Source organism: Bacteroidota bacterium (assembly GCA_018266755.1).
Taxonomy (GTDB): Bacteria; Bacteroidota; Ignavibacteria; order Palsa-1295; family Palsa-1295; genus JAFDZW01.
Genome location: JAFDZW010000001.1, coordinates 346,029 through 403,699 on the forward strand (window position 1 = coordinate 346,029; position 57,671 = coordinate 403,699).

Sequence of the window (57,671 nt, forward strand, 5' to 3'; positions counted from 1 at the left end):
GCTTCCGCTCGATTACGAATGGACCCTCGGGATCGCGGCGAAGTTCGATTTCAAGGGGCTCGATAACTCCACGATCACGCAGGATACGGCCACCATGCGGTTCCTTGCGAACGATTCCGTCGCCAAAGGGATCATCCACATGCACCGGACCGGCACGGTGCGCGAGACCTTCCTGACGTTCAACCCCTTCGTCCGCTACGAGTTCTACCGCAACGGTCCGTTCGTGCAGATCGGACCTGGGATCGGCATCGTGCTCTCGAGCAGTTTCAAGCACACCCGAGAGCTTCTGAGCTCGAGCGTCCAGCTCCTGGATTCCAATCTTGTCCCCACAGGCCAGGTGATTCCGGGTGTGACGTTCGAGAATGGGACCAACAGCGAGACACTGCAGGACGAGAAAAAGGTTGCGAATATCAATACCTTGCAGATCACGCTCAATGCGTCGCTCGGCTACGATATTCCTGTCGGCGATAATGCCGTGATCGCCCCGATGGTGACGTACTCGCTGCCGTTCACGGCAGTGCGCCCGGACATCCAGTCGACCGGATGGAAAGTGTCGAGCCTGTACGTGTCGGCAGGCTTCAAGTATAAACTCGATTAGTACGAGAGGTATCGGACTTCCCCCGAAAGTCATCATCAATCTCTCGGTGTGAACAGTGTGTTGTGTGGAAGGCAGAAGTAAGAAAGGGTAGTCCAATGAAATCGAATCTCCACCTGACGGTCCTGAGCCTGTTGATGGTTATGGCCGCGCTTTCGCTCAGCGGGCGCGTCTGTGCTCAGGATCTCGAGACGCATAATGAGTTTATCTACGGCCGTGTGCTTGGCAATGACGGCACGATCGTCGTGCTGCTCCCGCTTGGCCGAGTTGGCCTCGACGCGTCCCTAAACTTCTACGACAAAAGTTTCTTCACTGCAAAGATCAACGGGCAGTACTTCACGAATAACAATGTTATCCAAAGCCCCCCGCCCGGCACGACAAAGCTCGGACCGCCCAGCCAGATGTTCATCGTCAAAGGCGCAGTCGATACGATCCGGGCAATCTGGGCGGCCCGCAACGGTGTCGATATCATTCAGGATGTGTGGCCGATCAAATTCACGAAGAGCGGACAGATCATGATGCGCTGGAGCTTCAAGAATCTTGATACATCCTCGGTGGTCCCCATACAATGCCAATGGCTCAATGACGTCGATATCTCGGACCCGAACGACAAAAACGGTCAGACGGCGAACGACGGACCGATCTTCCTGCATCGTTACGGCTACTACGACCAATGGCAGCAATATCCCGGTACGTATTCGCCGAATATCCCCTGGTTCTATATCTGCTTCCTCTATAATTTACCAGGACCGAAGAACAGCCCCGGGCTTGCGGGTCAAGGATATTTAGACAATCCTTCGATCGGGACGACCAAACCGGCTCGCATAACGATGGGCGATTGGTACACGCTGGCCCAGTCGATCTTCGGACCTCCTTCGAATATCAACACGCTCCTCGGGAAGAAACCCGGCAACGACGATGCGATGCTGATCGAGTTCAACCCGACGGCTGCGTCGAAGAATCGCACGGTCGTCGGCGGTATCACGTCGTACGGTACCGGTGAGTTCGAGCGATGCGTCGGCAATATGTTCGGGTTGGTATTTTATCCGCATCAGATCGACTGGAATAAGAGTACGATGTCGTATTCTCCGTCGCCGTTCACTGTCGAGCTGTATGCATTCGATCCGAGCCAATTCAACTCGGCAGCAAATTCGAAGTTTACTCTTACGACCTGCAACAACCTGCTCATCTACGATTCAGCGGGTACAAACCTGATCGGCACGTCGCAGACGTTGCCGCCGGACCCGGCCGGACTCTCGATCGGACCTGGTGGTGTTGGGGTGTTTGATTGGTATTTGAAGGCACAACCGGCGTATTTCTGCACCGGAAATGTCAACTCGTGTTTCAAGATCTCCGGAACGACAGCACTTGGCCCGCCGACATATACGAGCGTTCTTGGCGATACGTGCCTGTTGCCGATCACGATCGGATGTGCAGAGACCGACACGCTTCCGCCGATCCACGACGTATTCACGCACACCGACTTCGGGTCGAACGATTCGATCACCGTGCATGACGATCGTGCGAACGATAAAGGGCTCAAGAAGATCACCTGGACGCTCGCTTTTGGCGGCCCGGCCAGCAACTTCACGATTACTATGTCGGACTCGATCCAACCGTGCTTCAACGATAAGGCCAAGCACCTGATCGTCATTCACCAGATCGATTCGCTCATCGGCGGTTGCTTCGATTTCAAGTTCGAGGATTGTCTCGGTAATATCAGCGACACGACCGTTTGCTTCCCGGCACATCCGAAGTACATCGTCCCCGATACGCTGAAGCCCGCGATCAAAATAACCTATTATGGCAGCTACGACAGTACGCTGTTGTGCAATACCCGCATCGATTCGATCCTGACAAGCGACTTCCGTCAGTACGATGTTGGCATCGACAGCATCTACTTGCTGGATTCGAGTAACATGTACATGTTGCCGCCGTCGAAGACCTTTAGTCCGCCGAATAACTTCAATCCGTTCCGGTTCGGCGTACACGTGCGTGACTCGATGCAAGACGGACACCTCTGCCTGCGCATCAAGGATGCTGCGACACCGAAGGCGAACTACATCGACACGTGCGTCTACTATTGCACGATCAAGGATACGCTTGCTCCGCGCATTTCGATCTCGCAGGTTTCCCTGTATCCGCCAACGTGGACAGTCTATGTGCATGACGACACGGCGTGGGATCGCCACATCAATCAGATCACGATCGTAAACGCGGTGAACATCAAGCCGGTCACAGGGCTTGGCGCTGCAACCGGACAGGGACTCTATATCTTCCAGGTCGAAAAAGCGGACACGACGTTGCCTGCAAGCTTCTGCGTCAAGGCATCGGACCTTGCGGGGAATGTCAGTTCGGATAAGTTCTGCGCGTCGAGCAGTGTCGATACCGATGCAAAGGCGCCGAATATCGGCTATAGCCCCGATCCGCGCACGAACCCGACCCAGTTGATCGTCAATGTCAACGACATCCACTTCAACGATCCGCCGGCGAATACCAGTAAGTACGTCTGGGATACCGGTGTCGATTCGGTGTGGTTCACCTGGGGACCGGATCCGTCGAAGCCCGGCATCATGGAGCCGTATTTCCCGGCGACCGGCAGGAAGTTCAATTGCGACACGACGCAGTTGCCGCCGATCGTGCTGACGGTGATCGATAGTTTGAATGCGGACTCGATCCCGACATGTATCACTATTCACGCACGCGATTGCCACGGCAACGATTCGTCGTGGATGTGGTGCTATCCGTTCACGCCGGACCTGGCGCCGCCGAACATCGTCGCACAGTATCTCAACAAGCAGACGGTACAAGTGACACTCAAGGACGACTCGCTCTACGATCGCGGGCTTCGTTCGGTGTCGTTCGCAAACGGTGCGTTCAATCTGCAGAATGTGAACATGACGCTCAATCGCCTGCCGGATACGACGTTTATCATCACGCGCACGAACCTTGCGCAATCGGCGGCGGCGACGATCAACTCGATCGATTACTGGGGGACATTGTTCGCCAGCGAGCTCGCACAGCATAGCGCCTCGACCGGGATCCAGATGTGGATTCAGGATCTGGCGATGAAGAAGGGCGAGTTGACGCGGCAGGCACAGACGTTCGATCTGCCCGTGTACATCGTCAAGAACGATACCGTGTCGCTCGATCGCAAGGGCATTCGCAGCTTCAAGTTCAGATTCACGATGAGCGGTGATATCAGCCAACTGACATTCGCGGGCGTCAAAACCACCGGCACACTGACGGCATCGAATTGGACTGTCACACCGCAGCCGGTAGGGAGTACTGTGACTATTACTGCAACGGCCGCACCGGGGACGGTGCTGACACAGCCGACCGCTCTCGATACCGTCCTGCTCTATCTGAGCTTCACGACCGCTGCGAGCGAATCGACGAAAGACGTAACGATCTCGATCGACACGCTCGGTGTGACCGGAGGTTCGGAATACGTCGTCTATAACGGGTATGCCGATACCGTTATCAAAGGCTACCATGGTCTCTCGACCATGCCGCCGCCGTGGGGTTCGATGGAAGGATCGCATATCGTTATTGTCGGTTCGTGCGCTCCGTCGTTGCAGTCGCCCGACAAGAACGTCCGGATCGTTTCGCTCGATGTTCCGATGCCGAATCCGGTATCGCGTAGTGTGAACTTGCACTACACTGTCGGCGAAGAAGGCCCGGTTCGTCTTGGTGTCTATGATATGCTCGGCCGACAGGTCAAAGAGCTCTTCAACGACACGCAGAAGCAGGGTGTGTACGATCTGCCGTTCGACGTTCGCGAACTGCCGGACGCACAATACACCATCCGCCTCGAAGCGAATGGTTCGGTGATCACTCGGAAGGTCACCGTGCAGAAGTAATTAGCGTACAAACGCGCTCATGAACACGCTCTCCGGCATGCCGGGGAGCGTGTTGTTTTAAACGGGTCCTGTGCAAACCATTTCGGGGCGGGACTGTTAGTACTGATGTAGCGACATAGGAGGTACGCCACATGGGTCTACATCATCATCTTAGCTTCCTCCCGATCCGCCGAACCTGTTGCGGACTCTTGGCGATTCTTGCCCTTTCTGTTTCATTGGCTCATGCTCAGAAATCTCCGGTAGTGCGCTCGAAGTATAGCATGATGCTGCCGAATGCACTCGACGGCACGACATCCAACAAATTTGTATTTGGCCGCGTGAGCCAAAGCGACGGCACGATCTGGGTACAGCTTCCCGATGGCAACCCGAATTACGTCGGGTATCTTAATTACCGCGAACAATGTTTTTTCTCGGCAAAGGTGATTGATCGGGTATTCACCAACAATCCGTATGTCTCGGGCGCCGCGAACACGTACTCGTTGAATTCTCCGGATACTCTCATTAAGAACGCCGATACCGTTCGTGCGGTGTGGACCAATCGAAACGGCGCGGATATTATTCAGGAGATCTGGCCATACGCATTCGAACGAGCGGGACAGATCGTGATGCGCTGGAGTTTTCGCAACCGCAATCCATCGGTGCCGATCTCGGTACAATGTCAGTGGCTCAATGACGTCGAACTCGATGACCCCAATGACACACTCTATCTCAAAGTCCCGCACCTCGGCCACAAGATCCGCCATTCCAACGACGGACCGACCATCTTGACAAATGTTAGCTACCGGGATAGGTCACAACAATGGACCAATGCAGGGACGATGCCGTGGATGTACATGGCATTTCTGTTCGATCTGGCGGAGCAACCCGGACGGCCTGCGCTCACGAGCCTCGGGTATCTCGACAACAAAGAGCTTGGTACGACGAAACCACTTCGCGTGACGATTGGCGATTGGCCGACACTCTCGACGAGCGCCTGGGGAGTAGCGCCAGGACACCTCATCGGTCCCGTGCTCGGACCCGACGATGCCGTTCTCATCGAGTTTATACCGACACAAGCCGGAAGCGGCATCACGGTCGGCGGAGTAACGTCGTACGGCACGAGCGATTTCGAGATCTGCCATGGCACGATGTTCGGGCTGCTGAAATACAAAGAGTTTTTACCACTCGACAAGACTCGGCAAGCGTACGATCCGACGCCGGTGCGAATCGACTTCCTGCCGGTGAACGACACGACCTTCACGAGCGATTCGCTTCGGTTCTCATTGACGGTCGGTCCGCATCTTTCGCTTTGCGATGCGGCGAATACAATATCGTACGGCACAACGCAATTGTTGCCGATAGAAACTCAACCCCCGCTTCGGATGGCACCGGGAGATGTTGACGAACTCGTCTGGTGGGCAAAAGCATCGCCCGTGTATTTCTGTAAGGATACATTCGTGAGCGAACTCAAAATCGCGGCGACCGGCGGCATCGACGGGCATCCCCCATACCACTCCGATTTCGATGTGAACGTCGATACGTGCGAGCATCCGATCAGGCTCGAATGCGCCGAAACCGATACGCTGCCGCCGTTGCACGATGTCCTTGCGGCGACGACAGTACCGGGCACGATGACGATTACCGTTCATGACGACCGCAAGACGCCGATCCTCGATCGCGGACTCGATACCGTCTGGTGGCAACCGGATCGAAACACCGTGCCGTACGTATCGAATTTCTCGATCGCATTGCTGGATTCGATTCGTCCCTGTTATGCAGACACATTAAAGCATCGCATTGTCTTTACGCAGCGCGATTCTACGATTGGGGGATGTTTTACGTTCTTCTTCCTCGACTGCATGGGGAATCTGAGCGATACCGAACTATGCTTCACGCCTCATCTGCCGCCTACGCCACCCGATACGCTGCCCCCCATCATTAAAATTATCGAACAATTCGGCCAAACCGATGACCGACCGTGCAGCGTGAAGATCGATTCGGTACTTGCAAGCGAAGTCCGTAATCACGATCGGAAGATCGATAGCGTCTATGTGCTGGGTTCGCCGAATAATATGGCGATGAATCCGAGGTTTCAGCACTTTGCGAATCCTGTGCCCGTCGCACGCTTCGGCGTGCATGTGCTCGACTCGATGCACGACGGCGACATCTGTATCCGCGTCGTCGATGCCGCCACGCCGCCGAATCACACTGATACGTGTTTCCGTTATTGCACGACGCCGGACACGCTGGCCCCGCTCGTGAAGATAAGTCCTGTCACGCTCGTGAAATGGCAATGGCAAGTGGACGTCGATGAATCGCGACCATGGGATCGGTTGATCGACACGATATTCGTGTACTATGATCCAGCGAAGTTCACGTTTCCGCCGACGCTGCAACCGCCGCAGCCGTCCGTTACGAAAGGATTGAATCACTACACATTCATTGTGCAAGCGATCGATACGTCGGGTACTGCGTCGTTCTGCGTGCGGGCGAACGATCTTGCAGGAAATATGAGCGACACGGTCTGCACAGGGTTCGAAGCGGAGCCGGACATTCTCGCACCGAACATCGTCTTTGAGCACAATCCGAACGTCAACGCACCGAGCATGGAGTTCGGGATCAATGATATCCACCTCGTCGGTCCGCCGCCATACACGACCCGCTATGTGTGGGATAGGGGAGTAGACTCCGTGTGGTTTACGAACGTGCGGGGCATTACGATCCCGTGGATGAGTGTTAAAGTAGCATGTATCGATTCGCTGCCCCACTTTGTGTTGTCGGTGACGGATACGGTCGCACTCGATACATTGCCTGCCTGCGTCACGATCAACGCGCTTGATTGTGCAGGTAATCTTGCCACGCAGGATTGGTGCTACCGATACAATCGCGACGCTCATGCTCCGAAGATCGTCGCGCATTACCTCGACCGTCGGCGCATCCAAGTGACGGTTACGGATTCCGCGTTGTATGACCGGGGCAACGGAACGGTCAGCACCAGCGGCGAAGTCAATATCGATCCCATCGCAGCGACGCCTACCGCAGAGGCGGTAAGCACGCTCATACTACAGCGACCGCTGGTAGGGCAGAGCTCGCATGCATCGGTCTCGGCGCTGGATCGTTGGGGCTCGGTCTTTCTTGCCGACATGCCGACACATACGGCCGAAGCGCCGATCGATGTTCGAATACAGGATCTTGCGTTGGGTAGAAGCGAAGTCGTCCGTCACAATACCGAGCTCGATATCCCCGTGCGGTTCGTGCAGAATGATGCTACGGATGTCATGCGCAAGGATATTACATCGTTCCTGTTCAGCTTTACGATTCAACCGCAGAGCCTCGGGTTGAAATTCATCGGCGTAACGACCGCGGGTACGGCAACGGCGAATGGTTGGCAAGTAGATACGCTCACGAAGGGTATCTCCTCTGTGATTATGGCTCAACAACTGCCGGGTGGTTCGGCTCTGAGCTCACCGCCCGATACGTTGCTCTTCCTGCGCTTTGCCGCTATCGGAAGCGATACGACAGAGGTGGTTCGTATTTCGGTCGACCAAATCAACGGAGAGACGGTCATCTACAATGGTGGAAGGGACACCACGATCAATGGCCTGAATTCCGTCTCGATCATGCCGCCGCCGTGGGGGTCGCTCAGCGGAACGCAGATCGTGATTGCCTCGACGTGTGCGCCGATTCTTGGGGCTGACTCTACGCTGGCAACAAGGATCTCGCTCGACGAGCCCTCGCCCAATCCGGCAAACGCTACGGCACACATCCACTATACGCTCGCACAGACCGGACCGGTTCAGATCGGCATCTTCGACATGCTCGGACGGGAAATTCGGAGAATCACCGACCGCACGCAAGTGCAGGGTTCGTACGATATCTCCGTATCAATCGACGACATCGGTGCGGGTCAATACATCATCCGTCTCGCAACGCAAGACGGAGTCCTGACGCGGCTCTTCGTCATCAGGCGATAACGTATTTCCGATGGTCTCGCTGTTACCGACGACGTCCCGATACGACGATGCCGGTACGTAATGTATGCCCCTCGATCAGCGCGCGGGCGGTGAAGAGGCCGGCGCCAAGTATCTTCCCATGTTCATCGCGTCCGTCGAACGCAAAGCCTCTGCTTCCGACAAATCGGCCCGATTGAGCGAGCGAACGCACGAACCTGCCGCGCGAATCGTAGATGGCAATATCCGCAACGTGCTCGTAGTCGTCGGGTGCGCGAACATAAATGGTAGTATAGTCGTCGAAACCGTCGCCATCGGGTGAAAATGAATGTGGTCGCGCATCGACCGTAAATGTCTCACCGACGCTGTCGACGCTCACGGAGTTCTTTTCGTATGGAGTAGCGCCGCGAGGATCGACACATGATCCCCAATTTTCTGCTACGCTACCTGGCAGATCGGCGTGCTTTCGTTCGAGCGAGATGCCTGTCGATGAGCTCGTTAATTGTGTAGAGAGTGAGGATGGGTCGAGTGTCACAGAATCGACGACCGAGCCGAATGGATCACGCAGCACCACGCTGCAATTCTCGAGCCCAAGTTGTAGCGAAGGAACATCGAGCGTATCCGTCGGGCCAAGGTTTAGCGGCGGCGGATCGGTAATGGGTATCGATGCGGCGATCACCCCATATTCGAGCGGACGAATATGCATCGAATGCATGTAGAACACATGGTCGGAATCGTCACGGCGCACAACGAAGCGGCTTCCGCTCAGATCGACGGCCGAAGGACTTTGATTATCGAGTTCGACCCACTGCGGCAACCCCGCATTCGGCGCATACATCAATTCGTTGATCACAAGTGTCGCTTCCGGGATCGGAATCTGCAAATGTGTGTGCAGGGTATCGTTACTCGGAGTTTCATCCCCTGCGACCGTAACGGTTGCACTGAGCAATGCGCGACCGAGCGTCGCGGTGAACCACTCGATCGGAATAGACCGGTGCGACAACGGCGCGATTGAATCCGTCACGATGCCCTGTGTGATATCGAACGCGGAGCCATCTTCTCTGAGACGATATGATACTCCTGCAAGCGGCAAACGACCACGGTTGATAATCTCAAGTTGCAGGTATGCGGTTGACGTTCGCAGAGAATCGAACTCGATCGAGGACACGGCAATATCGCGGTCTCGCCGCCGCACCGAGTTCGGCATGCCGGGCGTGGCGCCGTTGCGGTCGGTGCATTCTTCGAGATTACTGGAATCTGCCAGGGCAAATGCATCGATGCGCTCGAGCGAGCGTCCGTGTGCGCCGCCTTCAGAAGGGGAGTAGGCGACGCTATCGACAAGTATTCCGTTCGTGTCGCGAAGGGTAACGATGTCGCCGGTATTGTTGAGCGTACTGATGGCGGCTTGCATCATTGGTGCTGCGATCGATGGATATCGTTGGCGAAGTAACGCCGTGTCCTTTGTCACGACGACAAATCCGTGCCCGGGCACAAACATTGCCGGGAAACGTACGGATCGGACCGCATCGCCGAGCGTGTATGCGTGTAACTGTGCAGAGTCATCCGTGATATTCACAAGCTCAACCCACTCCGGCTCCGGTGCGATGGGAGCATACATGATCTCGTTGATGACGACGTGCGGCTGTGCAACGATGTCCGCCGCAGCAACGATACAACAAAGCACTATCAATAGTACCGAACGCATTGGTATTCAATGCCTTAAGGTTCTTCACTAATTGGCGCTGACAACCCCGGACCGTAGGCAAGGTGCCCACAGTCTCTGAATAAAAGATACGAAAAAGTCGCGAAGGCTGGGCTAATATTGATCCGGTTTGAACACTTTATGAAGCCGTCATTCTGAGCAACGCGAAGAATCCCTTTAGCGGAGCCTCACCGCGTTTCATCAGGGGATTCTTCGCGGAGTTTACACTGAGCAAAGCGATTGTGCGCAGAATGACGTAGTTTGCATGTGTTAGGCTAAACCACATCCCACCAACCCACAGCCAAACCCAAAGGGGGCTCCCCCTGTTATGGGTAGCTGTGAAGAACGAACAAGAAAACGGCCGACGCAAGCGCGTATCCATCGTTACCCTCGGATGTGAGAAAAATACTGTCGATTCCGAGATCCTAATGGGCGGGTTGCGCCATCATGGCGTCGAACTGATTTCGGATCCCGAGTCAGCGGAGATCGTCATTCTCAATACCTGCGGTTTCATCGAAAGCGCGAAGCAGGAGTCGATCAATTCTATCCTCGAAGCGCTCGAACTGAAGAAGAACGGGCAGGTTCGCGACGTCTATGTCGCCGGATGCCTCTCGGAGCGATATCGCAGTGAACTCCAAACCGAGATTCCGGAGGTCAGTGGCTACTTCGGGACGCAGGATTTCGAGAATATCATTAAGTCGATCGTCCCGACGGCCGATCTCGGCCCAAACCTGAAATACGACCTGCTCGGCGATCGAGTACTGACGACGCCGAAGCATTACGCGTACATGAAGATCAGCGAGGGGTGCGACAACCCGTGCTCGTTCTGTGCGATCCCCATTATGCGCGGCGGTCACCGCTCGAAGTCGATCGACGAACTTGCATTCGAAGCCATGATGCTCGCGAATGCGGGGGTGAAGGAGATTGTGCTGATTGCGCAGGATCTTACCTACTACGGCCTCGATCTCGAAAATCGCCGTATGCTCTCGGATCTGTTACAACGATTGGTGAAGGTCAACGGGATCGAATGGATACGGCTGATGTATGCCTATCCCGCGAAATTTCCGATGGATATTCTCGACGTGATCGCGGGTGAAGAAAAGATCGTAAACTATCTTGACATTCCGGTGCAGCACGCAAGCACGGAAGTGCTCAAGTCGATGCGTCGGGGCATTTCGCGCCGTGCGACCGAGGATCTGATCGGTGCAATCCGAGCGAAAGTACCAGGCATTGCATTGCGGACGACACTGATCACAGGATACCCAACCGAGGGCGAAGCGGAATTTGCCGAGTTAGAAGATTTTCTCGAGACCATGCAGTTCGACCGTCTCGGCGTCTTTACCTACTCGGTCGAAGACGGTACGACGGCCGTCCCGCTTGGCGACCCGGTCCCGCGCGAAGAGAAACTGCGACGACAGGCGCGCTTGATGGAGGTTCAGCGAGATATCTCCTACGACAAGAATCAACAGAAGATCGGCACGACCCTCCGGGTTCTTGTTGAGCGCGAAGAAGACGGCGCGTATTTCGGCCGCAGCGAAGCCGATGCGCCCGAGGTCGATGCGGAGGTCGAGATCTATTCCGAAGAGCCGATCGAACTCGGTTCGTTTGTCAATGTGCGCATCACCGAAGCCGGAGATTTCGACCTGACGGGAGATCGTGCGTAGAAGTCTGCCGCATCTTGTCGTTTTCGTAGTCTGCCTCGCCGCGTTCACACGTGTGCATGCGCAGGATTCGACGTTCAACCGCAATAACTTTCAGTACGATGTCGTCTCGTTTCGGTTAGGGGCGGCAACGGATTCCGTTCGTACCGACATCTATATCGCCGTTCCCTACTCCTTCCTGTTCTTTCAGAACGCCGTCGATAAGTATGTTGCCGATTATCGTGTATCGATCGAGATTCGCGATTCGACCACCGATAGCATCGTCTTCACACACTCGAACGATAATAGCGTCGTCGTTCCGACGGTAGTGATGGAGAAACTGCGGGAGCTCGATCAATCGAGAGCCGATGCGTCGCAGCAGCGGGTTCATTTGGCCTCGGGACATACCTACGTGATCCACCTTGCGGTCAACGATCTGTCGAAGCGCGATCATGCGGCGGCGGACATTACGCTGCACACGCCGTCGTTTTCGGCCGCAGGGCTTGCGATGAGCAGTGTGTTGCTCTTCCGCTCGCATTCCGGCGCGAGAATGGTACCGAACATCGGCGAGGATGCGACCGACCTTACACCCGTCGACGGCGGCGCATTCTTCGAAATCTATAACGCACCGCAGAGCACACCATTATGGGTGGTGCATGTACTCACCGACGTCAATGGCGCAGAGGTCTCGCGTCATGTTGAAGTATTAGTGCCGGATGGAACACCACGCCAATCGGTGTTTACGAAGGTGATCGACGACGACCTCTGGAGCGGAAGCTACCGGCTTCGAACATATATCGTCGCGAATGTGGGAGATACAGCGGACGAGCCGAACCGATTGGAGGAAGTCGCGCTCGTAAAGAACCGCCGTCGCCTACGCATCAACGGCGGACACGGTATCCCGCTCGTGTCGAACGATCTGGACGAAGCCATCGACCAACTCACGATTATCTCTTATGGCGGCAGCTACGACTCGCTGGTGAACGCACATACATCCCAGGAAAAACGACGGGCGATCCGAGAGTTCTGGGATAAGATGAATGTCTACAGGGGCCAGGTTACCACTCGACCGATGGAGGTGTTCTATCGCCGCGTCCGCTATGCGATCTCGCATTATACACAGGGCATGCAGGGGTGGCGCAGCGATCGGGGCAGGATGTACATTATTTACGGCGAGCCGACTTCGATCGACCGTAATACCTATAGCGCCGGGCAGAAGCCCTACGAACTCTGGACGTACTACGACCTGAACCTTCGGTTCTATTTCGTCGATCAATTTCTGATGAACGACTACCGCCTGAATGGTCCGTTTCCTGCGGCCGGGACGTTCTATTGGGAACGTGACGGACAATAAGTTGCTCCGGGCAAGATCCGCGCGCGTGGCAGACTCGTCGTCGTAACTTTGCATGTGCGTACCAACTGTGATCGATGCAACAACCCTTCTTCATCTTTTCTCGCGCATGCGCAGATCTCGGCTCGACCGAATTGGCGTCACTTGCCGCAAAACAAATTCGCGCTGCATTCAAGACGATGCGTGTGCATCAATTCCCGCTTGTCAGCGGCGAGACGGGCACGATGGAACAACTCGTGACGTCGTCGCTCGGCTCGTTCCTCGAAGTCGAAGCGACGGCCGCCAGCGGCGAACAGTTGATCGTGCCGATCGGGTTTACCGGTGAGACCGGGACGCTCGGAATCATCGAGATGATCGCCGTTGCGCGTCGTCCCGACGAGCCGCTATTTCGTCGCAGTGGAAAAGGAAAGCATCTCGATCACCTCGGTTCGACCTTCGGTGTCGGCGAACTCATCCGCGACGTGCTCGACGAAGGGGCACATTCGGTGCTGCTCGGGTGGGAAGAGCCGCTCGCACGCGATGCGGGCTTCGGGATGGCGCAGGCGCTTGGTGTGAAGTTCTTCGATAAGAACGGCAAAGAATTGGATTTTCGGGGCGAGACGTCGCTGCACGATGTCGCGTCGCTCGATCTGAGCGGACGATCGAGCGAGCAGCTCTTCGCAAAGTTTTATCTGATGCGCTCCGAGTCGATCCCGGCGCCGAAGCGGACGCAGCAGTTGAGTGTCGACGATCTGGTCTATGAACAGGAGCTGACACGGATCGCCGAAATACTCCGGCGCGATCTTGGCCTGAGCGTGCCGAACATCGAGATCGATTATAGCGGAAGCTGCATCGAGTTCGGCGCGTCGGTGTTTTTGAATGCAGAAATAAAAGACGGTGCGACGCTGGCATTCGAAGTCGAGAATCTGCCGATGCGTCTCGCCAGCGACGGGGGAACGGCAATCTTCTTTGCCGAGCAGCTGGAAGACGTGGCAAGCGAAAAAGCGCCGGCGTCGTCGAAACAAGTGATGCAATGGCTCGAAGAGTATCATGTACCGACCGTCGTGATCACGAACCAGTCGTTCAAGAGCGCCGCGGAAACCCGGTACAAGAAGAAGTATTCGACGATTCAATCCATCCATGCGCTCGCTGATGTGCCGCTGTTTTTTGAGCCGCTTGCGCCCGATGCGCCGGCCGACGTGCGTCGTCGGTATCTTGCGGCCCGGCTCGAAAAGCTCTTTATGCGCATCGGCGAAGGCGCGAGCGTCGGGGTCTAACCGCATGCATCGCCGTGCGGCCGTGTTCATGCTCGCACTGATTGTATTCGGCTGTGGTGAGATGGCTCGGGCACAATCAGTCGTCGCGGCGATTGGGCAGATCGTTACCGAGAGCATTCTGCCGGGCGGATATACTGCCGGGGCCGAACTTCGTACATTCCTGCGATCGAACACCTGGCGCGCCTACGCCGCCACACGACCGGACTCGACACTGATGAACGATATCTTTTCGCTCGCATTCATGCGTAGCGGTGGTAACCGTCGCGAAGCCGTCTTCGCATCGGCGCTTGCTGTGCTCGAGCATCGGACCATCCCACTACGGCTGCCGTTCGGCGGGGAGCTCGACCTTCCGCTGACACTCGAAACCGAGACGAACTTCGAACGTCGCGTCGCATCATTACCGACGCACGTATATTCGGAGCGCGTCGAAGACCGCGACAAATTGCAGCATTTCTTTTTTTCGGCGTATCTCGAGCAGTCGATCGGCACGTCATGGATCGTATCGGCGCTCGGCTCGCTGATCGAGACTGGTGAAGAACTCTTTGTGATCGGCGGCGCGAACGACGCTCGCGATCGTCACGCAAATGCCGATGGTGTTCGCTTCGCACGAGCACTGGCTCGCGACCCGAATGTTCGGCCCACCGATTGCCTGACGCCGAATCCATAATGTACACAAAAGCAATCGGCGTCTTGCACAACTTTTCATTTCCGGTTGTTCCTATTCGTACGATGAAGACCACACGATCGATCATACGATATGCGTTGCTGGCCACGCTGCCTCTGCTCGCTGCATGTAAAGGCATCGGATTCCGGCACATGGAAGGCGCTTCGGAGAAAGCAACGGTGCAGAGCGCAAACGAGACGCTGCAGCAGATAGAAGTGGCGCTCGAACGGTATCACGAAGTCAATCACCGCTACCCGCAGGCAACGGATCTCTCGCTTTACGACTCGCTCCGCGATTACTTCCTCATTCCCGTCGACGCGGCGAACCTCTATCGCAACGAGAACGACCAGGCTACATACGTGGCCGTTGGCGGAAGGAAGAACAAGATCATCTACCATTATCCGGCAACGCTCGGCTCGGGCGAGTACACGCTGTACTGGATCGGCTTGAACGCAGTCGATGAAGAAGGCAGGGGCGACGACATCTTTGCCACGCCCACGTCCGCACAGAAACAACTATCGCGTCGTGTGTTCGTGGACTTCCGCAACGACAGCGCGAAAGTGGAGTTCGTACTCTCGGCCACTGGCGGCGATGCGCGCAAGGATGAGGCGGTGTTCGTGATCCGAAGCGGGAAGACTACGATCTACGAAGATCGTTGGGCGATGTCGGCATATACGCGGAATCGTCCCGACTTGAGCGAACGCGAACGGCAAGAGGTCATGAACGCGGAGTTCGATCGCTTCCTGCGTCCGACCCATTTTAATTCGGTAGATTCACTGGCAAAAAATCCCGGCTCGCTGCTGACGCGTCGGATCGACTCGAAAGATTTCTCGGATCTCGCAAAGGCGAAACTACCGGTCTTCACATACTACTCCGCCGGCGAGGGCGCAAAAGCCGTCTATTGGAGTGTGAAGGCAAAGAAAGTCGTCGTGATCGAACTCGGCTCCTGATGCTGCTACTTCTCGGCTTGTTACTCCTGCAAGGATCCGTGCCCGCAACAACGGCGCCGGATTCTGTTAGTATTTTCGAACGGCACAAACCCTTCGGGGTCGTGCTTCGCACGGTACGAGATAGTGTGCACATGATCGACGACTCCTCGTATCAGACCCTGCAGGTCGAGACGACGCCGTCGAAGCGATTTTCGAAGATCATGGTGCGCTTCGGTGTCTATCAGAATGGCAAACGTCTGTTCTTCGATCAGTGGCCGGCCGAGAGCTACTTCGAGGCCCGCGACAAACTCGCCGACACCGTCAAGTGGCGGCGATTGGAATACCTGATGAAAACCTTCTTCATCAACCAGAATTTTACCAATAGCGGCGACGAACCGCTCGACTCGATCCTCTCGCGTACTGCTGCGGCCGAGATTGCGCCGGCAAGTGCGCAAGCACGAGAGTTCGATGCAGCGCCGCATCGTATTTTTTCGGTCTATGGCGGACGCGACCATCTCTACGCCATCACATGGCTGGGGTCGAAGCGACGGTTTGTGAAGGTCTGGAAGAACTAACGCAGACAGAGTCTACCCGTGCAATACGCAAGCAACCATCCGGGTCTCGTACTTCCCGTTTCGTTCGAAGCGGAAGTCACGGCACGCGTACTCGCAGGGGATCGGCGAAATTTTCTCTACATTGTACCGACGGCTGCCGAGGCGCGAGATCTGATCAACCGCATTACCGCTCTTTGCAGAGATCGTGCGCTGATGCTTCCGCATATTCTCTCGCTCGGTGAATTCATCACTGCGCTGCGCACGGTCGTTCGGCCCCAATTACAATTGATCAGCGCCGGGCAGTCCGCCGCATTGATCGAGCTGTCGATCCGCGAACTCTTCGCTCGTGGAGCGCTGCACTATTTCGAAGAACGTTCGTCCGCGGGGCCTGGGCTGCCGCTATTCCAGGGGACGTTCGACGAGATCGTCGCAGCCATTAACGGATTGAAAGAACAGGGTGTATCGGTCGAGCGGCTCGGCGAGTTGCTTGAACGCGCCCCGCAGGAGAATTCCGAACGGCGCAAATTGCAGGATATTCACGCTATCTATAGTGCATACACCGACCGTATCCGCGATTCGCTGGTCGATCTCTACGGACAATATTTCATCCTCATCGACCGTCTCGGTTTGCCGATCCGAAGCGGGGAGGATGCGAAAGCGCGCGAGTATGCCGCCTTTTTCCGGATGGCATTCCCGAATGTGCGCGACGTATTGATCGCACCGTTCATACGATTCACCGAACCGGCCCTCGACCTGTTGCTGCCGCTCGGATCGGTTGACGAATTGAATGTGACGTTCGCGCTCGACCGCGAGAACGTAAACCCCGAGCTATTCCGATTTCAGAATACGCTTGCCGATATTCTCGAAGAACGAGGCTTCGTGATTCAGGCTCGCGCTCATGGGCCGGCCGAAGGCATCGAGCAATTTCGCAGTCATCTTCGGCGCTCGCTCTTTTCTCGTCGTGCGAGTGCGGATCCGTTCGATGCAAAGACCATGATCGCCGAGCATCGTGCAATTTCGATCGAAGCCGAGGTGCGCTTCGTCGCTCGGCAGGTGAAGCTGCTGTTGTCGGCTGACATGGCGCCCGAGATGAAACAGATCGCGATCGCATCGACCGATCAGGCGCTCTATGCTCCTCTTGTTCGCTCCGTCTTTGAGGAATATGGCATACCGGTGCAGCTCACGCATCGATCCATGCTTGCACAACTGCCGATCTATCATGCGTTCGAGTACCTACTCTCGCTCGCATTGTTCGGTCTGAGCAGACGCCGCGTTCGCTCGGTAGTCGAATCGCCGTACTTTACGATTCGCGACGCGCACGGCGAGCCGATCGACCGGCATGCGCTGCTGGCGGTGATGACGCGGCATCATCTGCCGCAGGGATCGGCAGAGTGGAGCTCGGAGATCGAAGAACTCATTGCAGACGTCGAGTATCGGTTGACAATGGTCTTCGAGGACGAATTCGAGAGACGAACGCTCGAAGACGATCTGAGCGAACTTCGTCGTTCGCTGGCTCCCGTTCGGCGGCTCGAAGCGTTCATTGTTGCCGGACGTCAGCAGCGTACGCCGTCGGAATTCGTGCGGTTCGTTCGCGAGACGCTGCACGAACTCGATCTAGCGGGTTCGGTCGTTCGAACTGCCGATCTGATGCTTGGCGCCGGAGTGCTCGAAGAACAAACGCGCGCGCTGGCGGCGCTCGAATCGTTGCTCGACGAACTCGAATCGCTCTGCGCAACGCTGGGGCTCGCGAACACGCCGCTCGAACTTGGGTTCTACCTCGAACGCTTACGCACAGCCTCGACTCGCGCACGCAGCGCCGAGCGCGCGGAGCCCGGCAGCGCAGTGATCGTGACGTCGTTCGATCAGCTCTATGGCAATGAATACGATCACGTCTTTTTGATGGGTTTGCGTGAAGGCTTATTCCCCCGGGCCTATCGTCGGGCGCTCTTTGCGCCGAAGGAGCATTCGAAGACCCACGACGTACATCTGGTCGAGCAACGATTTGAATTCTACCAGACGCTCGCTACCTTCCGAACGCACCTAACACTTTCGTGGCATACAGGCACCGAAGAGGGGACTCGGGCATATAATCGGTCGCTTGCACTCGATGCGTTGCGACGGGTAGTGCATTGCGACGAAGTCGTGGATACGAACACGACGGTATTGTCGCGGCCCGAATTCTATCGTCTTGCAGCAACCGCCGTTGCTTCCGGCTCTCCCGAGCAGCTCGAAGCGTTGCTCGCCGTTGCAACCGACGCAGGGTTGGATCAATCAACCGCTCGCACACTGCGTACATCCGAACGGGCGATCGTTGCCGCCGAACAGATGCGCAGGCATGATGCTGCAAACGTGTTCTCCGGCGTTCTGCCAAAGTCGGATTTCGACAAGGAAGAGCGCGACCGATTGGATATATACCGCGATCATGTGTATTCCATCACACAGCTTGAAACGTATGCGGCATGCGGATTCAAGTACTTCTGCCGGTATGTACTCGGGCTCTCGAAGACCCAGACGGAGATCGAAGACGGGCTCGATTCGCTGGAGAAAGGGACGATCGTTCATACGAGTCTCTTCCGATTGCTCGAACGCTTGCGCGAACGAGGGCTCAATCTTCGTACGATGGGCGCCGCGGCACTCGTGAACGCACGCGAAGTGATCGACGAACTCTATCCTGAGACGTCGCTCGAACGAATGCATCCCTTCGCACGGCTCGATCACGGTCAGTTACTCGGCGCAGGCGTCGAGGGTGCGAATGTCATCGAACGATTCATCCAAGCCGAGCAAGATTCCAAGCTTCAGTCGATCACGACGCAACCTCGGTATTTCGAACTTGCATTCGGCCAGCGCGGAGCCGCCGAGCGAACCGAATATCCCGATCCGCATCCGCCGGTCGAGGTCGGAGGGATCAAACTTCGCGGAAAGATCGACCGCATCGATATGGATGACGACGGCAACTTCGTGGTCATCGACTACAAGACGGGTTCGATGGCATCGCGTGCCGATATGGAACGAGGGATCAGTCTGCAACTGCCGCTCTATGTTCGTATCGCCGAAGATCTGCTTCGCGCACATCTCGGCGACGAAGCCGTTCGGGGTGTTGCAGCGCTGTATCACTCGCTCAAGGAGACCGACAAACCACGACAGTTCAGAATCGCACTCGAAGAGGCGATCGATTCCGGTGCGATCGAACCGACGAATATCAGAAAGAAATTTGCAAGCGTCGAGGAGTTAGAGGGCTTTATCGACACCGTCATTGGCTTCGCGCAACAGTATGTCGAGGGAATCGTGGAGGGACGGTTCCAACTGGTCCGTGCCGATCGCAAGGCCGCAACCTGCTCGCGGTGCGAGTTTCAGGCAGTCTGCCGTGTGGCCCAGGCCGAGGCGGATGGGGTGCTGCCTGTGTCCTAAGATACTGGCTACGCGTTTCTCCTACCATACACCTCTCGTTGCATTCCTCTCCTCTTCGCGCATCCGTGTAGTCGTGCCCCAAATACTGCAATAGTCCATATACTCTGCAATGAGGTGCTGACTGAGTGTTATATGGTCATGCTCAACAACGCCCTGTTATTCTGAGCGAAGCGAAGAATCCCTGCGGCGGAGCCTCACTGCGTTTCATCGAGGGATTCTTCGCTTCGCTCAGAATGACGTCTTCATAGACTGTGCAAACGGAGCCACTCGTCTTCAATCCGAGCGGCATTTTTTGGTCCGTTTTTTGTTGCACCCTAACTGACGCCGGTGCCCGTGGCCCGTGTTCCCTGTGAACTGTATTGATCATTACGAGTTGCATGAAAGTATCCACCCCTATCCGTTCCGTGCTGACGGTTGCATTGTTCGTGCTCGTTGGCGCGAATGTATTGGCACAGCAGCCCCAATCGTTTGAAGCAAGTCTGTTCCGTCGCACCGTTGCACCGGCTTTGAATGCCGGAGCGCCGTTTCCAGCCGACGCCGGTTTTTTCACCATCGATCCGTATGTATTCGGACAAGCCGCGCAGTATGCGCCACCCGTTTCGCGTATCGAGAACTTCCCGCTTGGCTCAGGCACGGTCACGTTGAGCGTTTCGCAGTTCGAGGCGACGACACGCGATGCGAAGATTGTCGGCCGAACGGCAACGGGCGATATCCCGCTTGCATTGCCCGCGCATGTGCTCTTGCGAGGTGAAGTCGACGGACGAAGCGGCTCCCACGTGTACCTCGCCGTCTTCGACAAGATGGTACTCGGGTATGTCGAGCTTGTGAATGCGGACGGTTCGAGCACTCGCTATCTCGTCCAACCCGTCTCCCAGAGCGGGGAAGCTGCGACAACGATGATCTGTTATGCGCAGAATGCGATCGACCGTACGCACGACGCGTCGGCGAAATGGATCTGCGGCACGGAAGAACTTCCGGGTAACTTCAAAGCTCTCGATCGTATCGCTGCCGATATCGCCGCACCGGCCGACCCGCTCCACAATGCGAGTGTGCAGGCCAAGAACGTCCGGGTCGCAAAAGTCGATATCGAATGCGACTACAGATACTACCAGGATTTCAAGAACGATACGTCGAAGGCGCTTGCGTATGCCCTTGCGACGCTTGCTGCGTCGAGCGATATTTACGTTCGCGATCTTAATGCCGCGCTCGTATCGCAGTATTTGAAACTGTGGATCACGAACGATCCGTATCGCAACGAATCGGACACGACGATCAACGCCACGCTCGACAGTTGGACCAACTCGAACGATCTTCCGTCGGATAACCGTGCGGGCGCCATCTTACTGAGCGGCTGGAAGGGCATCGGAGGTCTGGCATGGCTCGGGACGATCTGCAGCGTAAACTCCGGTCTCGACCACGGGTACTGTGTCTGCGGTACGAACGATAATGTCACCTATCCCCGCGACGGCTTTGTGTGGGATGTCGATGTCGTTTCGCACGAGTTTGGCCACGTCGTCGGATCGCCGCATACGCACAGTTGTTTCTGGAATCCGGCGATTGACTCCTGCTATCCGGCAGAAGGCAACTGCTTCAGCGGCACTGTGCCCACAACCGGTACGATCATGAGCTATTGCCACTTGACGAGCGGCGGTGTGATCCTCAAATTCCACACGCGCAACATCCCGAAGATGCTGCAGTGGCTGCAGGCGGCGACCTGCCTCGTCAATGAGCAGTTGCCCCAAGCAAATGCGGGCCCGGATGCGTATGTCTGTGGGACGGACTCGGCAACCGTTTCCGGCTCCGGCCAATTCGGCACTCCGCCCTATGTGTATTCCTGGCGGAATATGCGTACGAACTTCATCGTGGGCTCCGATCCGTCGTTCAAGATCAAACCGAATGCAACGACGACCTATGTACTGACGCTCACGGATGCCAACAATCTGCGCACTTACGATACGATGGTCGTAAATATCGATCAGCTCAAAGCGGTCACCGGAGGAAGCCTGACGGTGTGCGGCGCAGGGCAGATCAATCTGCACGGCACGACGATTGGCGGATTCGGTGCGACGAAGAAAGGATATACATACAAGTGGGTCGAAAAGACGAGCGGCACGATCATGGGAGTCGATTCCGTGATTACGGTGCCGGTGAGCGCAACGACGACGTACACCTTCACCGCGATGGATTCGGTCGGATGTTCGTCGAGCGCGGATCTGATCGTGACGGTCGCTCCGAAGCCGGTGTGTACGGTCAACTATAGCGGACCGCTCACCGTCTGCGAGAACGACTCCGTCCAGATCGACGCTGGCAGCGGATTCAAGACGTACCTCTGGTTGAAGAACGGCTCGTCCGTTGGCGTCACCACCCAGAAGTATTGGGTCAAGGCCGCCGGTTCGTATTCGTGCCTGGTCACGAATACGGGTCAGGGATGCGAGGATACGTCGAATGCGATCGCATTCACGAAACTCACCGCGCCGACCAGACCGACGATCACACAAACGGGGAATACGTTGAATTGCCCGACCTCGGTCGAGTATGCATCGTATCAGTGGTATAAGTCCGGCTCGCTGATCTCCGGCGCGACGAACCCGACGTTTACGCCGACCTCGAACGGGCAGTACTTTGTGATCGTCACCGGGACGAACGGCTGCGAGTCGCGTTCGAACACGCTGAGCGTGACTTCCGGCGTTATCACGAAGGAGTTGGACGAACACATTTCGATCTATCCGAATCCGGCCTCGAACGAGTTGGTATTGGAATGGAACGATGTTCCGGCGTCGACGCTGATGGTGTCGGTCACTGACGCGCTCGGGAAAACCGTGCTTGCCGGAAAGCGCGTGTCGATCGGTTCGTCGAGTATTTATACGCTCGATCTTCGTTCGCTGTCGTCCGGTACGTATGTGTTGCACTACGACTTCGGGTTCGGCGAGGGCACACGCAAGTTCGTCAAGCAGTAAGCGCGGCATATCGGAAGAATTCACCGAGATAACCCCGCGCTCTCTATGCGCGGGGTTGTTCGTTTATAGGCGTTTGGACGATCGTTACGAAATTCAGAATTCGATTTGCTTGAGGTCAGGGCTTACGCGGAGTATTCGCTGTATAGTATGCGCGCAGGTGAATATAGAATGCCCCTGATTTCCCCGGAAGAAACTTCCTGTTCGAATCGTTGTATATTGACACATAATTAACCCACACTCGGTGCTTCGATATACCGGAATCGCTGCTAACGGCGGGATCGCCATCGGTCCGGCCTATCACTTCAACCGCTCGTTGATCGTGGCGGAGGATCGCGAGCTCGACCCAAGCGAGACCGACGCGCAGGTCGCGCAGTTCGATTATGCGATCGAACGAGCGAAGATCGAGATCGAGAAAGTCTCGGCGCTCGCAGCACAAAAAGCCGGCGCACAGGCGAGCGCGATCTTCGAGGCACAGAAAATGATGCTCGACGATGTGCATGTGCTCTCGACGATTCGCCACCGTATCCGTGCCGAGCACAAGACGGCCGCCTACGTCGTCGATAGTGAGTTCTCGCATCATCAACACTTTTTGCAAACGAGCGAAAGCCCGCTCTTGCGCGAACGCGCGGACGACGTCGAGGACATCAAACAGCGTCTGCTGCGCCATCTGATCGAGAAACAGAAGATCGTCTCGAAGCTCGATCATCCGGCAATCGTCGTCGCCGAGATGCTGACCCCTGCCGATACGATCCTCTTTGCCAGGCACGAACTGCTCGGCTTTGCGACCGACGCGGGCGGCTCGACGAGCCACGTATCGATCCTCTCGCGCTCGCTGAATCTTCCGGCCATCGTGGGCTTGCGCGGTGCGGCAGCGCATATCGAAACGGGCGACATCGTGATTGTCGACGGCTTCACGGGCGAGCTTTTCGTCACGCCGGACGATGCAACGCTGGCGAAATACCGTACAAAGCTCTCGGAGTCGATCAAGGAAAAACGTGCGCGTGTTGCGGCCGTCCGTCGCGATGGCAGCGAACCGCCGCTGACGACCGACGATAAACAGATCGTCGTGAACATGAACATGGAGCTGATCAGCCCCGAAGCGGTGGACGAAGCGGCAAAGATATCACGAGTGAAAGGAAAGGCGGTGCGAGGGTTGGGCCTCGTCCGCACCGAGCACTTTCTGACGGCGAACGACGAGATCCCGACCGAAGAAGAGCAGACACGCATCTACACGGACCTTGCATCGCATTTCGCACCGGCGCCGATCACGATCCGCACATTCGATATCGGCGGCGATAAGCTTATCGGCGGTGGGTTCCGCGAGAAGAACCCGTTCCTCGGCTGGCGCGGCATCCGGAATCTGCTCGACCAACCGGACATCCTGACGGCCCAGCTTCGCGCCTGCCTGCGCGCATCGGCGGTGGGGAAAGTGAAGTTGCTATTTCCGATGGTCACGACCATCGACGAACTCGAACGAACACTGCTTTATCTCGAAGCGGCGAAAGCCGATCTTCGCTCGACGGGCGAACCGTTCGACGAAGACATCAAATTCGGTGTAATGATCGAAGTACCGGCGGCCGCGTTGCAAGCGGCAGCGTTCGCCGCGAGATGCGATTTCCTTTCGATCGGCTCGAACGACCTGACGCAGTACACGCTCGCCGTGGATCGGGGCAACGAGTTTATCGCGCATCTCTTCGATGAGTTGCATCCGGCGGTGCTTCGCCTGATCGCCATGACCGTCAAAGAAGCGCACTTGCGGAAAAAGCCGGTATCGCTGTGCGGCGAGATGGGCGGGAAGACCGGCGCACTGCCATTTATCGTCGGCCTCGGCATCGACGAGATTTCGGTAGCGCCGAACAAAGTCGAGCACATGTCGTCTCTGATTCGCAAACTAAGCTACCGTGAAACCAGAGCGCTGACGCATCGCGTGCTGTCGGATTTTCAGACCCTCCCCGAGCTTAAGCGCAGCCTCTATCGCTTTTTGGCAAAGCGCAAACTCCAATCGGAATTCCTGACCGAAGCGCAGATCGAAGCGCTTACGACGTAACACCGATGTTCGTCGCGTAGGCGTCGATCATGCGGTGCAGCACAGACGTCACATCGTCGGGCTTGATCAATCGTTCGAATCGCTCGTCATAGAGTACCGTATCCACTCGTTTGGGTTTGTGGAAGCTGTCGAGCTCGGACTTCGTCAGCGGCTTCGGCTCCTTGCGCAACCCTGCTTCGGCGAGCATCTTTCCGATCGTGAACGGCGTCGTGACGCCTTTGTCGTAGATATTCCAGATGCCCGTCCAATCCACGCCGTCGAGGAGGTAGCGTACGGTCTTGGTAATGATCTCGATGCTCGAGACCGAGTTAGGCGTATCGATGAGCCCTTCGTATGCGCAGAGTTTCGTAAGCGTGCTGCGCGGCGAAGGGTTATGCGAAAATACTTGGCGCGGTCGCAAGATCGCCACACCGCCTGGGTCGCGTTGCAGCAGCAGCGCGTCGCACGATGCCTTGGTCCAGGAGTAATACGCTGCCGGCGTCGGCGCTGACGCCGGAGTGAACGGCTTGCCGTTCTCGTCGTAGGGGCCATCCCACACGCAGCCACTTGAGAAGTGCAAATAGCGCGGACGATGCTTCATGCGCTGGATGCGCAGATAAAGCTCGAGAGGCGCTTCGACGTTCGAGCGAAATGCTTCTCGTGCGTGATCCTCGCACCATCGCAGATCGGTGCGGCCCGCCGCGTTGATCACGACATCTGGCGAGAGCCGTTCGAGCGCGTCGCTCGAGAGGTCCGCAATATCGTGAGCCCACTGGGTAATTTCGTGCGTATGCAGCGCATCGAAGAGCGCCGAGCCGATTTGTCCTTTGCCGATAATTACGATCTTCATAGTTTTTCGCTCCACCATGCGGAATGCTCCAGATACCAATCGACGGTACGCTCGATGCCGGTATCGAAATTGGTCTCGGGTCGCCAGCCGAGGGTGCGTTCGCTCGACGACCAATCCATCGCGTATCGCCGGTCGTGGCCGGGGCGGTCGGTCACGTGGGTGATGAGGCCGAGCAACGCTTCCTCGTCCTTGCCCATCTTGCGCGCGACGTGGCGCAGGATCAGGCGCGAAAGATCGAGGTTGGTTCGTTCGCTCGAGCCGCCGAATAGATAAACACCTGCGGGTTTCCCGGATTCGATCGTCTTGAAGATGCCGCGGCAGTGATCGTCGACGTAGATCCAATCGCGGACTTGTAATCCGTCGCCATAGACCGGCACCTGCTGTCCGCGCACGGCGCGGGTGATGATCGTCGGGATGAACTTCTCGGGGAATTGGTACGCGCCGTAATTATTCGTGCAACGCGTGATGCGCACGTCGTATCCCCACGTCTTGAAGAACGAGAGCGCCAGTAGATCGGCACCGGCCTTGGTGGATGAATACGGGCTTGACGGATCGAGCGGGGAGTCGTGGCTGAACGTCCCGTTCGCACCGAGGCTGCCATAGACTTCGTCGGTCGAGATCTGCACGAAGGTCGGGATGCCCGCGTCGCGTGCAGCTTCGAGGAGCGTCGCCACGCCTGCAACGTTCGTGTCGCTGAAGACCCGCGCGGCATGGATCGAGCGGTCCACATGGCTTTCGGCCGCGAAGTTTACGAGCGCATCGAACTTCTCACACGTACAGATCGAATGCACCGCTTCGGCGTCGCAGATACTCCCACGAACGAACCGATAGTGTGAGCCGCTTTCGAGGTCGGCGAGATTTTCGCGACGACCGGCATACGTCAGCGCATCGAAGTTCACGACGCGATGGCCGTTCGCCACCGCCATGCGGATGAAGTTCGACCCGATGAATCCGGCTCCGCCGGTAATGAGGAGATTCATACGACGATATAGTTACCGAAGAAGCATACTTAACACAATTCGCAGTGATCTCGTCGTAGAAAAGAAAAGAGGAGGGAAAAAAAACTTGGAAAAGGCCGACTATCGGAATTCATTCATTAGGCGTAATTGGCAAGTGCGGAACTTATTCGTAAAATATTGATTATGTTAATTATTCCAAGCGATTCATGAAAGTCTAAGTTGCACATTGATGCAATTATCAACAAAAAAAACAATTGACGATAATTGTGAACCTCAAGGTTGCAAGTGCCTTGGAGTTGCCGTTTCTTTAGTCGGACATAGATGATCTAACAACATAAACATTTTAAACATGAAACACAACATTAAGAATGCAATACACGCTCTCCTGTTGTTATCAGGACTTCTCCTGTCTGTAAGGATTGCGGATGCACAGTCGTGTATCTCCGAACAAACACTGACCAATCACTATCATGGCATACAGAGTTGTGATAATGTTTGTCACCCTGGTGTGTTTATTTGCGTGACTTCCAATGTTTGGAGCGCACAAACATGCGTACCAGCATGTAGCACGGACGCTCAGAATTGTAAGTGGATACATATCCGGAACCTGCTTGCATGCCCGGGCGTGAAAATCGTGAGTGTGAAAATAAGAGCCTATAAGGATGCCAACAGCCCCCAGCTTTCAATATGCGACCCTATCATGCAGTGGGGTGGGACCGGGTTCACAACGCCGTGGCTGATGTGGGAGGTGACTGGCGGTGGTAGGGTGACGCTTTCCTCGGGTCAATGCCTGCTGTTGCCAGCAGACTGGCAGTACCAATCTAACGGTGTCCCATATCGGGATATTGAGATTCACTGCCCACTCCTCAGCGATGGAGTGACACCGGATCCTGCGTACATGTTAGACTGTTTGGAACATTTGACACTGACCATCTGTGGCGCTGATCACTTCGACTTTGAAGTGTTTTACAACGATGGTAATTCGAGTGGGTCAGGTAATTTTACGGCGAGTAACGTTGCCAGTTACCAACTCTACACGGATTGCCCGACGAAGGACTCGGAGAACGGCTGGGAGGCAACAAGCAACTGCCCCTAGTATGCGAAAATGATGGAGGCGGCGGCACTTGGCGCCGCCTCTGGTCGTTAGTAATACAGCACCCACTCGTGTGTCCTATGAAACGGAATCGAATCAATGTTATTGCCATCCATTCCAGTAGCGTTCTGTTCGCTTACTTCTTACTATGCATCTGTGCACATGCACAGGCACAAGTAAAGCGTGGTGACTGGCGTTACATTTCCTTGCCTGTGGATAGTGTCAAGTCTGTCCTACAACTTTCGTTTTCCGATAGTTTGCATGGGTATGTCGGTGTGCAGCGGATGACGCCATTTCTCGACACGATTCTCGGTGTGGCATTTAACCTCAACCAACGGTGGTATAGAACGACGGACGGGGGGCGCAGTTGGGAACAAATGAGTTTCGGTTCGCTATACCCTGATGTCTTTGTTGCGCGGACTAGCTATTCCGGTATTGGAAATAACATGACATTCTGGCCGCTGCTGTTTACCCCCATAGACGGAGGCGTCGTATGCGTCCCAATGAATAGTGGGTGGGGTGTTGGGACTTCGATCATTGGCAGCGAGGACTACGGCTCAACGTGGCAACCGCGACTGAATGGATACAACACGTCGGGTTGTGTTCTTGTGGATGCGCTTGATTCGAAGCGGCTATTGATGTATGATCCAAACGTATCTCACCATGCGTTGTACTATTCGAACGATGGAGGCGTAACGTTGCCTTCGGCACCGACTGACTCGATTTTCCTGAGGTCGGTCTATCCATACGACATCACAGGACGAGCTCGCGTCCATGTTACGGGGGCATGCATTGACAGTACTCATTGGATTATTGCCCTCCAACCGGGGGAAAGTAGGGCCGATACGCTATTCGCAAGCGGACTTAACATCGTTATGAGCTCAGATGCGGGTCGCAGTTGGCATTTCGTCAACCATCTGCCAAAGGATTATCAGCCTACGTTTGTAGGGGATGGGTTGGGTGGCCACGATTTCCCGGGGAAGTTTCAGATTGCTCGAACGACAAAAGAAGTCTATTTCATGACCGGTGAGTACTGCGAAGGAGAGCAGGAATATCAGTTCGCCCGAATGAACCACCGACCCGGTACATATTGCCTCTGTGGTAACACAAGTGGCTCGCTCCAGGGTATCTCCTTCCTCTACTCATCGGACTACGGTGCGAGCTGGAGCGAGAACCGCACATTCGGTACTCGCCGGCGTGCATTCGAGGCTGTTGGCAACGGTAACGTGTGGATGACAGCCGTGGAGGAGGATTCGATTCGCGACGAATATCGAGCTTCGCTGATGTTGCATTCGACCAATAATGGCGTAACTTGGGATACTGACCGCTATGCTCTTACCGTCTCCGATTATGCATTACTCGATGGGCGCATCCTTACATTCACCGATCCGGATCATGGATGGTGCGCTGCAATCGAGAACAACGGGATCCTCCGGGGTGGCCTCGTCATGATGCGATATGAGCCGCGAGTGCTCTCCTCGGTCGCTACCGAACGCTCGCGTGCCATGCAGACGTTCGACTTCTGTCAGATCTACCCCAACCCTGCATCGGACAACGCCTCCTTCCTCATGCCTGTGGAGCGCAAGTTGTACGGTGTGGAATTGTACGACATGTTTGGACGAAAACCGCGATACACATATCGGCAGATCGATGGTCATTCAGCAGAGATTGATACCCACATGGTCCCAACTGGTTTATACATCGCTCGTATCAACTACGACGTCGGCTGGTTCACCGAGAACCTGGTGGTCGTGCATTAAGCACGCTGCTTAGAACTTAGGTTCGGTGCGAACGACCAGCTCGTTGGCTTTTGCGAGCGAAGGGAAGGTGCCGGCGTCGCTCCAGTAGCCCACGAAGGATGAATACTTCAGGCGACCGGCTTTGACGTATGCATTATTCACGTCGGTGATCTCGAGCTCGTTGCGCGACGACGGGCGGAGCTTTTTGATAATCTCAAACACGTCGGGCGGATAGCAGTAAATACCCGTGACCGCAAAATGCGACGGCGGGTTCGTGGGTTTTTCGATGATCTTGGTGATGTGTTCGCCATCGACGACGGCCACGCCAAAGCGTTCGGCGTCGGGCACTTCTTTGAGAATGATGTGCGCATGGTTCGGGTCGGCCATAAATGCCGAGATCGTCGAGGAGATGCTGTCCTCGAAGATGTTATCGCCGAGGATGACGCACATCGGCTGGTTGTTCGCGAAGCGTTCGGCAAGCAGGAGCGCTTGCGCGATGCCGCCTGCTTCGTCCTGCACGCGGTAGGTGAGCCTGCAGCCGAAGTCCTTGCCGGAGCCGAGCAGCGAGATGAAATCGCCCATGTGCTCGGTGCCGGTGACGATGAGGATATCGGTGATGCCCGCGCCGACGAGCTTTTTCAGCGGGTAGAAGATCATCGGCATTTCGCCGATCGGCAGCAAATGCTTGTTCGTGACCTTCGTGCACGGGTACAGCCGGGAGCCCGTCCCGCCGGCTAGGATGATACCGACACAATTCGAATTATTCGTCATAGGCGTACGTAACAGAGGCTGTAGAACAGAGGGCGTAGGGAGAAAGATTTTGCCGCCTGCATTATTTTTGGCAAGAAGCGTGGAGTTTTACACCCTCGTTTGCGTTGTACTCACTTCTTTCGTCGATCGACTGACCGATGTCATACCCACGAGTCGTGTTGTTACACTGGAATCGCGGACGCTGGAGCGCCTCGGAGCGCCGCGAGCAGGCCGCGACCGAGAACTCGTGCGAATCGTGGGTCTTTGCCCTGGACGGCGATTTCCTCAATACCGATCTTGCCACCGCAACGGCGATCGAGGGATATGACATCGTCATCGCAAATGCGGACTACATCCATCTCGAGAAGCTTCGCTCTCTTGCGGAATCCCGACCCTCGACATGCAAATGGGTGACGTTGATCGAAGGCGATGCGCATGATTTTGCACGTCCGAGGCCGCATGTCCGCGAGCTCTTCGATGCCTCCGATCTCATCAACTGCATCAACCGCTATACCGTCGATTTTCTGCAATCGATGACGAAGACGCCGGTCCGGTTCATCGGCTTCCCGTATCCGGCAGAGGAGATGCGCAAACGCAGTGTGCCGTTCGAGCAGCGCCGCCGCGAGATCTTTCTCGCACCGATGCTGCTCGGCAGATGGTCGGAGTTTCACGCAGCACGCTCGCTCGGCTATCCGATGTTCGGCTACGAGCGCAAGATATCGCGTACGTGGCGCAATCTGGCAAAGAACGTCCGGACGCATCGCTCGCTCGATCGTGACCTCTATACCAAACGGGCGGGATCGCTCTACAACGATCCGAATCTTACGGTGCGACGGGAAGTCCCGCTATCCGATTTCTTCGAGCAGACCGCGGGCTCGTATGTATGGCTGAATCTTGACCCGCGATATACGTGGGGGAGATACATTCTCGATGCAGCGGCGCTCCGTATCCCGATCGTCACGACGCGTTCGACCGGCCAAGCAGAGGAGTTTTTCCCGGCGCTCACTGTTGAGCATGAGTTCGCTACCGAGCATGCACAATCGCTCATTCGCAGGTTGTTTGATGACGACGCGTTTTACCGCGAATGCGCAGACGTGCCACTGGAAGCATTCGAGCACCTCCGTCCCGAGGTAAAAGCACGGCAGATGATCGACGCACTAACACCTCCGTGAGCCAACGCTATCATATTCTCTTTCGGACTTGTGACATCGTGCACTCGCTGCACAATGCACCGCGGCCGTTCGACCTCGATAAGCGCACGCTCATCAAGGTCTGTTTCCGCTCGCTCATCGAAGCGCTTCGGCCCGTCGATCACCGTATCGTCATCATTGCCGACCGCCTCTCGCCGGAAATGACGACGTTTTTCGAGAGCTTCCGCGAGCAGGGCCACGAGATCGAGATGGTCCACGGCGAATATGGCAACGACAACTCGCTTCGCAAACAGGTCGAGCTTGCGCTATCGGTACCGGATGACGACTGGGTGTACTTCGTAGAGGATGATTATGTCCACACTCCAGAGGCATTTGTCTGGATGAACGACCTCATCGTGAACAAGGACGAGTACATCACGAAGAAGACGATCCTTCGACAACTGAAATTCTGGAAGACACGGCTCGACACCATTCCGATTGTCATCCATACGCCGGATTATCCCGACCGCTACCTGCCGCGCTATTTGCGTCCGTCGCTAATTTTCCTCGGAAAGCATTGCCACTGGCGGCAGATCACGAACACGACGTTCACGTTCCTGATCAAAGCCTCGTCGGTGAAGCGGTACAAAGACATTCTATTCTACTCCTGCAACGGTGCAGACGACGGCTACCTCAGTCGCGCGCTGTATGGCGGTCTGCGCTTCGGTGACAAAGCCCTCTGCCTGAGCCCGATCCCCGGCGTCTCGACCCACATGCACGACGGCGTGATGACGCCGCTCGTCGATTGGGCATCGATTGTTGACCGGCATCGGGGTTCGTGACGATGAACGAATGCCGAGTACTGTCCCTGCGCAACCAATTGCATTTCAGTGTGTTTAGGTATCGTGAATTTCTTTGTCCCGAACCGCCCGCTGCTGCTGTATTCGATATTGCTGAGCTTGGTTCTCATAGGCTCCGATATCGTGCACGCCCAGGTATTTGACCCATATCGAAAGGTATCCGATCCTCGCGGTATCTGCCGCCTTACAGGCCCGGATAGTTTACCGGTTCGAGTTAATAGCGGAGTATATCGGTCTGGGGTTCAGGATAGTGTGGATGATTATCAGATTATAGGTGCTGCGACCGGGGCAGGAATCCTTACTCACATCTGGCTACAGTATTACGAGTTGCCTGCCGATTCCATTTGTTTGGTCAAGATTTGGATCGACGATTCGCTTATTGTTGCTTCGGATCTGCGCGGACTCTTTCGCAACGTCCACGGAGTCTTCCGTCCACCGCTGGACTCGGAAGCCTCCGGAGCATTTGTGTGCGACATTCAACTCTGCTACAAGAAGAATTTTCGAGTGACGGAGTTCACCGCTCCAAATAACTGCTGTTTGTTCTGGGGAGTGGAGTACCGACCAATGCCCGATTCGTCTGAGATCGAGAGTGCCTTGACGAGATTCCCGATTACAGAACAACAACAACATGCCGCCGAAGAGGCGTATCATCGCTCAGGTTCACCATGGGACACGACTGCCTCGGTTCGGCATGTTCTGCCGCAGATGCTGGTCGCGGCGGGGGAGTCGGTACTCATTGATTCACTCCGAGGGCCAGGGCTGCTGCAGGAGCTGCATGTTGACGTGGATACTGCCGAGTTTGCGGCCCTATCTGACCTTCGTTTACGTATCTATTGGGATGGGAATCCGACGCCAAGCGTCGATGTGCCGGTACCAGACTTCTTTGGTTGCGGCGCTGGATTTCGCACCGTGAATGCGTTTCAAATTCGAGCGGATCTCGGGGGTCATTTCACCTGCTACCTTCCGATGCCATTTGCGGAGCAAGCGGTAATCCGACTCGAGAATTTCGGTTCGAAGACAGTCCATCTCGGCGGAGGGCAGTTACTCTACTCTCCTGAAGCGGTGAATCGCCATGACGAAGGGTATCTCTATGCGCAGTTCAGCGAATCCAAGCCTGCGCATTGGAAGCGGTACCATCCGGTCGCTCATGCGCTCGGCCGGGGTCGTTTCATCGGCGTGTTCTTCGCATTGCCTGACTATCCGATCGCCTCCTACCTGGAGGGGAATCCGTACTTCTTCGTCGATTCATCCGAACAGAACACTGTATGGTATACCGGTACGGAAGACTATTGCAATGGGGGCTGGTATTTCCGTGATCACACGTTCTCATTGCCATTTGCAGGTTGTACGCACGAATACTCCAGTATCTACCGCTTTCACTACCTCGACGCACTCGATTTCGAAAAGTCGTTGGACTACGAACACCAACACGGTGTCAATAACGACTTTCAGACATGGTACCGAACCGTCGGTTTCTTGTACAAACGATGGACTCCGTTTTGGCCAAGCCATGATAGCCTCGACCGAGCAGAACAATGGAACATCCAGGGGAAGGGGTACCGTCCGGGGCAAGCGATCGACATATCGATCGATACCACGCATCTACGATCGATGACAGCAGGAATCGATGGCTCGTTTACCGCCGACCTTACCATTCCGGCCTCGGTGCCGAGTGGTATACATCGGCTGAGTGTCAACGGGGAAGTACGCCCCGAGCCGATCTTCGTACTGTCCGATCCGACGGTACGGTTCCTCAATGACACCAATCCGCCTGTATTTCGTGCAGGGGACTCGTTGATACTCGACGGACAAGGTTTTATTCCGGGCGAACGCGTTCGGATCTACGTCGATACCGCAGAGGTCAATTATCTCTCGATCCCGACAGTTTCTTCGCTCAACGATCTGCATGCGACCATCCGGCTTCCGTGGCTGCCGGAGTCTGTGTATCGAATTCGGGTTCGTGGCGATCGCGGTTCAGAAGCGCTCACCCGATCGTTTCAACTGACCCGGACACTTTCGTATGAATTCGAGGACCTCCCGGTGATTTATAGCGAATGGACCTACCAGTCATCTCCAGTCTACCTCGGATGGTACCCGTATGCCGATTGGAGCAATACGACGGGGTATCTCTTCTATCCGGACGGGCCATCACGGAAGATCAAATTCGGGTTTAACGTGCCTGTCAGCGATACGTTCGCTGTATCCATGTACCATATCATTGGACTTCGATACGGCAATTATGACCTCTATCTCGACAGTATGTTTGTGGGGTCGTTGCATGGATATCTGGACACCGACTGGTCGATGCCAATGCGTTCGGCGCCTCTCGAACTGGGTATTCATTACCTCACCGCCGGTTCGCACGATCTGATGTTCCGTTGTACCGGACACGATAGTTCTGCGGTTGATTTTCTCATGGATGCCGACAATATGATTCTCACGCCAACTACTGCGTATCACAGTTTGAAGCAGCCCGGCGACTCGTCGACAGATGTCGAGACCCTGCCTGGTCCGTTTGCGCGGCTATCCGAAAATCCCGTCCGTTCCGACCGGGCAATCCTTCGATATTCGCTCGGCTCTTCTTCGCCCACCGATGGGGCCACCATTACTGCAGACGTATTTGATATTCTCGGCAGACGAGTTCGTTCGAGTTCGGGGCTGCAAACGTCACAATCCGTGGGTTCGATCGAGCTGGATTGCCGCGGACTAGCCAATGGAAAGTACTTTGTCATCGTTCACGGCATCGACGGGTTGAGCTCGTCGAACACGACTCTTCCAATGGTACTGGATCGGTAGTAAACTCGTCGCAATCCGATGCACATAGACACATGTGCTTCATAGGTTGTCGCTACATTCGATGGTCGTCATCCACAAGCATCCTTATAGAGAATAAGGGGTTAGCAATCGAGTTCGATCTCATGGTTGATAACCGCGATTGTATGTGAAGAAGATTGTTGATAAATACGAGCATGTTTGCCTTGCTTTTTAAAATCAATTTGCCGAAATTTGTATTTACAACTTCGCTCCATTTTTTGGGAGCGTAGTTCTGTGCTCGTATAAGGTTTTGCACTCGGAAACAATCTCGCGAGTGCGCTGCAGAATTCAGGACGTTTAAGTACCGACTCGCCGAACAACCGAAACGCACAGCTTAGGGATAGTCATGATAGCCTCGACGAATATCGGATCACTTCTTCAGCAACACCTGCCTTATGCGGGTGCCGGACCATTGACTGTTCGGCGCATCCTGAGCGTTGCCCCCTCCGGCTGTCGACGCCGAAGAACGAGATAACTTACTCACGTTTTTTGTTTAGAATTGTAAGGAGCATACGAAACGTATGAAGGTAGCCCGTCGCTTTACGAAAAAAGGAACCAGTGTCTTCGATCAGTTCGAATACACGATGCGCTCGAGCGTGTTGCGCAACCCCGATGGCAAGCCGATCTTCGAGATGCACGACATCGAAGTACCGCGCCAGTGGTCGCAGGTGGCTACCGATATCCTCGCCCAGAAGTATTTCCGCAAGGCCGGCGTCCCCCAGCGCGATGCCGAAGGCAACCTCCTCATCGGTGAGGACGGCAAGCAGGTCATGGGCGCCGAGAAGTCCATCAAGCAGGTAGCTCACCGTTTGGCGGGTTGCTGGCGCTATTGGGGCGAGAAGCACGGCTATTTCTCCTCCAAGGATGATGCGCAGGCGTATTATGACGAAATGGTCTATATGATCATGCGTCAGATGGGTGCTCCGAACTCGCCGCAGTGGTTCAACACTGGCCTTGCCTGGGCATACGGCATCACCGGTCCGGCACAGGGCCACTGGTACGTCGATCCGAAGACCGGCCAGCTCACGCGTTCGAGCGACGCCTACACCCATCCGCAGCCGCACGCCTGCTTCATCCAGTCGGTGACCGACGATCTCGTCAACGAAGGCGGCATCTTCGACCTGATGACGCGCGAGGCGCGCATCTTCAAGTACGGCTCGGGCACGGGCTCGAACTTCTCTGCATTGCGTTCGGCAGGTGAAAAGCTTTCCGGCGGCGGACAGTCGAGCGGACTCATGAGCTTCCTCAAGATATTCGACACCGCAGCAGCGGCGGTGAAGTCGGGCGGCACGACGCGTCGCGCAGCGAAGATGGTCATTCTCGACGTTGACCACCCGGATATCGAGAACTTCATCACCTGGAAGGCATCCGAAGAGCAGAAGGTCGCCGCGCTCGTGGCCGGCTCGAAGATCTGCGATCTCTTCCTGAACATGATCATGAAGATCGCCGTCGAGGGTGGCACCGATCGCCACCTCAACCACGATCTCGATATCGCCATCAAGAAGGCGCTTGCCCGCGGCGTTGCGATGAACTACATCGTCCGCTGCCTGCGCTTGGTCGAGATGGGCTACGACCACATCGACTTCAAGACCTTCGATACGCACTACGAAGGCGAAGCATACCAGACCGTCTCGGGACAGAACTCGAACAACTCGGTCCGCGTCACCAACGACTTCATGAATGCGGTTGCGAACGACGAGGAGTGGCAGCTCCGCTACCGCACCAGTGGTAAGGTCGCCAAGACCGTCAAGGCATCGCACCTGTGGAACGAGATCACGCTCGCCGCATGGTCGAGCGCCGATCCGGGCATGCAGTTCGATACGACCATTAACGAGTGGCATACCTGCCCCGCAGACGGCCGCATCAACGCCAGCAACCCATGCTCCGAGTACATGTTCCTCGACGACACGGCCTGTAACCTCGCGTCGATCAACCTCGCGCACTTCCTCAACGAGGAGACCGGCGAGTTCGACATCGAAGGCTACAAGCATGCGGCGCGCATCTGGACGATCACGCTCGAGATCTCGGTGCTCATGGCGCAATTCCCGTCGCGCGAGATCGCGCAGCGTTCGTTCGATTACCGCACGCTCGGCCTCGGTTACGCGAACCTCGGTACCATCCTCATGGTGCTCGGCATTCCGTACGATTCGCCGAAGGCGCTTGCCATTAGCGGCGCACTGACCGCCATCCTCTGCGGCGAGAGCTATGCAGCGTCGGCCGAAATGGCGCGCGACCTCGGCGCATTCCCGCGCTATGAGGCCAACAAGGAGTCGATGCTCCGCGTCATCCGCAACCACAAACTTGCTGCCTACGATGCAGCCGCCGACCGCTACGAGGGCCTGACCATCAAGCCGATGGGCATCAGCGCCGAAGAAGCGCCGGAAGATCTCCTTACTGCCGCACGCGAGTGCTGGGACCGCGCCTACGAGCTCGGCGAAGCACACGGCTTCCGCAACGCACAGGTCACCGTCATCGCGCCGACCGGCACGATCGGCCTCGTGATGGATTGCGACACCACCGGCATCGAGCCCGACTTCGCCATCGTGAAGTTCAAGAAGCTCGCCGGCGGCGGATATTTCAAGATCGTCAATCAGTCGGTCCGCAAGGCGCTCGTGCGCTTGGGCTATACCGACAAGCAGATCGAAGAGATCGAGAAGTTCTGCAAAGGCCACGGCACGCTCGTCGGCTGCCCGGCGGTCAATCGCTCGACGCTCAAGCTCAAAGGCTTCTCCGACGAGAAGATCGACGAGATCGAGAAGCAGTGCGACAACGTCTTCGATCTCCGTTTTGCGTTCAACAAGTGGACGCTCGGCGAAGACTACTGCAAGAAGCTCGGCTTCACGCTCGAGCAGATGGACGATCCGAACTTCGATATGCTCGCATCGCTCGGCTATTCGAAGGAAGAGATCTCGAAGGCCAACGATTACGTCTGCGGCACGATGACCATCGAAGGCGCGCCGTTCCTCGCCGACGAACACCTGCCGATCTTCGATTGCGCCAACAAGTGCGGCAAGTACGGCAAGCGCTTCATCCCCTACAATGCGCACATCCGCATGATGGCGGCCGCACAGCCGTTCATCTCGGGTGCGATCTCGAAGACGATCAATATGCCGAACGAGGCGACCGTCGAGGATATCTCGAATGCGTACACCGACTCGTGGAAGCTCATGATCAAGGCGAACGCGCTCTATCGCGACGGCTCCAAGCTGTCGCAGCCGCTCAACTCGATCAACGAAGAAGGCGACCTCGCTGAGCAGGTCCTCTTCAGCGATCCCGAGGACGAGATCAAAGAGACCGTTGGCGCTGCCGAGCTGCACCAGCTCATCAACGTGCAGGCCGAAGAGACCGGCACATGGCAGCCGCGCCGCCTGAAGCTGCCGCAGCGCCGCCGCGGATGGCTCCGCGAAGCCGTCGTCGGCGGACACAAAGTGTACCTGCGTACCGGCGAATACGACGACGGTGCGCTCGGTGAGATCTTTATCGATATGTACAAAGAGGGCGCAAGCTTCAAGGGACTCTTGAACTGCTTCGCCGTCTTGGCTTCGAAGGCGCTCCAGTACGGCGTGCCGCTCGAAGAGTTAGTGGATACCTTTACGTTCACCCGTTTCGAGCCCGCCGGATCGGTCCAGGGACACGAAGCGATCAAGAACGCAACATCGATCCTCGATTACGTTTTCCGTGCGCTCGGCTACGAATACCTCAATCGTACCGATTTCGTCCACGTCAAAGCGGTCGACGAGCACAAGCACGACCACCATCACCACGCAAGCGTTGCGGCGGGGCCTGCGACTGCGCCGGTATCGGCCGTCAGCACGCAGCGCACCGAAGCGCCGAGCGAGGATGAGGTCGTCGAGCGGCTCAAGAACCAGCAGAAGTCCGAACCCGAACCGGCCATGGCCGCCGCGACCAGCGCCGCCACCGCCGCCGAAACCCGCAAACAACAGTACCGCGAAGCCAAAACCAAAGGCTACACCGGCGAGCAATGCCCCGCCTGCGGATCGATGAGAGTCAAGCGCAACGGCGCCTGCACCCTCTGCGAAGACTGCGGCACGACCAGCGGGTGTTCGTGAGGAAACGGATAAAGAGTTTACATTAGGTTTTGAGATAATGCGTGAGAGTGCTCACGCGTTATCCCGTCGCCATGAAATACGATCTTGAGATAAAACCACGAGCGCTCAAGGACCTTACCCGCCTTCCGGTGGAAGATAGGATACGCATGCTCGCGCGGATCGAACAGCTCACGAACGGACTGGACGGCGATATTAAGAAGCTAAAATCGCACGAACCTCAGTATCGCGTTCGTTCCGGAAACTACAGGGCGCTGTTCAATATCGAAGGAAACAAGATCGTTGTGTACAGGGTTAAGGATCGGAAGGAGTCGTACAACTAACATGTTATATCACACTGAGTACTTCGAGAAGAACGGCCAGAATTTCGTCGTTCTGCCCGCCGAAGAATTTCGGAAGATGCAAGAACTTCTCGAAGATGCAGAAGACGTCCTCGATCTTGAGACAGCGATTTCCGAGGAGCAACACATCCCCGGCCTGACGCTTGAGGAAGTAAAACGGACGCTCAATATCCCATAAGGCCGTCGTGGAGACAGCCAGTCGTGCTCTGGCCGCCTCCAGCGCCTGCACTCTCTGCGAATACTTCGGCACAACCAGCGGGTGTAGCTAGGGAGGGTGAAGCCCTTGTTGACAGTCGGGCTGATATTCGCCAGAATCGATGAGTGAGGGTCTCCTGACTCGGGAAGCCACGAGGAAGCTTGGATAGTCAGGTTAGCTGTAGACACGCATTCGTAAGTTGGAGCTGTCACGTATTGGAGGAGGGGTTAGAGGTGGTAGTCCTTGGACAGAATGTTGATGATGTCATTGTTATTTTCGCCTTGAGGCAGCTGGAGGATCGCGTGCTGTTGCAACCAGCGGAAGCTCGCATCAAGAAGCTAAGACAACAATTCTCAAACGTTATTGTACTTGATGGTACGCACGATGGGATTGCAATCCAACTTGAGAAACTTGCGGCTTTAGGCATAGAACACCCAGTTATTATTGAAATAATTTCTCACGGTAGTCTGTCTGGGACAGAGGCTTGTTCTGACGTTGATCGCGTCGCATGGACTAAAATTGCATCGTTCATACGACAGCTTCCAGCAGAGAAGGTGGTGCTAGTGAACGCCATGTCGACCTGCATGTCATTCGCCCTCGTTGACTTGCTTTGTAACTCCGTTCAGGCGGTGTTTGCAAACAATCTCGCCGCCAGTGCGGCAGCTTTCTCTCAATCTGACATACTCTATTCGAAGGGGTTTAAATTGATGCAGCATGGACTTGATGTCGCGCATATGTTAGATCAGTATACTTGGTGCAAGGGAGGTCAAAGGGAGAATGTGATAGACTGGCAAAAGAGATATGAGTTGCTGACAGACGAGCATCAGGATGCTGCGTATTGGAATGAATGGGACCCGGTACTTCGAAAAGCAGCCGGAATCGAGAAATCAGACGCCACATAAGCAAAGTTAAGTACAACTTATTATGGACGAGAAGGATTTAGCACAGATTGCTGGACCGGCAGATCGTTCATTTCGAAAACTACTTGAGACGATAGTTTCAGGCTTCGGCCTGAAAACCGGCTCGCGGCAGATCAAGAAACAAGGCGAAACCGCATTGAGCCTAGCCAAGCAGTTAGACTCGCTTGTGCAGTCATCCCCAAACCTCGACGGGGTCTCCCTAGAATTGCGGGATGGCAATATTCAGATGATGGCAACCGCCTCGCAGAGAGCGCTCTCATTTGACCAGCGCTCAGATGTAGCCCTGCGACTAAATGCTGAAAGAAAACAACAAAACCGAGAGAGCATAATCGCAGATGCAGCCTTTGAGTTGACGGCGGGTGACTCTCAGGTTCCGTTATCCGAGGATCCTGTTGACCCAGATTGGACAGTTCGCTTCTTTAACATCGCAGAGGATGTTTCTGACGATGACATGCAACTGATTTGGGGTAGAATTCTAGCAGGTGAGGTTTGCCAACCGGGTAGTTACAGTTTGCGCACGCTTGATCTCTTAAAGAATATTTCCCAAAAGGAAGCAACGCTCTTCGCAACGCTTTGCAAGTTCGTCTTTAATGGCCGATTCGTATACTACCAAGAGGGAATATTCCCAGAGTTCTGCGATATGAGCTTTGACGATATCCTTCTCCTCGAGGAGGCAGGATTGCTCCAGCACTCCCTGTTCTTTACTATGAACAAGAAAGATACAGAAAAAGGGAGACTCGAAATATGGTACAATAGCACCTTCGCATTCAACCTCAGCGCCGACAAAATACCCACACCTATGCCGTGCCTAAAACTAACCAAGGCGGGTATTGAACTGTCTACGCTCACCCAGGGACCAAGGAGCCGGAAATACGCCCGATTGCTGCGCGAGTTTTATCGACAGCAGGGGTTCACCATTATGGAATACACAGGTGGAGGCAATATCGTGGGGGGAGCTTTTAGACCGCCCGAGTGGGATGAAGATGATTTGTCAGATAGGAAGCCGAAAGAAGATTGGGGCAGACTTTAGAGTGTATCGACTCCATCCACACCTAGATCCGATAAATCCAGACTAAGCGAAATTCGTTTATCACCCTTCATGTAGACCACACTGCAACTCGCGTTTCCACAAACAACTTCTGGATACTCTTGATAGGGACGGTTGTCTCGAAGTTCATAAACCGGCTTCCAACCGTCTTGCATGAGAATGCGACGAGCGCGGGAGTACGGTACAGCGTACCACAACCCGAATGCAGCCAACTCGGCACCTACTGAAGCTGTATCAACGGGATTCTTGAAGACCGGGCCATCTGAACCACCATCGCAGAAATACTCGCTGCAGAGTCGCCCAGAAACCACTGTAGCGTCATCAAGTTTGAAGTGTTCGAGAATCTGCCGTTCCACCTCGTGTGGCAGGGTGCCTAGCGGGAAGTTGACATACGCTTTGCCCGTCGGGAGTGCATTGCCATCCAAAGTCGCGTTGTGTGAATCCTCGGCAGCGATGTAATGGACGCGGAAGAACTTGTTTAGAGGTGCACTGTAAATTACGAGGCCTCTCTCGTCAGGGCATCTATGTGGGTAGCACCCATCCCAGATCAGGTACTCTCCACCATCAAGAAACACTCGATAGACACTGTGTACGTCGAGGTAGTAAGGAATCAAGGTCTTGCTTAGAAGTTTCCCATTTGACTTGCTCCGCATCTGAAGTAGTCCGTTATCTTCCCTCGGCTTAAATGTAATCTTTCCGGTCACATTGGTTAGCTCGAAGATATCAGATGTCCCGTCAAGAGCCATAAAAGTATTTGAAAGTATCGGCGCAGGCAGATTAGGCTGGGTGGATGACTGTCTCGTTTTTGAGCTGTTGATTGAATCATCGCCTGTGGGGAGCCGACCATGGGATGCGGTGTCGGTATTCGGATGCGACGTCGTGTCGTATCCCATTCTTTTCAAGATTGACCCGAACACCAGTATTCCCAAGAACCACAGAAGCAGCTTTCTGTTTCGAGCTGCCTTTGCCTGTTTGCTGGCATCTCTTTTCGGCGGTGGTTGTGGTGGCGGTGGCTCGGTCCTGGTCTGACCAGCGTTTCGTGGCGGGTCCGTCGTCTGACGGCCGTGTGCATCACGGTTTGACTGGCGTTGGTGCGATTGCTGATTCGCGTACTCCTCGATGAAGGATTTCACAAATCCGTACGCCTCGTTTATCCGCTTCGTTCTTTCTTCGGCCTTCCTCCTTAGGTTTTCATTTCCTTGGAATCGATCAGGGTGCCAGACATTGATAAGCTCTCGGTATGCCTTTTGAGCATCGGCAAGCGAAGAGCCAAATGGTATTTCCAGCACATCAAAATACTTCTTGACTTCTGAGGGAGTCATCGATCATGCCGATTGCATAAGTCCACAATTGAACAATACCAACAGTTATTGGTTTCGTCGCTGGCCGACGACTGGCCTGTGAATCTGCTGAGCTTTCGAATTATTCTTTGGCCGTTTTCCCTGCCTCTGCTTTTTCCTTGAGCAACGCATCGCGCAGCAGCTTGCCGTAGTGTTTTTTGTCCTTTTCGTACTCGGCTTCGTAGCGGGCTAGGGCTTTGCGGAGCTTGGCGATCGGGGTGCGCATTTTGCTTGTTTCGGGGTCGAACGCATCCATCGGGGTTGGGTGCGGGTTGCCGTGGAAGCAGAGGTCCGGCTCGAGCAGCGCGGCCTGAATGAGCCGCTGGGTGTCGTGAATGTTCACCGTGTCGATCTTCAAATTGGTCACCATTTCATCATAGATCGCCTGCGCCTTTGTACGCTGGGCGTGTGCTTCGAACGTTACCAGAGCGAGCAGTGCGAGAGTCATCATATACGTTTTCATCGTCGCTTCCTTTCGTGGCTTGTGAGGGATACACTATCTAAACGGGGACAAGAACCGTGCCACAAATCCAAAGCACCTCTCCTGCCCGACAACCGCTCTGGGTTGAAACCTGAAGCGGCGAGTGTAGTACTATCAAAGGCAAGGCACCGACGGTTGTTGGCGTGTCTTGGTATTTGTAGTAACAATGATCGATTTCATGACTGTAGTCTTCAGATCTTTCGGAATTGTAGCATTGGTGTTGTCGCTTGGCGCGTGTCGCGGCGCGAAGTTCGAGAGCGGTTCGATGGAGCCGACGATCCACCAAGGCGATGTGGTCACGATCAACCATACCGCGTACTTGAACAGCGATCCGCAGCGCTGGGATGTCGCGGCATATGAGGACGAGGACACGCATGGCAATAGTTGGTGTCACCGGATCGTCGGTATGCCCGGGGAGACAATCGATCTGCGGGACGGCTTCGTCATTATCGATAGTGTGAAACTTGAGTATCCTGCAAAGATCGGGAAGGTGAGGTACTCCGCTCTGCCGGCCGGGACGCCGACAAAGATCCATTTGCCGTATCTTATTCCTAAGGACTGTTATTTTGTCCTGGGTGACAATACGTCCGACGCGATCGATAGCCGCTACCTCGGCGCGATCAAGCGTTCCGATATCCGAGGGAGGATCGAAGGGAAGTAGGCCGCCGTTATCTGGGGCTCAAATGCCGGATCGGCACCTAACAAACCAGATGTGAGTGTTGGTGACGAATTGGCAGGGGCTCCCGAGTCGCTCGCTTTGCTCGCGGGACGGACTAAAGTCCGTCCTACTGAGTCTGGACGGACTGAGAGTCCGTCCTACTGAGTCGCTTGCTTTGCTTGCGGGACGGACTAAAGTCCGTCCTACTGAGTCGCTCGCTTTGCTTGCGGACGGACTGAAGGAGTCCGTCCGCGTCTGATCGCGTTTCAATTCGGCTTCACGCTCAAACCGGAATCCTACTCACTTACTTGACGGTGTACGACTTGAGCTCGACGAGATCGAGCAGGTTATCCTCGCTGATCCTGTTTGATCGATAGTGTGCCGTCCGGACCAACCCAACCCCGGGTGCGAGGTAGTCATCTGTGACTTGGGCGGTATCAAGAGGGGCAGCGGAGAAGGTCGAAAGTATCACCGTGCGGAATTGAACGCACGTGAAGGTCCCTGCGGGAACGGTCACCTTCTTTGCGCTATCGACGATCTCGAGCGTGGTGACCTGACGAGATTGGTCGGAGTACGTTGTGTCGAGCACCTTTTGAGGGGTACCGACGAGCATAGGGTAGCGGTACCGAACGAGCGTGATCATTCCTGTGCGGCCGCTTGGCGTGTATGAGTACTGGAGGTCATTCCCGGAGAACGATTGATACGCAGAACCACTGCCGTACTTGTATGCGGTCTGTCCGTTGATCGTGACGGCGCTATCGATCGATGTGGTGTACGTCGATCGCTGACTGACCGCGCCCGTGTTCGCATCGTAGTTCGTTACCTGGTATGTCCAACTATTGCCAACGGCGAGCGGGAAGAGCGTTCGGATCGTTGTTGGTGTCGGTGCGGTCTCGGGTTGAGTCGAGCTGCTCGAGCACCCTTGTGTAATAACGAGAACAACAAGAACCAGAAGATATGTATGACGCATGATGGTTGAGATAGATGAATACGTGAATGCAGTATTCAAACGGTCGACACGCTCCGTTGTTGCATCGGGCACGGTTTGTTGCCCTCGGGTACATGAGTGCAGATGCTCGCGGACGGACTAAAGTCCGTCCTACTGGGTGAGGCGGAGCGTATGTCACTTTTCGGATGTTGCTGAGCGAATGAACACATTAGGACAAATATGAAGAGATATCTACTGACGATCGCGATCGGGGTTGTATTTGCTGTGGCGCTTGGGTCCTGCCGTGAGGCGAAGATTCAGAGTGGGTCGATGGAGCCGACGATCAAGGCTGGCGAAGCCGTTACCATCAACTACACTGCGTATGTAAGCGACGCGCCTGTTCGATGGGATGTGGTCGCCTTCATGAATGACCAGACGAAAGGAAAAGTGTGGTGTCACCGTGTTGTCGGTCTGCCCGGCGAGACCATCGATATTAAGGACAGCTTCATTTTCATCAACGGGGCGAAGATGACATATCCGCAGAAGATCGCGGGCATTCGCTATGCCGCGATGGTGCCGGGAGAGCCGGCGAAGCTGCAATTACCGTACACGATTCCGGCGAACACTTACTTCGTGCTCGGCGACAACACGAACGATGCCTACGACAGTCGCTATATCGGCCCCGTTAAGCGCGATGATATTAGGGGGCGGGTAGAAGGGAAGTAGAGGCGGTATGGCGGGACGGACTAAAGTCCGTCCTACTTAAGATGATCGGACGGACAAGAGTATCCGTCCTACTGGGTGAGTTTTTGTGCGAGGGCGATGAGGATGCCTTCGGGGCCTCGGAGGTAGCAGAGGCGATAGACGTGTTCGTACTGCACGATCTGGTCGAGGACTTCGCCGCCGTGTTTGCGCAAGCGCCCGACCATCGCGTCGATGTCGTCGACCTCGAACATGATGCGCCGTATGCCCAGCGTGTTCGACGGTGCGTTCTGCGGTTCGGACATGACGGCCTCGGGGCGAATGTATCGTTGGAGTTCGACGCTCGCGCCTCCGCCGGGTGTCCGCATCATTGCGATATCGCTGACGGCGCCCTCGAGCCCGATGCAATGATCGACCCACGGCCCTTCGACGCGCATCTCGCCTTCGAGCACGAGGCCAAGCTCTTGAAAGAAGGCGACCATCCGTGGCAAGTCTTCGACGACAATGCCGATGTTGTCCATTCGTACCATATTACTTTTGTCGAGGAGTATAGTGGAGCATGATCGAACCGATCGCGAATGTCTTGGTCGCGGTCAGCGTCAGATCGACCTTTTGGTCGAGGCCTTCGAGAAATTTCAGGCCGCCGCCAACAAATGTCGGATGGATCAGCAGCCGGTACTCGTCGATCAGGCCCAGCTTCGTAAACTCGGTGATCAAGCTTCTGCTGCCGACGAGGATGTTCTTGCCCTCCTGCGCTTTGAGTGCCAGGATTTCGTCCGCCAATAGTTCATTCCTGAGTTCGGAGTTCTTCCAGCGGACCGCATCAAGCGTCCGCGAATAGACGATCTTTCTCATGCCGTCGATGAGGACGGCAAAGTCATCCTGGGCCTTGTCGCCGCTCGGGTGTACTACTTGCTCGGGCCAGAAACCTTCCATGAGCTGGTAGGTGGTCCGTCCCCAGATCATGGTATCGGCCTGGCGGAGCAGATCGTTGTAATATTCGTGAATCTCGGCGTCGACCATCCCGGCGGTATGCTGGCAATAGCCGTCAAGCGTAATATTGAAGGCAGAGATTATTTTTCGCATGGGTGGTCGGTGTAATGGTGTTGGTATCGATATCAAATATACGTGCCGACACTGCTCGCTTCGCTCGCGGACGGGCTGAGAGTCCGTCCTGCTGATGTAGTGCACTTTTTGACATTGGGCAGGTGTTCCAAGAAAGGAGTAGAGTATTATGCTACCTTCAAACGTTGCACAGATGAATCCGTCAGAAAAGCTTCAGTTGGTCTGGGAGCTGTGGGATTCGCTTGCGAAGAATGAAAACGACATCCCGATCAGCGACGATGACCGGAGGGAGATCGAACATCGGCTTGCTCAGTATCGCGCAGGGAAACTCGAGACAATGAGTTGGGAAGAGGTCAAAGCGAGTATTCTTGAGCGGCGATGAGCAAGCGGTTGCGGCTCCTCTCTGTCGCACGAACGGATATTGCGAATGCCTTTGCATACTATGAGTCCGAGAGCAGAGGGCTCGGAGTTGTTTTCCTGCAAATTCTTGAGGGACTACTCGATCATGTCGTTGAATATCCCGAATTCTACCCGCAACGGATCGGGCAGACTCGACGAGCACTGGTACCTCGGTTTCCGTATGCCGTGTTCTACATCGTCGATGCGGAGGAGATCACAATCCTGGGCGTTCGGCATACAAAGCAAGATCCCGGCTCGATGCCAACTGCATGAACGGCTCGCTTCGCTCGCGGGCGGACTGAGAGTCCGTCCTACTGATCTGAAATCGGGTGGCGGCCTGTACCGTGTCTGTATATTGTTCCGACGATCGATGAGCACCATTCGGCGCGCTATCGCGGACAGACTGAGTGGGCTTGGGGTTCGGTCATTCATCCAATATACATTCTACTACTATGAATCCGGTTGTACATTTTGAAATGGGCGCCCACGATACGGCGCGGATGCAGAAGTTCTATCAGATGGCGTTCGGCTGGCAGACACAGCAGCTCGGCGAGGAGATGGGGAGCTACGTGCTCGTGACGACGACCGAGACCGACGAGAAGGGCATGGTCAAGACGCCAGGGACGATCAACGGCGGGTTCTACAAGAAGACCGATGATGTAACGTCGCATGCGCCGTCGGTTGTGATCGCGGTGACGAATCTCGACGAGATGATGGAGAAAGTGAAAGCCGCGGGCGGCAAAATCCTCCGCGATCCCGATGACATTCCGGGCGTCGGGAAGTGGGTGTCGTTCCAAGACACCGAAGGCAACCGCGTAAGCATGCTGCAGCCGTTGATGTAGTTATTGCTGAGAGCCGGAGGACGGATTTTTCGTCCGTCCTCGTTCGGGAAGCAGGATGCGCCGAGAGTGCTCGCTACGCTCGCGGACGGACTGAGAGTCCGTCCTACTGTATGGTGTACTTCGTACAATTTCTTGAGTGAGTTGTCACAGATCGTGGGAGAACTGTGTCATAGTAGTGGATTCATTCGTCCATCGCTCACGAAGTTGCTCAATAGACTACCATGAAACATCTTGCTTCACTGCTCCTGCTTGTATCGCTTGTTGCCGGAGCGTCGGCTCAGCCGTCCACTGACGTGCCGATTACGATCGATTTCCCCGATTTTATCTTCTATATCAATCACGTTCCGAGCGTACTGACGACGTTCACCTCTCAGGAGCCGTTCAAACTTACTTCTGTGCTCGGCAGCAGCGACACGAATGCCGTGTGGGACTTTACCGTCGCGAAGTTTACCCGTGACCCGGCGTCCCCTGAAACGGACTCGTTTATGGATATCACGGGTGCGCCGCTGTCTTCGGATACAGATCTCAAACAAGCGAACGAAGTCGTAAGAGGGACATCGGCCACTACCGTGCCACGCTACCAGTATCTTCGTTTCGCGAATTCGGATTCGTCGTCGAATCCGAACAGATTAGCATATAAACTGGGGATCGTGGACGACCATAACGGCGACGTTCGAAAAGTAATGATGTGGAATCCGCCGTTTGTCGAAGCACAATATCCGATGTCATTCCAATCGTCGTGGAGCACGACATCAACGATCACGGGGGATACGATCGAGCCTGGCGAGACACGCGTCATTACGTCGGTCTCGCGTGTCGATCAGTGGGGGACGATGATTCTGCCGAATCAATACAACCCGTCTGGAACACCGACCTCCCAGCGTGCGCTTCGAGTAAAAGAAGTAACCATCGAGACCGGCTCGTTCTCCGGCGGCATCTCCAAAAGCGATACGACGGTGTGGTATCGCTACTACACGCCGAGTCTGGTATCGGCTCTGATTAAGACGGATATTCGTAATATCATTCGGTACGCGAGGTTCACGGTCAACGTGATCCCGGCAAGTGGCGTCACGGAGTCGCAGATGGCGCAAGCATTTAACGTTGCAATCTCGCAGAACCCGGCGTCGAACGAGATAACGCATGTGTCGTTCACACTTGCGAACGGCGGTCCGGCGCGAGTTGAGTTGATGGATGCACTTGGTCGCAATGTAATCATGCTGCATAATGGTCCGGCAGCAGCGGGGCGGAATGTCGTTTCGGTCGATCCGCAGCGACTTTCAAATGGTACATATTTCGTGCGAGTGGAAGCAGAAGGAACGAGTGCAATGCAACGATTGGTCGTCGCACATTAATCGAAGATGAGTAGATAGGTGCTCGTAACATTAAATTTCGACGGGCACCTTGCAGCGAGTTTGCCGTGTGATTATCTTGATGGTACAGTTATAAGCACCACGCTCAATTCTACCATCATGATATCACGACTATGCGAGGAACAGCATTAGAGATTACCAACCGGTTCGAGACTGTCGGGTACGAAGCATTTGACGACGGATGGGAAACGATCGGCGAAGAGTTGCCGGTCGTGCAGACACAATTTCTGGTCGATCATGCACGGTCGATTCTCTTTAAGAACGATAGCCCGGATGTCGGGATGAATTATTCGATCAATGTGTACCGTGGCTGCGAGCACGGCTGCGCATATTGCCGGGCCCGACCGTACCATGAATATCTTGGCTTCAACGCCGGCATCGACTTCGAATCGAAGATCATGGTCAAGCACGACGCTCCGCAACTCTTGCGTGAGGCGTTCGATCATCCCAAGTGGATTCCGCAAAGCATCATGATGAGCGGGAATACCGATTGCTATCAGCCCGCCGAGCGGCAGTATAAACTGACACGGCAAGTGCTGGAAGTATTTCTCGAATATCGCCATCCCGTGAGCATCCTGACAAAGAATGCGCTCATCCTTCGCGATCTCGATCTGCTGACAGAATTGGCGTCGATGAATCTGGTGAGCACGCTGCTATCGATCACCTCGCTCGATCCCCTGTTGCGTCGCCAGCTCGAACCTCGGACGTCGACAGCAACGATGAAATTCAAGGCGATGGAGACACTGGCAAAGGCGAATATACCGGTTGGGGTTATGGTTGGCCCGATCATTCCGGGATTGAACGACAACGAAGTCCCGAACATCCTGAAGCGATCGGCCGATGCGGGGGCAACGTTCGTGGCGCATACTATCCTTCGGTTGCCGTATTCGGTGAAGCAAATCTTTGTGGACTGGCTGAATAAGAATGTCCCGCAGAAAGCAGACCGCGTAATCACCCGAGTCGAGATGATCCGCAACGGAAAGCTTAACGATTCGAACTGGGGAACACGCATGAGCGGGACGGGGGCGTATGCCGATTTCATGCACACACTGATCGGCACGCTCTCGAATAAATACGGCCTTGACAAGCCCCGGACTCCGCTGGCGACTAACCTCTTCAAGCGACCGGGCGAATTATTCTGAGATCGCTCGCTTCATTCGTGAGAAATTCTGAGATGAATTGGGGCTTTTGGTATGCTCGTACTCCGTCCGGCACGCTACCATAGATACGATGCGTTCCGATGAAATAATCGCATCGCACATCGTGTTGACACACTCATCAATCTATCGATCGGACAGATGAACAGAGTTGTGTTTGCAGTATGTGCGGTTTGTGTAGGACTATCTATTTTTCGTGGGGATGTCGTCGCGCAACCCTCGACGGATTCGCTGATCGAACATTCGCTTCGATATGTGGATTATCCGGGATATGTCCGACACGAGGGGCTGCCGGAGATGAAGCCTCGGCTCGGCCTTTATTTCAATAACGTACCGGCCGACACCATTCGCGCGATGACGCACGGTGCCGATACGGTTCGCGGCAGCCGCATTTGGCATGTCGCACCGCATTGGTCGGCGGATAATGCCGGGCTCATGATCGGCGATATTGTGCTTCGCGTCAACGGCCTGACGCTCGAAGATTCGGTGTATGGCGCCGACGATGTGCTCAACACCCGCATCAGCAAGATGCACACGGGCGATACGCTCGTCGTCGATTTCCTGCGCAAGAGCAAGCCGATGAGAGTTACCGTGCCCCTTACCGGAGGAAAACGGTCGCCTGCACGAGCATATACCGAATTTGCAGGTCTCGGCCCAGTGCGTACGGATTCATGGCTGCAGAATACGCTCAAAGAAAAACATCTGACGGCGTATGCGGATACAATCGCAAAGCAGATCGCCGGACTTGCAGATATGGATTATTGCGATCGTCCGTTCACCGCCCGTCCCGACCCATTCCGTTTGAATGCCGTGACATACCTCGATCATTTTCCCTTGCGTGTTGGTGCGTTATCGCGATTGATCGATCAGTCGGTCTGGGATAGCATTGCATCCGGGCAAGGCCTTGCCGGGGCTCTTGCCGCAGCCGCGTATCAACTTGGTGTTACGCCAGCGCCGTCACGATTTGACCGGCCGAAGACAGTCGATGCAATGAAACGCTATCTCGATCAGGTCGAGACACACGTCACAGCCGCTGTTATGCCGATCGGCCCCAAACTTGCGAATATCGTCGAAGGACTTGCGCAGTTACTCAATGTGGAGCATAACTGGGAAGACGAAGTCGATACGACGACAGACCCAGTGAAGCAATTACAGGTTCGGACTGCGACGGAAGACAAACTCGTCGAGTTACTCGGTGCGGCCGACAAAATGAATCTTTCCGAGATGACCGTCGCAGCTCAAATGTTCGCCGCGCTTGCCGACACGAATTGGATTACTGCTTTCGCATCGACCTTCGATCACACTGCTCCGATCGCGAAGAAGATAGCGGGCGTCGATGGCGACGTGCTGGCATATTGGGATACTCCATATGGCCGGTGTGTCATCGGAGGTCGCGGAGCGAACCGCTATTCTGGCAACTTCGCGTTCATCTTCGATATCGGCGGTGACGACGAGTACGATCTGCCTGCATGCCGCTACGGCAGTGCGCGGCTTGTTGTCGATGTTTCAGGAAACGACGTGTATCGTGGCAACGAAGCGGCAGGGTCGGGTGTCGGTTGTGTCGATGCGTTGATCGATCGTACCGGAGACGACACGTATCGCTCGGAAGATTGGTCGCAAGGAGCGGGATGTCTCGGCGTCGGTATCCTTGCAGATTTCGGTGGTGACGATATCTACACATCGCACTGGTGTTCGCAGGGTGCGGCGTTTCTCGGCATCGGCTTGCTCTACGATCATTCGGGAAGCGACCATTACACGTCGGATGTGTACTCGCAGGGCTTCGCCTATTCAAAAGGATTCGGGATGATCCTCGAGAACGGTGGTAACGATTCGTATCGTGCAGGGTGGAAATATCCCGATGACAGATGGCCGAATCGCGCGCATCTGGCGATGTCGCAAGGCTTCGGCTACGGGATGCGTCCGTGGAGCACCGGTGTCGGCACAAGCGGCGGGATCGGCCTCTTGAGCGACCGGCAGGGCGATGATGTGTACGATGCCGGTATTTTTAGTCAAGGCGGCAGCTATTGGTATGCGCTCGGCATCCTGCATGACCGACAGGGTGCGGATCGGTATTCTGCCGGACAGTACTCGCAAGGCAGCGGCATTCATCTTTCGTTCGCGGCCTTGCTCGACGATAGCGGCGACGATAGTTACGATGCGTACGCATGGCTTGAACAAGGCAACGCGCACGATTGGTCTGCCGGATGTCTCGAGGATTGGGACGGAAAGGATACATACCGATCAAGCGGCGCTTCGCAAGGTTGCGGCTTCTTCGTCTCGTTCGCGTATTTGCTCGATAGCCATGGCGACGATCGGTATTACATCAAACAATCGGATACGACGAATTCTCAGGGCGGCGGCAATTTCATTCCTCCCCGACACAGCGGTTCGCTCGGTATCCTGCTCGATCTCGGGAAGAGCGAAGATTGGTACAGCGATACACGAATCAAACCGGGTGAGGCAGTCGTGAAATCGCAGACGGGGATCACATTCGACGATGGAGAGCCCGAGAAGAAGTAGATGAGTGCTATTGTATTCCGCGAGATGTGGTTGGGCTTGCAGATCGAATGGGAGTTGGAAACATCCGAATCGCAAGCACTACAACCCACAGTAAGAACACGCCGATATTGATCCGCTCCCAGATGCCGATCGATGGTGTCGGTTCGTTCGTTGCGACCTTAGGCGCATCGAGCGCTGTCAGAATGCCGAAGACAAGCAGCGTGATGAATGTGGCGATCGAATACGCTCGAAATGTTTTGCCAAGTGCTGCAGCGGCAAAGACGAGCGCGAGAAGGTAGATTACTTCCGTGATACCGCCGAGTGTTAGATGCAGTGTGTCGGCGAACGTCCCGCCGCCGGCTGCTAGCGCCTCGCGAAGATGCATCGGCGCGAACGGCCAGATCAACCCAAGCGCACCATACGCGATGAGCAATCCGCCGGCAATGCGTAAGTGCCGGTTGTTCTCGGCCGAGCGCCAGATACCAACGGCGAACGCGATCATCATGATCGTATACGGAGTAGATAGCACCAGCCACAACGTGCGCGTCGGAGCATCGACGGCCGATAGCTCGCTGACAGTCTGCGAGGCGGAATCGTATGATGCCCATTGCATTGCAACGATGACGGTGATCGCAGCATACAGGAGCGATGAAATGACTCCGCAGATAAGAAATGCTTTTCTCAAGAATTCCTCGCGATCCGGCAGCAATCCGGCCGTAGCGAGCCCTCCGGCAATGACCGGCAAACCCCACATCGCATGAAGCCAGTGCAGCTCGAGGATGATCGCAATCTCGATCCAAAACCAAATGGCAAGTCCGCCCATTGAGGCAACGGCCCAAAACCAATCCATGCTACTGCGTCGCAGGACAGCGAAGAATGCTAACGTGTTCAATATGCCCAGACCGAAGAGGATGATACCCGGGATCAGAAAATCACGGAAGGTACCGTGCATCAATTCGACCGGCATATCCATTAAATGACCGTCGGGTGCGGCAACCAGAAAGCTGCCGCCGACGAGACATCCCGCCGCTTCATACCCAAGCGCGAGCAGCAGGACGACACGCTGCCAACGAGGTTGATCTACTGTTCGTGTTGTAGTCATTGGACACTCTCATTCCATCGAGAACGGCGGGTAGTCGTCGGTCACCAACAGAAATGCATACGCGGCGACACGCAGATGCCAGCGAAACACACCGACCACGAAATCGAACAGCCCGCGAGGATATCGTCCGGTAAAGAGAATAGAGAACCACGCAACAATCACACAGAAGGCAGCCGCCACCCAGAGGATCGAAAGCACGATATAGTGGGGGATCGCGAGAATCCACTTGACAAGTGGCATACCCGACGAGAGCTTCGATGCGTCGGGGTATTGAATCTCGATATGCACGGCCTGCTCTTCGTCTGTCGATGGATATTCGTCACGCAACAGACAGAGATATGCACTCACTCGAACGGAAAACCGGACGAGTGCGAGATTCCAGTCGAACCACCATCGCGGGTATTTCCGACGGAACAAGAGCATAAGCACGGTCGCTGCGAAGAGTACGCCGCCACCGCCCATGTAATATGTACTTCCTCCACCCGAGAGTAGGGCTAACACCATGGCGATAGGAATAACCGTAAACGGACGGAAGAACGAGGTGAGTTTGTCGAGCTGCCTGTCGGGATAGTCGATGACAAGTGTCACTGGATACGGGCCGTCGTCATGCATAGTGATCGCTCCCCTACATGTTCAGATGTTCAAGAAGATGGTACACGAGCATTGCGGGCCAGACGATCGCTTTCAACACTCCAAGCACACCATCGCCGAACGACGTTGCATGCTGGAGGTAGTAGATCAGCGCACCGATAAATGCTAAGCCGTATCCGCCGCCGGATGCGGCACCGCTTCTGACCTTTACATTGCCATTACCCATGGTATGACCCTTTCGTTGAGTGATTTGGATTGCAAAAATCATTCCACCCACGTTTGCGTGCAAATGGGGCAGAATAGTTGTAAAAACGATGAAAGACTTCTTTACTCGATGACAAGGTTCTTCCGAACCACGACTCCATCTGTATGGATGAGCACTGTGTACATCCCGGCGCTAAGACCGCCAAGCGGGAGCGAAACAGCAGTGTGATCGTCGATCGGCATCTGAGCCTCAAGGCGCCGGACGATCGCTCCTTTCGAATCGAGCAGCGTGATCACATCGATACGATGTGAACTCGCAGCGAGAATGCGAATTGTCGATGAAGCGGGATTCGGCTGAAGGAGAAACTCGGTGCTCAACGAAGGATTGACTGACACCGCATCCGCGCCGGTAACGAACGAGAACGAAGGCGACCACTCGGAGGTCGTGACTTCCATCTTCGAACGAACCTTCCAGTAGTAACGCGTCAGCGGTAACAATACGCCGACAATCGTGTCGCTATTTCTGCTGATATTGCGATGCAACACAACGGTATCGGTAAACGACGAATTCGTCGAGAGCAGCACGTCGAATGTATTGCCACACAGGTCGTTCGACCAGCGAAGGACAACCGGATCGTAGATATTCGTTGTGTTATCGGCCGGAGACACCAACGGCGGAGCTTGTGCGATACATTCATGACGAAACCGCCATAGATCGGACCATGGCCCGGTGCCGAGATCGTTCATCGCAGCGACACGCCAGTATGTCCATCCTACTTGAGCGGGGATAGTAATTGGGGCTCCTCTCACGATTGACGTCGTCGAATTCGCAAGCGTGGAATCTGTGTCTGTCTGAATATAATATGCTGAGACGGCAGGAGTGCTATGTGCTGGCTTCCAACGCAACACGAACGAGGTCACTGTATCGGACGTGTTGTTCGCAGGTGACAGTAATACGACTGCAGGTGGTGAGTACGCACCGTAGAATCGGCGTACCGACGACCACGGGCCTGTTTCGGAGTCGTTCGCTGCCGATACTCGCCAGTAGTAAGGCGAATCGTGCACAAGCTGCGAGAAGATCATCGTATCGGCGCTCACGAATGCATCGACCACCGGTGATGCAAACGTGCTTGTATAAGAAATCTGCACACGATACTCCGTCGCGCCGGTGATGGTGTCCCACCGCAGGTGTGCGCTGGTGGCGGAGTCCATGAAGCCGTCGGTCGGCCCTGTGAGTGTCACCGTTTGAAGTGTTGGTGTCGGCGGCAGCAGGGTGTACATCGGTCCTTCATGAATCAGCCCCTGCTTGTTCTTCGAAAGCATCTTATATCGCAAACCGTGAGGGAACGAGTTGAGCAGCGGCGCATAGAAGCGATCGGTATTCGCAATGCGATCGAGCGATAACGAGTTGATGAGAATACCGTTCGTATCGTAGTATGCGAAGTTGACGTCGGTGACGCTGTCGAATACATCCCACGGATCACGAAATGCGAGCGCGTAAATGTCGAGCTTCGGCATCGTAAGATCCAGTCGGCGAAGTGGCGTATGCATCACCGCCGGAGCAGTACCCCAGAGATAGTCGGCAAAGGCCGGCAGCCATTGGTAGTTGTGTTTCGCCGTAAGATAGATCGCCCCGTCCATAAAGGGAATGCTATCGGCAAGTACTCGCCATGCTTTGAACGGCGACGGCATCGTCGTGAAGAGCGAATCGGCCGTGCAGGTATAGAGCTGATGGAAGCCCATGTTCGAAAGAAACCGGAAGGAGCCCGCCGTGGCAAGGTTGTAGTAGTTTACCAGCGTCAGCGATTTCGGGATGAGCTTCCAGAGTCCTCGCAGCTTGCCGTTAAGGAGTTGGTAATAATCCTGACAGAATTGGAATGTATCGATCATGTCGGACCACATCATATTCCGCGGCGAACCGCCCACGGTACGGAACAGCGAATCGGCCGTCGTGATATTTGCGCCGAGCAACACGGCAGGGGTGGTGTTGCGCGATTTGTCGAGCGAATCCCAATTCATCACGCGCAGATCGCTATAATTGAGGAAGTATCGATCGGGATGGAAATACGCAGACGCGAGTGCTGCCTGCCTCTGAAGAATGTTCGCAAGCGTATCCTCCGACATCGCCGGTGTGGCAGAATAGTTACTGTTGTGCGCAGACGTATATGGCAGCGAGTAGTAAAACGAGATATCGAGCGTATCGCCTTCGTTGATATTCGATGACGCCGGTTTCAGATAGTTTGACAAATTCAAATCGGCTGTTTCTCGATATTCGATTCCCGTGTGATGATTGCGAATATGAATCGGTGTCCCCAGGCGATGCAACGGACGCGTATAGACCGGCGTATCAATCAGTGAAATGTCGTCGAACCAAATGGTCCCGCTCGTGCCGCCTCTGACGCCTACGGCAATGTCGAGCTGCGATGCGTTGGCGGAGTTGAACAGAACGACGATGCTGTCCCACGATGTGTTCGTTGTCGCAGGTCTGACGGATGAAAATGCAACCTGGGTTTGATGTGCGGTGCTGTCGGTACCGGTTGCCGAGACGACGACCTTGCCGGTACCAAACGCAGAAGTGCGGAAGTGAGCGAGAATGCGATACTGATGGAATGGGTTGCATCGCAACGTTTGATGGAATTCGCAATTACCGGCAGCATTGCTCGAATGAAATCTTGTGCACTTGGCACTGACT

42 protein-coding genes (2 of these 42 cut by a window edge) are annotated in these 57,671 nt (G+C 55.4%); 29 read left to right on the forward strand and 13 right to left on the reverse strand.

Annotated elements, in window-relative coordinates; translation table 11 throughout:
• The 3 genes from JSS75_01410 to JSS75_01420 all read left to right on the forward strand — a co-directional run.
• A protein-coding gene (locus JSS75_01410; protein MBS1902344.1) for an outer membrane beta-barrel protein crosses the window boundary here: on the forward strand, positions 1-598 show its 3' portion. The gene continues 233 nt to the left of window position 1, outside the view; only the last 598 of its 831 coding nucleotides appear in the window; its start codon lies off the left edge, out of view; its stop codon occupies positions 596-598.
• A gap of 95 nt (positions 599-693) precedes the next feature.
• The gene (locus tag JSS75_01415) at positions 694-4,458 is read left to right on the forward strand and encodes a T9SS type A sorting domain-containing protein (GenBank protein MBS1902345.1); all 3,765 of its coding nucleotides are present in this window, start codon (positions 694-696) and stop codon (positions 4,456-4,458) included.
• Between the two features lie 131 nt (positions 4,459-4,589).
• A complete protein-coding gene (locus tag JSS75_01420) occupies positions 4,590-8,411 on the forward strand; it encodes a T9SS type A sorting domain-containing protein (GenBank protein MBS1902346.1) in 3,822 nt (1,273 codons plus the stop codon).
• Positions 8,412-8,433: 22 nt separating this feature from the next.
• Here JSS75_01420 and JSS75_01425 read toward each other — a convergent pair whose 3' ends face one another.
• Positions 8,434-10,092: a lamin tail domain-containing protein gene (locus JSS75_01425; protein ID MBS1902347.1), complete on the reverse strand. Its 1,659-nt coding sequence runs from the start codon at positions 10,090-10,092 to the stop codon at positions 8,434-8,436.
• Positions 10,093-10,427: 335 nt separating this feature from the next.
• Here JSS75_01425 and rimO point away from each other — a divergent pair, with 335 nt between their 5' ends.
• The 9 genes from rimO to ptsP all read left to right on the forward strand — a co-directional run bounded on the left by rimO (position 10,428) and on the right by ptsP (position 24,895).
• On the forward strand, positions 10,428-11,753 hold the full coding sequence (rimO, locus tag JSS75_01430) for a 30S ribosomal protein S12 methylthiotransferase RimO (GenBank protein ID MBS1902348.1): 1,326 nt from the start codon (positions 10,428-10,430) through the stop codon (positions 11,751-11,753).
• Complete coding sequence (locus JSS75_01435) at positions 11,746-13,083, forward strand: GWxTD domain-containing protein (GenBank protein MBS1902349.1); 1,338 nt, start codon at positions 11,746-11,748, stop codon at positions 13,081-13,083. The genes rimO and JSS75_01435 overlap by 8 nt, the downstream gene beginning before the upstream one ends.
• 74 nt (positions 13,084-13,157) lie before the next feature.
• Positions 13,158-14,336, forward strand: a complete 1,179-nt coding sequence (locus tag JSS75_01440) for a glycerate kinase (GenBank protein ID MBS1902350.1) — start codon at positions 13,158-13,160, stop codon at positions 14,334-14,336.
• A gap of 28 nt (positions 14,337-14,364) precedes the next feature.
• Positions 14,365-15,003, forward strand: a complete 639-nt coding sequence (locus tag JSS75_01445) for a hypothetical protein (protein MBS1902351.1) — start codon at positions 14,365-14,367, stop codon at positions 15,001-15,003.
• A 62-nt stretch (positions 15,004-15,065) separates the two neighbouring features.
• Complete coding sequence (locus JSS75_01450) at positions 15,066-15,950, forward strand: hypothetical protein (protein MBS1902352.1); 885 nt, start codon at positions 15,066-15,068, stop codon at positions 15,948-15,950.
• Complete coding sequence (locus tag JSS75_01455; protein ID MBS1902353.1) at positions 15,950-16,504, forward strand: hypothetical protein; 555 nt, start codon at positions 15,950-15,952, stop codon at positions 16,502-16,504. The genes JSS75_01450 and JSS75_01455 overlap by 1 nt, the downstream gene beginning before the upstream one ends.
• An 18-nt stretch (positions 16,505-16,522) precedes the next feature.
• Positions 16,523-19,891 carry an exodeoxyribonuclease V subunit gamma gene (locus tag JSS75_01460; GenBank protein MBS1902354.1) on the forward strand — a complete coding sequence of 1,123 codons (3,369 nt, stop codon included), beginning with the start codon at positions 16,523-16,525 and terminating at the stop codon, positions 19,889-19,891.
• A 377-nt stretch (positions 19,892-20,268) separates the two neighbouring features.
• Complete coding sequence (locus JSS75_01465; GenBank protein MBS1902355.1) at positions 20,269-22,848, forward strand: zinc-dependent metalloprotease; 2,580 nt, start codon at positions 20,269-20,271, stop codon at positions 22,846-22,848.
• A gap of 241 nt (positions 22,849-23,089) precedes the next feature.
• Positions 23,090-24,895, forward strand: a complete 1,806-nt coding sequence (gene ptsP, locus JSS75_01470) for a phosphoenolpyruvate--protein phosphotransferase (GenBank protein MBS1902356.1) — start codon at positions 23,090-23,092, stop codon at positions 24,893-24,895.
• On the opposite strand, the gene JSS75_01475 is transcribed toward ptsP, so the two are convergent.
• Both JSS75_01475 and rfbB read right to left on the reverse strand, forming a co-directional pair.
• A complete protein-coding gene (locus tag JSS75_01475; protein MBS1902357.1) occupies positions 24,885-25,724 on the reverse strand; it encodes a sugar nucleotide-binding protein in 840 nt (279 codons plus the stop codon). The genes ptsP and JSS75_01475 overlap by 11 nt on opposite strands.
• On the reverse strand, positions 25,721-26,704 hold the full coding sequence (rfbB, locus tag JSS75_01480; GenBank protein ID MBS1902358.1) for a dTDP-glucose 4,6-dehydratase: 984 nt from the start codon (positions 26,702-26,704) through the stop codon (positions 25,721-25,723). The genes JSS75_01475 and rfbB overlap by 4 nt, the downstream gene beginning before the upstream one ends.
• A 1,152-nt stretch (positions 26,705-27,856) precedes the next feature.
• Here rfbB and JSS75_01485 point away from each other — a divergent pair.
• Positions 27,857-29,536, forward strand: coding sequence for a T9SS type A sorting domain-containing protein (locus tag JSS75_01485; protein ID MBS1902359.1), 1,680 nt, complete (start codon positions 27,857-27,859; stop codon positions 29,534-29,536).
• 9 nt (positions 29,537-29,545) lie between these two features.
• Here the strand turns inward: JSS75_01485 and JSS75_01490 are convergent, their stop codons facing one another.
• Positions 29,546-30,286 carry an NTP transferase domain-containing protein gene (locus JSS75_01490; GenBank protein MBS1902360.1) on the reverse strand — a complete coding sequence of 247 codons (741 nt, stop codon included), beginning with the start codon at positions 30,284-30,286 and terminating at the stop codon, positions 29,546-29,548.
• A 137-nt stretch (positions 30,287-30,423) separates the two neighbouring features.
• On the opposite strand from JSS75_01490, the gene JSS75_01495 reads away from it, so the two are divergent.
• The 8 genes from JSS75_01495 to JSS75_01530 all read left to right on the forward strand — a co-directional run bounded on the left by JSS75_01495 (position 30,424) and on the right by JSS75_01530 (position 41,623).
• Positions 30,424-31,437: a hypothetical protein gene (locus JSS75_01495; GenBank protein MBS1902361.1), complete on the forward strand. Its 1,014-nt coding sequence runs from the start codon at positions 30,424-30,426 to the stop codon at positions 31,435-31,437.
• Entirely contained in the window at positions 31,434-32,237 is an 804-nt protein-coding gene (locus JSS75_01500) for a hypothetical protein (protein MBS1902362.1), read from the forward strand. Before JSS75_01495 ends, JSS75_01500 begins: the two co-directional genes overlap by 4 nt.
• A 366-nt stretch (positions 32,238-32,603) precedes the next feature.
• On the forward strand, positions 32,604-35,051 hold the full coding sequence (locus JSS75_01505; GenBank protein ID MBS1902363.1) for a DUF2961 domain-containing protein: 2,448 nt from the start codon (positions 32,604-32,606) through the stop codon (positions 35,049-35,051).
• A 539-nt stretch (positions 35,052-35,590) separates the two neighbouring features.
• On the forward strand, positions 35,591-39,139 hold the full coding sequence (locus JSS75_01510; GenBank protein MBS1902364.1) for a vitamin B12-dependent ribonucleotide reductase: 3,549 nt from the start codon (positions 35,591-35,593) through the stop codon (positions 39,137-39,139).
• A 71-nt stretch (positions 39,140-39,210) separates the two neighbouring features.
• A complete protein-coding gene (locus tag JSS75_01515) occupies positions 39,211-39,459 on the forward strand; it encodes a type II toxin-antitoxin system RelE/ParE family toxin (GenBank protein ID MBS1902365.1) in 249 nt (82 codons plus the stop codon).
• 1 nt (position 39,460) lies between these two features.
• Complete coding sequence (locus JSS75_01520) at positions 39,461-39,655, forward strand: type II toxin-antitoxin system Phd/YefM family antitoxin (protein MBS1902366.1); 195 nt, start codon at positions 39,461-39,463, stop codon at positions 39,653-39,655.
• Positions 39,656-39,906: 251 nt separating this feature from the next.
• Positions 39,907-40,575 carry a hypothetical protein gene (locus JSS75_01525; GenBank protein ID MBS1902367.1) on the forward strand — a complete coding sequence of 223 codons (669 nt, stop codon included), beginning with the start codon at positions 39,907-39,909 and terminating at the stop codon, positions 40,573-40,575.
• Between the two features lie 22 nt (positions 40,576-40,597).
• Positions 40,598-41,623 (forward strand): DUF2806 domain-containing protein, encoded by a 1,026-nt coding sequence (locus tag JSS75_01530; GenBank protein MBS1902368.1) that lies wholly within the window; start codon positions 40,598-40,600, stop codon positions 41,621-41,623.
• Here JSS75_01530 and JSS75_01535 read toward each other — a convergent pair.
• The gene (locus JSS75_01535) at positions 41,620-42,963 is read right to left on the reverse strand and encodes a DnaJ domain-containing protein (GenBank protein MBS1902369.1); all 1,344 of its coding nucleotides are present in this window, start codon (positions 42,961-42,963) and stop codon (positions 41,620-41,622) included. The two genes, JSS75_01530 and JSS75_01535, sit on opposite strands and share 4 nt — an antisense overlap.
• Positions 42,964-43,063: 100 nt before the next feature.
• Entirely contained in the window at positions 43,064-43,432 is a 369-nt protein-coding gene (locus JSS75_01540) for a hypothetical protein (protein MBS1902370.1), read from the reverse strand.
• A 208-nt stretch (positions 43,433-43,640) separates the two neighbouring features.
• Between JSS75_01540 and lepB (JSS75_01545) the strand changes: the two genes are divergently transcribed.
• Positions 43,641-44,123, forward strand: a complete 483-nt coding sequence (lepB, locus tag JSS75_01545) for a signal peptidase I (protein ID MBS1902371.1) — start codon at positions 43,641-43,643, stop codon at positions 44,121-44,123.
• Between the two features lie 301 nt (positions 44,124-44,424).
• Here lepB (JSS75_01545) and JSS75_01550 read toward each other — a convergent pair whose 3' ends face one another.
• Positions 44,425-45,090, reverse strand: coding sequence for a hypothetical protein (locus tag JSS75_01550; GenBank protein ID MBS1902372.1), 666 nt, complete (start codon positions 45,088-45,090; stop codon positions 44,425-44,427).
• A gap of 198 nt (positions 45,091-45,288) precedes the next feature.
• Here JSS75_01550 and lepB (JSS75_01555) point away from each other — a divergent pair, with 198 nt between their 5' ends.
• Entirely contained in the window at positions 45,289-45,774 is a 486-nt protein-coding gene (gene lepB, locus JSS75_01555; GenBank protein ID MBS1902373.1) for a signal peptidase I, read from the forward strand.
• A gap of 68 nt (positions 45,775-45,842) precedes the next feature.
• Here lepB (JSS75_01555) and JSS75_01560 read toward each other — a convergent pair whose 3' ends face one another.
• Positions 45,843-46,271 carry a VOC family protein gene (locus JSS75_01560; GenBank protein MBS1902374.1) on the reverse strand — a complete coding sequence of 143 codons (429 nt, stop codon included), beginning with the start codon at positions 46,269-46,271 and terminating at the stop codon, positions 45,843-45,845.
• A 10-nt stretch (positions 46,272-46,281) separates the two neighbouring features.
• Positions 46,282-46,836 (reverse strand): dihydrofolate reductase family protein, encoded by a 555-nt coding sequence (locus tag JSS75_01565; GenBank protein MBS1902375.1) that lies wholly within the window; start codon positions 46,834-46,836, stop codon positions 46,282-46,284.
• A 172-nt stretch (positions 46,837-47,008) separates the two neighbouring features.
• Between JSS75_01565 and JSS75_01570 the strand changes: the two genes are divergently transcribed.
• The 6 genes from JSS75_01570 (at position 47,009) to JSS75_01595 (ending at position 53,103) form a co-directional block, all read left to right on the forward strand.
• The gene (locus tag JSS75_01570; protein ID MBS1902376.1) at positions 47,009-47,197 is read left to right on the forward strand and encodes an addiction module protein; all 189 of its coding nucleotides are present in this window, start codon (positions 47,009-47,011) and stop codon (positions 47,195-47,197) included.
• Positions 47,194-47,487, forward strand: a complete 294-nt coding sequence (locus tag JSS75_01575) for a type II toxin-antitoxin system RelE/ParE family toxin (GenBank protein MBS1902377.1) — start codon at positions 47,194-47,196, stop codon at positions 47,485-47,487. Before JSS75_01570 ends, JSS75_01575 begins: the two co-directional genes overlap by 4 nt.
• 179 nt (positions 47,488-47,666) lie before the next feature.
• Positions 47,667-48,056 carry a VOC family protein gene (locus JSS75_01580; protein MBS1902378.1) on the forward strand — a complete coding sequence of 130 codons (390 nt, stop codon included), beginning with the start codon at positions 47,667-47,669 and terminating at the stop codon, positions 48,054-48,056.
• Between the two features lie 221 nt (positions 48,057-48,277).
• A complete protein-coding gene (locus JSS75_01585) occupies positions 48,278-49,408 on the forward strand; it encodes a T9SS type A sorting domain-containing protein (protein ID MBS1902379.1) in 1,131 nt (376 codons plus the stop codon).
• 131 nt (positions 49,409-49,539) lie between these two features.
• A complete protein-coding gene (locus JSS75_01590) occupies positions 49,540-50,568 on the forward strand; it encodes a PA0069 family radical SAM protein (GenBank protein MBS1902380.1) in 1,029 nt (342 codons plus the stop codon).
• 156 nt (positions 50,569-50,724) lie between these two features.
• A complete protein-coding gene (locus tag JSS75_01595; protein MBS1902381.1) occupies positions 50,725-53,103 on the forward strand; it encodes a PDZ domain-containing protein in 2,379 nt (792 codons plus the stop codon).
• Between the two features lie 7 nt (positions 53,104-53,110).
• On the opposite strand, the gene JSS75_01600 is transcribed toward JSS75_01595, so the two are convergent.
• The 4 genes from JSS75_01600 to JSS75_01615 form a co-directional block, all read right to left on the reverse strand.
• On the reverse strand, positions 53,111-54,184 hold the full coding sequence (locus JSS75_01600) for a DUF998 domain-containing protein (GenBank protein ID MBS1902382.1): 1,074 nt from the start codon (positions 54,182-54,184) through the stop codon (positions 53,111-53,113).
• Positions 54,185-54,193: 9 nt separating this feature from the next.
• Positions 54,194-54,796, reverse strand: a complete 603-nt coding sequence (locus tag JSS75_01605) for a DUF4389 domain-containing protein (protein MBS1902383.1) — start codon at positions 54,794-54,796, stop codon at positions 54,194-54,196.
• A 13-nt stretch (positions 54,797-54,809) separates the two neighbouring features.
• Positions 54,810-55,001: a hypothetical protein gene (locus JSS75_01610; protein ID MBS1902384.1), complete on the reverse strand. Its 192-nt coding sequence runs from the start codon at positions 54,999-55,001 to the stop codon at positions 54,810-54,812.
• A 101-nt stretch (positions 55,002-55,102) separates the two neighbouring features.
• Positions 55,103-57,671, reverse strand: partial view of a hypothetical protein gene (locus JSS75_01615; protein MBS1902385.1) — the 3' portion only. The gene runs 983 nt beyond the window's last position; the window shows 2,569 of its 3,552 coding nt (coding positions 984-3,552); its start codon lies beyond the right edge, outside the window — the gene reads right to left on this strand; it ends in the stop codon at positions 55,103-55,105.

Bases quoted from the DNA above. Each gene is read 5' to 3' on its own strand.
- JSS75_01415 (MBS1902345.1), top strand. From the start codon at position 694: ATGAAATCGAATCTCCACCTGACGGTCCTGAGCCTGTTGATGGTTATG.
- JSS75_01420 (MBS1902346.1), top strand. From the start codon at position 4,590: ATGGGTCTACATCATCATCTTAGCTTCCTCCCGATCCGCCGAACCTGT.
- JSS75_01425 (MBS1902347.1), bottom strand. From the start codon at position 10,092: ATGCGTTCGGTACTATTGATAGTGCTTTGTTGTATCGTTGCTGCGGCG.
- JSS75_01440 (MBS1902350.1), top strand. From the start codon at position 13,158: ATGCAACAACCCTTCTTCATCTTTTCTCGCGCATGCGCAGATCTCGGC.
- JSS75_01445 (MBS1902351.1), top strand. From the start codon at position 14,365: ATGCTCGCACTGATTGTATTCGGCTGTGGTGAGATGGCTCGGGCACAA.
- JSS75_01450 (MBS1902352.1), top strand. From the start codon at position 15,066: ATGAAGACCACACGATCGATCATACGATATGCGTTGCTGGCCACGCTG.
- JSS75_01455 (MBS1902353.1), top strand. From the start codon at position 15,950: ATGCTGCTACTTCTCGGCTTGTTACTCCTGCAAGGATCCGTGCCCGCA.
- JSS75_01465 (MBS1902355.1), top strand. From the start codon at position 20,269: ATGAAAGTATCCACCCCTATCCGTTCCGTGCTGACGGTTGCATTGTTC.
- JSS75_01475 (MBS1902357.1), bottom strand. From the start codon at position 25,724: ATGAAGATCGTAATTATCGGCAAAGGACAAATCGGCTCGGCGCTCTTC.
- rfbB (MBS1902358.1), bottom strand. From the start codon at position 26,704: ATGAATCTCCTCATTACCGGCGGAGCCGGATTCATCGGGTCGAACTTC.
- JSS75_01485 (MBS1902359.1), top strand. From the start codon at position 27,857: ATGAAACGGAATCGAATCAATGTTATTGCCATCCATTCCAGTAGCGTT.
- JSS75_01490 (MBS1902360.1), bottom strand. From the start codon at position 30,286: ATGACGAATAATTCGAATTGTGTCGGTATCATCCTAGCCGGCGGGACG.
- JSS75_01495 (MBS1902361.1), top strand. From the start codon at position 30,424: ATGTCATACCCACGAGTCGTGTTGTTACACTGGAATCGCGGACGCTGG.
- JSS75_01510 (MBS1902364.1), top strand. From the start codon at position 35,591: ATGAAGGTAGCCCGTCGCTTTACGAAAAAAGGAACCAGTGTCTTCGAT.
- JSS75_01515 (MBS1902365.1), top strand. From the start codon at position 39,211: ATGAAATACGATCTTGAGATAAAACCACGAGCGCTCAAGGACCTTACC.
- JSS75_01520 (MBS1902366.1), top strand. From the start codon at position 39,461: ATGTTATATCACACTGAGTACTTCGAGAAGAACGGCCAGAATTTCGTC.
- JSS75_01530 (MBS1902368.1), top strand. From the start codon at position 40,598: ATGGACGAGAAGGATTTAGCACAGATTGCTGGACCGGCAGATCGTTCA.
- JSS75_01535 (MBS1902369.1), bottom strand. From the start codon at position 42,963: ATGACTCCCTCAGAAGTCAAGAAGTATTTTGATGTGCTGGAAATACCA.
- JSS75_01540 (MBS1902370.1), bottom strand. From the start codon at position 43,432: ATGATGACTCTCGCACTGCTCGCTCTGGTAACGTTCGAAGCACACGCC.
- lepB (MBS1902371.1), top strand. From the start codon at position 43,641: ATGACTGTAGTCTTCAGATCTTTCGGAATTGTAGCATTGGTGTTGTCG.
- JSS75_01550 (MBS1902372.1), bottom strand. From the start codon at position 45,090: ATGCGTCATACATATCTTCTGGTTCTTGTTGTTCTCGTTATTACACAA.
- lepB (MBS1902373.1), top strand. From the start codon at position 45,289: ATGAAGAGATATCTACTGACGATCGCGATCGGGGTTGTATTTGCTGTG.
- JSS75_01560 (MBS1902374.1), bottom strand. From the start codon at position 46,271: ATGGACAACATCGGCATTGTCGTCGAAGACTTGCCACGGATGGTCGCC.
- JSS75_01565 (MBS1902375.1), bottom strand. From the start codon at position 46,836: ATGCGAAAAATAATCTCTGCCTTCAATATTACGCTTGACGGCTATTGC.
- JSS75_01570 (MBS1902376.1), top strand. From the start codon at position 47,009: ATGAATCCGTCAGAAAAGCTTCAGTTGGTCTGGGAGCTGTGGGATTCG.
- JSS75_01575 (MBS1902377.1), top strand. From the start codon at position 47,194: ATGAGCAAGCGGTTGCGGCTCCTCTCTGTCGCACGAACGGATATTGCG.
- JSS75_01580 (MBS1902378.1), top strand. From the start codon at position 47,667: ATGAATCCGGTTGTACATTTTGAAATGGGCGCCCACGATACGGCGCGG.
- JSS75_01585 (MBS1902379.1), top strand. From the start codon at position 48,278: ATGAAACATCTTGCTTCACTGCTCCTGCTTGTATCGCTTGTTGCCGGA.
- JSS75_01590 (MBS1902380.1), top strand. From the start codon at position 49,540: ATGCGAGGAACAGCATTAGAGATTACCAACCGGTTCGAGACTGTCGGG.
- JSS75_01595 (MBS1902381.1), top strand. From the start codon at position 50,725: ATGAACAGAGTTGTGTTTGCAGTATGTGCGGTTTGTGTAGGACTATCT.
- JSS75_01600 (MBS1902382.1), bottom strand. From the start codon at position 54,184: ATGACTACAACACGAACAGTAGATCAACCTCGTTGGCAGCGTGTCGTC.
- JSS75_01605 (MBS1902383.1), bottom strand. From the start codon at position 54,796: ATGCATGACGACGGCCCGTATCCAGTGACACTTGTCATCGACTATCCC.
- JSS75_01610 (MBS1902384.1), bottom strand. From the start codon at position 55,001: ATGGGTAATGGCAATGTAAAGGTCAGAAGCGGTGCCGCATCCGGCGGC.